Origin of the sequence: Arthrobacter cavernae (assembly GCF_017368795.1) — a bacterium.
Taxonomy (GTDB): Bacteria; Actinomycetota; Actinomycetes; order Actinomycetales; family Micrococcaceae; genus Arthrobacter; species Arthrobacter cavernae.
Genome location: NZ_JAFNLL010000004.1, coordinates 171,508 through 229,178 on the forward strand (window position 1 = coordinate 171,508; position 57,671 = coordinate 229,178).

Here is a 57,671-nt window from a genome sequence, read left to right on the forward strand (position 1 = left end):
GACGGCGTCGCTGTCCAGGCGTGCGGACAGGCCGTCGTCGGAACGGGCATCGATGCCGGAGGCCTCGGCATCGGCGGTACGGCTGATGATGACCGGGAAGTCGAGGCTCAGATAGTTCGCCAGGAGATCGGCCGGGTCTTTGACGTCGGCCTTGGTGACGAGGAGCAGCGGCTCGATGCCGGCGTCGTAGGCCGCCACGAGGGCGCGGTCGATGAAGCCGGTGCGGGGCTCTGGGTTGGCGGCAGCGACCACCACCACCAGCTGGTCCGCGTTGGCAACGACCACGCGCTCGATGGGGTCGGTGTCATCGGCGCTGCGGCGCAGGAGCGTCCTGCGTTCCTCGACCCGGACGAGCCGGGCAAGGGTGTCGGGTTCGCCGGACACGTCGCCCACCAAGGCCACGAAATCGCCGGGGACCACGGGGTTGCGCCGCAGTTCACGCGCGCGGGCCGCGATGATGATGCGTTCGTTGTTGGAGTCTTCGCCCACCACGGCGGTGTAGCGGCCGCGGTCCACGGTGATGATGCGGCCGATCACCGCGTCATCGTAGCTGGGCCTGTCCTTGGTGCGGGGCCGGGTGCCCTTCTTGTTAGGCCGGATCCGGACGTCGGACTCGTCCCAGGAGCGTGCATCGCGTGCCATGCTCAGTTGCCGGCCCCTTCGCTGGCCTGGCCCTGCACAAGCATGGCGGCCCAGATCTGCGGGAATTCCGGCATGGTCTTGGACGTCGTGGCAATGTCCTCCACCTGCACGCCCTCGACGGCGAGGCCGAGGATGGCTCCGGCCGTCGCCATGCGGTGGTCCGCGTAGCTGTGCACGACGCCGGCATGCAGGGTTGCGGGGCGGATGACCAGGCCGTCGCTGGTCTCTTCGGCGTCGCCGCCAAGCCGTGTGATCTCGGCGACGAGCGCTGCGAGCCGGTCCGTTTCATGGCCGCGCAGGTGGGCGATGCCGGTGAGGCGGGACGGTCCGCTGGCCAGTGCGCAGAGCGCCGCGACGGTGGGCGCGAGTTCGCTGGTTTCATCGAAGTCGGCGCCCTTGATTTCGGGGCCGCCGGTGACGGTGAGCGTGCCGTCCGCCAGGGTCACGGTGGCCCCCATAGTGGCAAGGATCCCGCGCCAGAGGTCGCCCACCTGGGTGGTTTCCGTTGGCCAGTTGGGGATCCGGACCGTGCCCCGTGTTGCGAGCGCGGCGGCCAGGAAGGGCCCCGCGTTGGAGAGGTCCTGTTCAATGCGCTGGTCGAAGGCCCGGATGGGGCCAGGCGACACGCGCCAGTGGTTGGGAACCGAATCGTCCACCTGCACGCCCACGCCGCGCAGGACCGCGACCGTCATGTTGATGTGGTCCAGGCTGGGCACGGGCTTGCCCACGTGCTCCAGGTGCAGGCCCTCCGTGAAGCGGGCGCCGACCAGCAGGAGCGCGGAGACGAACTGCGAGGAGGCGCTGGCGTCGATGACCAAGTGTCCGCCACGGACTTCGCCCGTGCCGTTCACCGTGAAGGGAAGGGACGACGCCGGGCCGCCATCCGCCGTGCCGACGGACAGGCCGAGCGCGCCCAGTGCCTCGATGATGGTGCCCATGGGCCGCTTGCGGGCATGCGGATCGCCGTCGAACACCGTGCTGCCCTTGCGCAGGGCGGCCAGTGGGGGCACGAAGCGCATGACCGTGCCGGCAAGGCCGCAGTCGATGGCCGTGTCGGAACCGGGGGCTGCCGGGTCGATGGGCGTGATCTCAAGGTCCGGGCCGTAGTCGCCGTCGCCGGGGACCTCGGTGACGGTGGCGCCGAGGCGTCGGAGTGCCTCGACCATCAGGACGGAGTCGCGGGAATGCAGGGGCGCCCGCAGCCTGGACGGACCGTCGGCGAGCGCCGCCAGCACCAGGTAGCGGTTGGTCAGCGATTTGGATCCCGGGACCGTGACGGTGGCATTCACGGGTCCGTGCGCATACGGCGCCGGCCACAGGGGAAGGGTTGAAGCGGGGGGGATGCCTGCGGCATCGGGGTTTGCTGCGGGGGTACCTGTCATGCTTCCTTATGCTCCAACTACGTTGTCTACGGCCTTGCGGACGGCTTTGTCTGCCCTCTTGAGCTGCTTGCCCGTGGCCTTCCTGGCGTCGATGGCCAGGTGTTCTGCCCGCCAGGCCAGGCTGGGGCGGCCTGCCGTGTCCGCGGCCGCGAGCAGCACCCCGCCTGTAAGTGAAATGTTCTTGAGCAGCTGGGCGCGGCGCGCCTGGCGGCCTTCCTTGGTGCTGATGTCCGCCGAGCGCCACTCCACGAACGTGTTCAGAGCCGAGGTCAGCGTCAGCACCGCGGCGGAGAAACGCGCGAACTTGCCCAGGCCCAGCAGTGCGCCGGCGCCCAGCTGGGCGCCGCCGATCATCCGGGCGAGCATCTTTTCATCTGCCGGGAACGGCAGGGATTCCGAAGCCCGGCGCAGGATGGGGGACAGTTGGGCCGCCGTGTCATCCGCGTTCTTGAGCTTGTCCAGGCCTGCGATGACAAAGCTGGACGCCAGCATGGGCCGGGCGAGAAAACGGATAAGGGACATGTCTTGCCTCCTGAGGGCTTGCCACAACGTTCAAGGGGTGCAGTCTGCTCTAGTCTTGCACCTTTGCGGAATATTTACCCAGCGGGCACCGTTGTGAAGAGAAGGTGCGGTGGTGGCCGGACCGCAGAATTGTAATTGCCACATCAGCGAGCGGAGATGGTTTTTTGACGTTGCTTAAGGACCGCGAAGAGTTGCTGGATCCCGTGTTGGTACTGCAGCCGGCGTCGCGGAAGGTGACAGTAGACTTGAAAACAATGAGCACCATGGATCCGGCCGCAGCGGCCACATACCCGGCAGCCGGGGCGGAAGACGCCGTCGACGACGCGAGCCCAAGTGGCGACGTCGGCGTTGATCTGGAAACGGAGACTCCCGAGCAGCGGAGGCTGCGCTTCGAGCGCGACGCCATGCAGTACGTCGACCAGTTGTATTCCGCCGCGATGCGGATGGCCCGGAACCCTTCGGATGCCGAGGACCTCGTGCAGGAGGCCTACACCAAGGCGTTCTCGGCGTTCCACCAGTACAAGCCGGGGACGAACCTCAAGGCCTGGCTGTACCGCATCCTGACAAACACGTACATCAACCTTTACCGGAAGCGGCAGCGCGAACCGCTGCAGTCGAATTCGGACACGATCGAGGACTGGCAGCTGGCCAGGGCGGAGTCGCACACTTCGGCGGGACTCCGTTCCGCCGAAGCGGAAGCACTTGACCACCTGCCGGACTCGGACGTCAAGAAGGCCCTGCAGGCGATCCCCGAGGAATTCCGCCTTGCGGTGTATTTCGCCGACGTCGAGGGCTATGCGTACAAGGAAATATCGGAAATCATGAACACCCCGATCGGGACCGTGATGTCCAGGCTGCACCGCGGCCGGAGGATGCTGCGGGACATGCTGGCCGACTATGCCGCAGAACGGGGATTCAAGGCCCGCACGGAAGACCAGGCTCCGGCCGGGAGCATCACACAGGAGAAACAGAAATGAGCGACTGCCAAGGATTGGGCGATTGCGACGACACCCGGATGCAGCGCATCTACGAATACCTCGACGGTGCACTGACGCGTGAGGACCTCAAGGAAATCAAGCACCACCTGGACGGCTGCCCCGAGTGCGCCGAGCAGTACGACCTCGAGTGCGTCATCCGCACCCTGGTCAAGCGCTCATGCACGGAAGCGGCACCGGAAAACCTGAAGAACTCGATCCTTGAGCGGATCCACTCAATCAAGCCGGTGGACGTCTAGCCTGGCGCCGCTGCCATACTGCCGAACGCCGAGGGCCCCGGAAACCAATGGTTTCCGGGGCCCTCGCATTTAAGCCTTTACGCTAAGCCGCTGGCTTAGGTGTTGGGACGCTTGCCGTGGTTTGCGCCGCCGCGCTTACGGTCACGACGCTTACGTGCACGCTTGCTCATAGCTGGCCTCCTTAATTTTTTGATACTCAATAAAGCTGCCCTCCAGTTTCGCACATCCGGACGCCGCGCAGCGAACCGGCACGACGGCGGCGCCAGCTGCGGCCGTGTGCGGCCGGGCCTGGAAGTCCATGGACTTCGCGGTGGACTGGGCGGCTTCGGCCGTGGTCGCCAACCATGAGGTTGCGGGCCGTGGAAGGAAAGGGCTCTTTTCGTTACTCGGGCTGCGCGATCCGGAGCCACTGGAACCAGCCGCGGTGCAGCACCAGCCACGCCATCAACCCGTAGCCGGCCTGGCCGGGCGTGCCGCCGTTGGAGGCGAGGTCCGTCCGCCACTGTTCGTGGTTGAGCAGCGGGGAGAACGTGTCCACGTAGTGGTGGTTTCGGCGGGTGGTGACATCCGCAAACGCAGTGTTCAGCTCGGCGAGCCGGCGGTTGCGGGCGGGATCGAGCGTGGGCGGCGGGCCGACCACGAAAACCGAGATGCCGCTGTGCGAGGCGCCATCGAGGATATTGGCGAGGTTCAGGCGGCTGCGTGCCGTGGAAAGGCCGAATTCGAGGTCCCGTCCCGAGAGCCCGATGACCAAGCGGTTCTCGTGGGCATCGCTGAAGCGCCGTCCCGCCTCATCCAGCCAGCGGGCCGCGAGACCCTCCGTGCCTTCCATCGGACAGGGGAGCGCGAAACTCTCCACCGAAACTGAGTCCTGGGGCGTGCGGGCCAGCACGCGGCCCAGCCAGCCCAAGGCCCGGGGGTCACCCAGTCCGGCGAGCAGTTCATCTCCAACAGCTGCAATGCGCAGCTTCCTGTCTTCCACGGCTACCTCTTCACACTATGTTGCGGTCCTTGCATGGTATCTGGCCCGGCGGGCCGATTCGCGTACCCGTTCCATCAGACGATCGTCGTTAAACAAGACTGCCCGGGGGGAGGGGGCATGTGCCCACCTCCCCCGGGCAGTCATGGACTTACTTGCGTGCGAAGGCCTGCTTGAGCAGTGCGTCCTGCTCGGCGGCGTGGCGCTTCATGGAACCGGCGGCAGTGGATGCCGACGCCGGGCGCGACACCAGCTGGACCTTGCGGTCCAGTGCCTGCGGCAGGTTCAGGCCGATGAACGGCCACGGACCCTGGTTGGCCGGCTCGTCCTGGGCCCAGACGATGTCGGCGTTCGGGTACTTGGCCAGCTCCGCCTCGATCTCGGCCTGCGGCAGCGGGTACAGCTGCTCCACGCGGATGATCACCGTCGACGTGTCGCCGGACTTCTGGCGGTTCGACAGCAGGTCGTAGTACAGGCGGCCGGACACCAGAATGACCCGGTCGACGTTCTGCGCCGGCAGCGGTTCGTGCTCAGCGATGACCGGCTTGAAGCCGCCCGTGGTGAAGTCCGCGACGGAGGACGCCGCGGCCTTGAGGCGCAGCAGCTGCTTCGGGGTGAAGATGATCAGCGGCTTGCGCGGACGGCTGTAGGCCTGGCGGCGCAACAGGTGGAAGTGCGAGGCAGCCGTGGTGGGGTTGGCCACGATCATGTTGTCCTCGGCACAGAGCTGCAGGAAGCGCTCGATGCGGGCGGAGGAGTGGTCCGGGCCCTGGCCCTCGTAGCCGTGCGGCAGCATGAGCACCAGCGAGGAACGCTGGCCCCACTTCTGCTCGGCGGAGGAAATGAATTCATCGATGATGGTCTGCGCACCGTTGACGAAGTCACCGAACTGGGCTTCCCACAGCACCAGGGCATCCGGGCGCTCCACGGAGTAGCCGTACTCGAAGCCCATGGCCGCGTATTCGGACAGCAGGGAATCGTAGATCCACAGCTTGGCCTGCTTGTCCGAAAGGTTGCCCAGGGGCAGCCACTCGTTGCCGTTGGCGCGGTCGTGGAAGACCGCGTGGCGCTGCACGAACGTGCCACGGCGCGAGTCCTGGCCGGCGAGGCGGACCGGGACGCCTTCCATGATGAGCGAACCGAAGGCCGCGATTTCGCCGAAGCCCCAGTCGATGCCGCCTTCACGGGACATCTGCTCACGCTTCTCGAGGAGCTGTTTGAGCTTGGAGTGGACGGTGAAGCCTTCCGGGACTTCCAAGTGGGCCTGGCCGATGCGGGTGAGGGTATCCACGGAGATCGCGGTGGAGGCCGGCGAGTTGGTGCCGAAGTCCGCCTGCTGCGCAATGGGACGCTCGATGTCCGATACCGCGGCGGAGTCCGCCGTGATGATCGGGATGGGCGAGGTCTGCGCGGCGTGGGTCTCTGCGAAAACGCGCTCGAGGCGCTCCTGGTAGTCGCGGAGCAGCTGCTCTGCTTCTTCCTCGGTGATGTCGCCACGGCCGATCAGCGACTCGGTGTAGAGCTTGCGCACCGAACGCTTGGCCTCGATCAGGTTGTACATCAGCGGCTGGGTCATCGAGGGGTCGTCGCCCTCGTTGTGGCCACGGCGGCGGTAGCACACCATGTCGATGACAACGTCCTTGTGGAAGCGCTGGCGGAACTCGTAGGCGAGCTGCGCGATGCGCACCACGGCCTCGGGGTCGTCACCGTTCACGTGGAAGACCGGGGCCTGGATCATCTTGGCGACGTCCGTGGAGTACGTGGACGAACGCGAGGATGACGGTGCCGTGGTGAAGCCGACCTGGTTGTTCACGATCACGTGGATGGTGCCACCCGTGCGGTAACCGCGCAGCTGGGACAGGTTGAGGGTTTCAGCCACAACGCCCTGTCCGGCGAAGGCCGCGTCACCGTGGACCATGATCGGCAGGACCGGGAAGGCCTCGCCCTGGTCCAGGCGGTCCTGCTTGGCGCGGACGATGCCTTCGAGGACGGAGTCCACGGCTTCAAGGTGGGACGGGTTGGCGGCCAGGTAGACCTTGGTCTGCTTGCCGTTGTCCGAGGTGAACGTGCCTTCGGTGCCGAGGTGGTACTTGACGTCGCCGGAACCCTGGACGGAGCGCGGGTCCTGGGTGCCCTCGAATTCACGGAACACCTGGGCATAGGTCTTGCCCGCGATGTTGGTGAGCACGTTGAGGCGGCCACGGTGGGCCATGCCGATGGCAACTTCGTCGAGGCCGTCGTCGGCGGCGTCGGAGATGATGGCATCGAGCAGCGGAATCAGGGACTCGCCGCCTTCGAGGGAGAAGCGCTTCTGGCCGACGAACTTGGTCTGCAGGAAGGTTTCGAAGGCCTCGGCGGCATTGAGCTTGGACACGATGCGCAGCTGCTCTTCGCGGCTCGGCTTCGAGTACGCGTGCTCCAGCTGGTCCTGGAACCATTTGCGCTCGGCAGGCTCCTGGATGTGCATGTACTCGATGCCGGTGGTGCGGCAGTAGGCATCGCGCAGCACGCCGAGGATGTCGCGGAACTTGAGCATCGGCTTGCCGCCGAAGCCGCCCGTGGGCCATTCGCGGTCCAGGTCCCACAGCGTCAGGCCGTAGGTCAGGACGTCGAGGTCCGGGTGCTTGCGCTGCACGTATTCCAGCGGGTCGGTATCGGCCATGAGGTGGCCGCGTACACGGTACGCGTGGATGAGCTGCTGGATGCGGGCGACCTTGTTGATCTCGTCAGCGGGGTCGACCTGGAGGTCGGGGCTCCAGCGGACGGGCTCGTACGGGATACGCAGCGCTTCGAAGATCTCGTCATAGAAGTTCTGTGCGCCCAGCAGGAGCTGGTGCACCAGCTTGAGGAACTCGCCGCTGCCGGCACCCTGGATGACGCGGTGGTCATAGGTGGAGGTCAGCGTGAGGATCTTGCTGATGGCGTTCTGGGCGATGATCTTCTCGCTGGCGCCCTGCCACTCGGCCGGGTAGTCGAGAGCACCCACGCCGATGATGGCAGCCTGTCCCTTGGACAGACGCGGAACGGAGTGGACCGTGCCGATGCCTCCGGGGTTGGTCAGCGAGACGGTGGTGCCTGCGTGGTCATCGGCCGTGAGCTTGCCGTTGCGGGCACGCTTGATGAGGTCCTCGTAGGTGTGCCAGAACTCGGCGAAGTCCATGGTCTCGGCCTTCTTGATGTTCGGAACCATCAGGAGGCGGGTGCCATCGGGCTTGGGCATGTCGATGGCGATGCCGAAGTTGACGTGGGCCGGCTGCACGGACACCGGCTTGCCGTCGACCTCGTCGTAGTAGACGTTCATCGACGGGAACTGGGACAGGGCACGGACCACGGCGTAGCCGATGAGGTGCGTGAAGGACACCTTGCCGCCGCGGGCACGGGCAAGGTTGGAGTTGATGACAACACGGTTGTCGATCAGCAGCTTGGCCGGTACGGCGCGGACGCTCGTAGCGGTGGGGACTTCCAGGCTGGTCACCATGTTGGTGGCGATGGCCTTGGCCGGGCCGCGGAGGACGGAGACGACGTCTTCCTCGGGGGCCGTGGGAGCCTTGGTGCTCTTGGGCAGTTGGGCCGGGATCGGCTGGGCAGCATTGCCTCCGGCCGGCTTCTTGGCCCCGTCACGGGCAATCGTGGCGGGGGCTTTCCTTGCCGGCGCAGGTGCAGCGGGTGCAGCAGGAGCGGCGGCGGTAGTCGGGGCGGCCGCGGGAGCGGCCGGCGACGGTGCCGGAGCCGCTGCAGCCGGGGCTACGACGGGAAGTTCGCGTGTGGGGGGATGGGCAGCAATGGCGGCTGCGGAGGATCCGTTGGAAGACGTGCCGTCACCGGTCTTGAAGGATTCGAACAGCGGCCACCACTTGGTGTCGACCGAATTCTTGTCCTGCTGGTACCGCTCGTACAGTTCATCAACGAGCCACTCGTTTCCGCCAAATTCCTCGGGTAGACGGTGGCTGGGCTGCTCTGGCACTTGAAATACGCCTCTTCCATGAGTGTTGATTTCCAGCTGGCTGAAGGTTGCGTTTTCGCAACGATGAACCAGGGTCCGGGTCCCGCGAACTCAGACCCCTGCCAGTCTAGTTACGATCTTTGGTTAACTGCCAATAGTGGTGACCTAAATCATGCCGGTGCGGACGCAAAGCCTGGCGGGGCCCCGGCCAGCCTCCGGTTGACCCTTCGTGAAGCCCGCCGCAGGCAGGGCTGCAGCCGGACTGTAGACTGAAATTCTTATGGACAGTAAATCTAGGTGCCGGCCTGGGAACTGCAGCGGAAGCCGTCTTGGCAAATCCGCACAGCCTGCCCGCCGAGCCGGCAACACCCGTTCACATGCCCATCACGCGCCGGCCTTCAGTGCCGGCGGCGACGCGGACCATGCGTCCACCGCGCCCGACCAGCCTCCGCCGGATAAAAGCTCCGGTTTGACGCCGCACTGCCTCAGTCTCTCCCTGCGGGCAGGTGGCCGCTGAATGGAATGGCTCCTGCTCGCCGCCGGAATCCTGCTGATTCTTGGAACAGGCTTCTTCGTGGCGGTTGAGTTCTCACTCGTCGCACTGGACCAGGCGACGGTCCAGCGTGCGGTCGACGACGGCGACCACGCCGCAGTCCCGCTGCTGAAGTGCCTCAAGTCCCTGTCCACCCAGTTGTCGAGCTGCCAGCTCGGCATTACCCTCACCACGCTGTTGACCGGCTTCGTCATGGAACCGTCCGTGGGCCGGCTCCTGGTGGGGCCGCTCGGCGTGCTGGGCGTCGGCACTGAGGCTGCCCACTCCCTGGCGCTGGTAATTGCGATGGTCTTTGCCACGGTGTTGTCGATGCTGATCGGCGAACTGGTGCCCAAGAACATGGCCATCGCACTGGCCTTCCCGCTGGGCCGCCGGCTAGCCCGGCCGCAGCTGGTCTTCACGGCTGTGTTCAAGCCCGCCATCGTCGTGCTCAACGGCTTCTCCAACAAGGTCCTGAACCTGTTCGGACTCGAGGCCAAGGAGGAGATCTCCGGCGCCCGGACCCCTGCCGAGCTGGCTTCCCTGGTCCGGCGTTCGGCAGAGCTGGGAACCCTCGACGCCGGCACGGCCAACTTTGTCGCCCGGACGCTCAGTTTCGCGGAGCGCACGGCAGCGGATGTCATGACGCCGCGCATCCGCATGGAAACCATCGACGCCGAACAGCCGGTAACGGACATCATCGACGCCGCGCGGCGCACAGGGTACTCCCGCTTCCCGGTCATCGGCGACTCCGCGGACGACATCCGCGGCGTGGTGCACGTCAAGAAGGCGGTGGCTGTGCCGTCGGACCGTCGTGCCAATCTGGAGGCCGGGGCCATCATGACCGACGTTCTCCGGGTGCCGGAGACCATCCATCTGGATGCGCTGCTGACGGAACTGCGCGAGGGAAACCTGCAGCTCGCCGTCGTGCTTGATGAATACGGCGGCACCGCCGGCATCGCCACGCTTGAGGACCTCGTGGAGGAAATCGTGGGCGAAGTCTCCGATGAGCATGACAAGGTGCGTCCGGGGCTGCTGCAGAGTGCCTCGGGGGACTGGTACTTCCCGGGCCTGCTGCGCCCGGATGAGGTGTCCGAACAGATTCCGGGACTCACTGTTCCGGACGAGGCCGCCTATGAAACGGTGGGCGGCTACGTCATGAGCAAGCTGGGACGCATTGCCGCCGTGGGCGACGTCGTGGAGACGGGCGGCGGAACACTGACAGTCACGCGCATGGACGGCCGCCGGATCGACCGCATCTGTTTCCGCCACCTCGAACCCGGGCAGCCGGCCGATGCGGACAGCCGCAACGCCAAGCATGAGGCAGGTGCAGCATGAGCGACTGGGCAGGAATTCTCTGGCTCGTGCTGCTCCTGATCGGCAACGCGTTCTTCGTGGCCGCCGAGTTCGCGGTCATGTCTGCACGGCGCAGTCAGATTGAGCCGCTGGCCGAGGCCGGTTCCAAGCGGGCGCAGACCACGCTCCGTGCCATGGAGAGCGTCTCGCTTATGCTCGCGTGTGCGCAGCTGGGCATCACGGTCTGCTCGCTGCTGATCCTCCACGTGGCCGAACCGGCCATCCACCACCTGCTGGCCGTGCCGCTGGGCGCCGTCGGGGTGCCCGTGGAGCTGGCCGACATCGTGGCCTTTGTCATCGCCCTGCTCGCCGTGACGTTCCTGCACGTGACGTTTGGCGAAATGGTGCCCAAGAACATCTCGGTCTCGGTGGCCGACAAGGCGGCGCTGCTGCTGGCACCGCCGCTGATGTTCATTGCCGGCCTGGTCAAGCCGGTCATCTGGACGCTGAACTGGGCCGCAAACCACATCCTGCGGGCCATGAAGATCGAGCCCAAGGACGAGGTCTCCTCCTCCTTCACGCTCGAGGAGGTCCAGTCGATCGTGCAGGAGTCCACGCGCCATGGCCTGGTTGATGACGAATCCGGGCTGCTGACGGGTGCATTGGAATTTTCGGAGCACACTGCTGCGCACATCATGGTGCCGCTGGACAAGCTGGTGATGCTCAAATCGGCGTCCACGCCGGTTGAGCTGGAGAAAGCCGTCAGCCGCACCGGATTCTCCCGCTTCCCGATGCTGGACGACGACGGCGAGCTGGCCGGCTACATCCACGTGAAGGATGTGCTGTCCATCCCGGAGGAGGGGCGGAACCACCGGATCGCCGAGGGGCGGATCCGTTCGCTGGCCAACCTGTCGCCGGATGACGAGATCGAGGACGCGATGGCCGTGATGCAGCGTACCGGTTCGCATCTGGCCCGTGTGGTGGGCCCGGGCGGCGCCACGCTGGGCGTGCTGTTCCTGGAAGACGTCATCGAACAGCTGGTCGGCGAGATCCGCGACGCCACCCAGGCAACCGGCATCCGGCGGCTGGGCGGCCAGGAACGCGTGTAGTGCTCCCGGGGACAGGGTGGCTGTGCTGCCCTGTCCACGGCCATGCCGGGCCGCCCGGTGATCCCTAAATAGGAATCATTCACATTTGGCGCTACACTCGAAGACGCCAGCTATTGTGTTTGATTCTCATTTCGCCTGCTGGCTTTCGCCAGCCTGTTGCTTTTCACTAGATCGAGGTTTTCGTGCGCTCCACTGCCGCCCGCCTGTCCCTGGCCGCCTCTGCGGGCCTGGCCCTTCTGCTCACCGCCTGCGCGGCGCCGGCCGCTACGCCGCCGTCGGTCTCCTCCGCCGTCATTGAGGTGGTCACCTCCACCAATGTGTACGGCGACATCGTCAAAGCCATCGGCGGCGACAAGGTCAAGGTGACGTCCATCATCACCAAGACCAGCCAGGACCCGCACTCCTATGAAGCCAGTGCCCAGGACAAGCTCGCGGTGTCCAAAGCGAAGCTGGTGGTGGAAAACGGCGGCGGCTACGACGACTTCCTGCACAAGCTCGCCGACGACACGAACGTGGGCCACGACAACGTGGTCAGCGCCGTGGAGGTGTCCGGTCTTGCCTCGGAGGAAGACCAAGCCCACTCAATCGAGTCTGCATCTCCTGCTGCCGACGAGCACAGCCACAGCACCGGCCACTTCAATGAACACGTCTGGTACAGCCTGGCGTCCATGGGCAAGCTGGCGGATGCCGTAGCAGCCAAGCTCAGCGCCCTGGACTCCGCTTCCGCGGGAACTTTTACCGCCAATGCGGACACGTTCAAGACATCCCTGACCGAACTGGAAACGAAGCTGGATGCCGCCAAGGCAGCCGGAACCGCCGTTCCGGTGGCCATTACGGAGCCCGTTCCGCTGTACCTGTTGGAAGCAGCAGGCCTGGAAAACAAGACTCCGGAAGCCTTCAGTGATGCCATTGAGGAAGGCGCGGACGTGCCGCCGGCGGTCCTGAAGGAGACCACCGAGCTGCTGGGAACCAAGGCCGTCCGCCTCCTGGCCTACAACGCCCAGACCGAAGGCCCGCAGACCGAGGCCGTGAAGAATGCGGCCACCGCGGCGGGCATCCCGGTGGTCGATTTCACGGAGACTCTGCCCGAGGGCCTGGACTACCTCCAGTGGATGACCGCGAACGTCAAGAACCTCACTGACGCACTGGGCAAGTAGGGCTCCGGGCAAGTAGCCCGCCCAGCAAACACCAGACTGCCGCCGTGGGCCCTGCAATCGTCCTAAGATGTTCACGACGGCTGCGGGGCCCTGCGCACTCCACCAACAACTGCGTTCCTTCGGCAACGCATGGATCGAGGACAATCTTTTGACACCGGTAGTGAGCCTTCGCGGGGCCGGCCTCCAATTCGGCAAGCGGGTCCTGTGGGCCGGCCTCGACCTGGACATCAACCCCGGGGAGTTCTTCGCCGTGCTCGGACCGAACGGGAGCGGAAAGACGAGCTTCCTCAAGGTCCTCCTCGGGCTGCAGGAACTGCACTCCGGCACCGTGTCGCTGGGCGGACATCCCGTGGAACGCGGCAGCAAGCGCATCGGGTACATCCCGCAGCAGAAATCCTTCGCCCCGGACACCCCGCTGCGGGCCCGTGATCTGGTTGGCTTGGGCATCGATGGCCACCGCTGGGGCATGCGCCTTGGCGCAGCCAGGGTCAACCGCCGCGTGGACGAACTGCTGGACCTTGTGGGGGCATCCGACTATTCCAACGTCCCGGTGGGCCTGCTGTCCGGCGGCGAACAGCAGCGGCTGCGCGCTGCCCAGGCCCTGGCCACCGATCCACAAGTGCTCCTCTGCGATGAGCCGCTGCTTTCCCTGGACCTGCACCACCAGCAGGGCGTCAGCGCCCTGATCAACAGGCAATGCCACGAACGCAACAGTGCCGTGGTGTTTGTGACCCACGAAATCAACCCCGTGATCGACTACGTGGACCGGGTCCTCTACCTGGCCGGGGGCCGCTTCCGGGTGGGTACACCGCAGGAGGTCATGACCACGGACGTTCTTTCGGAGCTGTACAACAGTCACGTGGAAGTCATCCACGCGAACGGCAGGATCGTCGTCGTCGGGCTCCCGGACGCCACCACGCACTTCCATGACGACGCCCACCCAACCGCCGGGGAGGACTTCTAAATGGATCTCGGCAGCATCCTGCAGACCATCTTCAACTTCGAGAACTACGGCGAACTGCTGGCCCTGGTGCAGAACTCCATCTGGGCCGGTGCCGTGCTGGGCCTGCTCGGCGGGCTGGTGGGCACCTTCGTCATGAAGCGGGACCTCGCCTTCGCCGTGCACGGCATCTCCGAGCTGTCCTTCGCCGGCGCCGCGTTCGCCCTGCTGATCGGCGCAGACATCATCTTCGGCTCGCTGGCCGGTTCCGTGGCGGCCGCGCTGCTGCTGGGCCTCATGGGGGTCCGGGCCAGGGACAAGAACTCCATCATCGGCGTCATCATGCCCTTCGGCCTTGGTCTGGGGATCCTCTTCCTGGCCCTCTACGAGGGCCGGGCGGCCAACAAGTTCGGACTGCTGACGGGCCAGATCGTTTCCGTGGACACGGTGCAACTGCAGGCCCTGGCGGGCACCGCCGTCGTGGTCATGATTGCGCTGGCCGCCATCTGGCGACCGTTGAGCTTTGCCAGCGGCGATCCCGAAATGGCCGAGGCACGCGGCGTGCCCGTCCGCGGCCTGGCCATCGGTTTCATGGTGATGCTGGGCGTGAGCGTAGCGTTGTCGATCCAGATCGTGGGCGCCCTGCTGGTTCTGGCCCTGCTGATCACCCCCGCGGCAGCAGCCCTCCGGGTGACGACGTCGCCCCGGCTGGTGGTGCTGCTGAGCGTCGCCTTCGCCGTCTCCGCCACGGTGGGGGGCATTCTGCTCGCATTGGGCAGCCGGATCCCGATCAGCCCCTACGTGACCACGCTGTCATTCCTGATCTATGTGGTGTGCCGGGTCATCGGCAGTGTCCGCGCCAAGCGCGGGCTCATGGGCCGGGTGACGCGGGAGGCCGCGCCGGCTGCGGCTGCCTAAAGCAGCCCGCTTACAGGAGTCCGGCGGCCTTCGTGGCCGTGCAGTCGGGGCAGAGCCCGAAGATCTCCACGGTGTGGGCCACCTCGGTGAAGCCGTGCTCCGCTGCCGTGCGTGCTGCCCAGGTCTCGACGGCGGGGGCCTCCACCTCCACTGCCTTGCCACAGCTGCGGCACAACAGGTGGTGATGGTGCCCGGTCACGGCGCAGCGGCGGTATACGGCCTCGCCCTCGGCGTTGCGCAGGACGTCGATGAGTCCGTCATCGGCGAGGGACTGCAGGATGCGGTAGGCGGTGGCCAGGGAAACGGAAATCCCTTTGTTCTGCAACAGGCGGTAGAGCTCCTGGGTGCTGACGAAGTCGTCCAGTTCGTCCAGGGCGGCGCTCACGGCCAGGCGCTGCTTGGTGACACGCTGCTCCTTGACGCCCGCAGCGGCTGGAGTGGCGGCGGCGCTGGTGCCGTGCGGCATTGGTGGACTCACTTCCCTGGTGATGCTGGCAAACCCCAATTTTACCAGCCGGGGCAGCGTGGACACTCCCCGGAGCGGACCATAGGCTTGCGGAATGAAGCTCACCAAGTTCACGCATGCCTGTGTCCGCCTCGAGAAGGACCGGCACGTGCTGGTCATTGATCCCGGATCGTTTTCGGAGACCGAGGAAGCCTTGGCGGGGGCGCAGGCTGTGCTGGTCACCCACCAGCACACCGACCACATCGACGTCCCGGCCGTGGTCATGGCGCTTCGGAACAATCCCGAACTGCAGGTCCATGCCCCTGCCGTTGTTGCGGAGGAGCTGAAGGCGAAAGCAGCCGACGACGGCGGGCGGATCCATGCGGTGGAGCCCGGCAGTGTCTTCGAGGCGGCCGGCTTTGCCATCCGTACCTTCGGCGGGCAGCACGCCTTGATCCATCCGCAGATCCCCGTTGTGGCCAACATCGGCTACCTCGTGGATGACAACGTGTTCCACCCCGGGGATTCCTTCGTGGTGCCGGACGGCATCAGCGTGCAGACCCTGCTGGTCCCCATCCACGCGCCGTGGTCCAAGGTGGGCGAAGTGGTGGACTTCGTGGTCTCGGTCAGGGCGCCGAAGGCCTTCCCCGTCCATGACGGCCTGCTCAACGAGCTGGGCCGGGGAATCGTGGAGGGACACGTGACCCGGATCGGTGCCAAGTACGGAACGCAGTACGCCCGTCTCGGCACCCGCGAATCAGTCGAGGTCTGAGGCCGGCCAGACGCCCGTTTCATGGAAGCGGGCCAGCGCGGCCTCATGCGGCGCGGGGTCGAGCCCCTTTTCCGCCAGCCAGCCCGCGTTGCAGTAGCTTCCGGCGTAGCGGTCGCCGCTGTCGCACATGAGCGAAACGATGCTCCCGCGCTGGCCCTCGGCCACCATCTGCGCCACGAGCTGCCACACACCCCACAGATTGGTGCCCGTGGACGGCCCGGCGTGCAGGCCGGCCAGCCCGTGCAGCTGGCGCATGGCCGCCACCGAGGCGGCGTCTGGGACCTGGATCATGTGGTCGATGACGGCGGGGACGAAGCTGGGCTCCACGCGCGGCCGGCCGATGCCCTCGATCCGCGACGGCAGTCCGGTGCTGTATTCGGCCAGGCCGTCGCGCCATGCCGGATAGAACGCCGAATTCTCGGGATCCACCACGGCCAGCCTGGTGTCATGCCGGTTGTAGCGCAGGTACCGGCCGATCGTGGCGCTGGTGCCGCCCGTGCCGGCCCCCACCACGATCCAGCGGGGAACAGGATGCTCTTCGAGGGCGAGCTGTTCAAAGATGGACTCGGCGATGTTGTTGTTGCCGCGCCAGTCCGTGGCCCGCTCCGCGTACGTGAACTGGTCCATGTAGTAGCCGCCGGAGGTCCGGGCGGTTTCCTCGGCCACGGCATAGACCTCCGAGGCGTGGTCCACCAGCAGGCAGGCGCCGCCGAACTGTTCGATCAGGGCAATCTTTTCCGGGCTGGTGGTCTTGGCCATGACCGCCACGAACGGCAGGCCGATGAGCCGCGCAAAATAGGCCTCGGAGACGGCCGTGCTGCCGCTGGAAGCCTCCACGATGGTGGTGCCCTCGGTGATCCAGCCGTTGACGAGCCCATACAGGAACAGGGACCGTGCCAGGCGGTGCTTCAGGCTGCCGGAGCGGTGCGTCGACTCGTCCTTAAGATACAGCTGCACGCCCCAGTGCTCAGGGAGCGGCACCGCGTAGAGGTGGGTGTCCGCCGAACGGTTGTTCTCGGCCTCGATCTTGCGGATGGCCTCATTGGCCCAGGCCCGGTCCTGATTGCACGATTTACTCACTTCCCCAGCCTACCGGCGCCGGACGGGACACCCGGATAGTCTGGAACCATGACTACCCTTCTGGATGCAACTGAACTGCGCCGTCGCCTGGAGTCGGGCGGGCGCACCGTGGTGGTGGACGTCCGCTGGACCCTCGGCGATCCCAACGGCCATGCCCACTACCTCGAGGCGCACCTGCCCGGGGCCGTGTATGCCGATCTGTCCACCGAATTGGCGGACCATGCGGAGCCCGGACGCGGCCGCCATCCGCTGCCTTCGAAACAGAAGTTCCAGGAGTCCGCGCGGCGCTGGGGCCTGCACGACGGCGACACCGTGGTGGCCTACGACGACTCGGGCAACATGGCCGCTGCACGCCTGTGGTGGATGCTCCGCGATGCCGGCGTCGGGTCCGTCTACCTGCTCGACGGCGGCCTGGCCGCCTGGCGTGCCGCCGGTTACCCGGTAGAGGCAGGCGAGGTGGTCCCCGCCGTCGGGAGCATCACCCTCGGCGAGGGCCACATGCCGGTGATCACCGAAGAGGAGACGGCCGCATGGCCGCAGCACGGAACCCTGCTGGACGCCCGGGCCGGGGAACGGTACCGCGGTGATGTGGAGCCCGTCGACCCCCGCGCCGGGCACATCCCCGGTGCTGTGAGCGCCCCCACCACGGAGAACCTCTCCGCCGGCGGGCGCTTCCTGGACCCCGGACAGCTGCGCCGGCGCTTTGCCGGGCTGGGCCTGGATCCGGCCGGCCAGGTGGCCGTGTACTGCGGCTCCGGCGTCACGGCATCCCACGAGATCGCCGCGCTGGAAATCGCCGGCTACCGGGCGGCACTGTTCCCCGGCTCGTTCTCGCAGTGGTCCACCAATGCGGCCAATGCCGTGGACACCGGGGACCGGCCGTATGCGGCCGGCGCTCCGGGCGACGGCACTGTTCCCACTGGCACGCGCCCAACTGGCACAAGGGCAGTCCCCGGGAGTAGCGTCAGGGCATGACCCCCGGACGCCCTGTGCCCCCGCCTTTTGCCAAGCCGATTCCCACCATGGACGGCCCTGAAGCAGGCGGCTCCCGCCTTGCCGCTGCGTACGGCGCCACCTCGCCGGAAAGCGGCTTGCTGCCCCTGACAGTCGCCCGGCGCGCCCCCAAGGAAGACGACGTCGAAATCGACATCGAGTTCTGCGGCCTCTGCCACTCGGACGTCCACACCATCCGCGGCGAATGGAGCCTGCCGGCGTATCCGCTGGTGCCGGGCCACGAAATCGTGGGCCGCGTCCGCCGCGTCGGTCCGGCCGTGGACGACTTCGCTCCCGGCGACAGGGTGGGCGTCGGCTGCCTGGTGGACTCCTGCCGCGAATGCGACAGCTGCCTTGAGGGCCTGGAGCAGTACTGCGAGCGCGGCAACACCGGCACCTACGGCTCTAAAGATGCCCGCAATGGTGACGCCATCACCCAGGGCGGCTACGCGACGTCGGTGGTGGTGGACCGCCGCTATGTGCTGCGCATCCCGGAAGGCCTGGACCCGGCTGCCGCGGCCCCGCTGCTCTGCGCCGGCATCACCACTTACTCGCCGCTGCGCCACTTCGACGTGGAGGAGGGCGACTCCGTGGGCGTTGTGGGCCTCGGCGGCCTGGGCCACATGGCCCTCAAGATCGCCAAGGCCATGGGCGCCGAGGTGACGGTGTTCACCACGTCCGAATCCAAGGTCGACGCCGCGCTCGAACTGGGAGCAGACCGGGTGGTCCTGTCCAAAGACGCCGCCGCCATGGCCGCGGCAGACCGCAGCATCGACGTCATCCTTGACACCGTGGCGGTTCCGCACGACCTCAACCCGTACTTCCGCACCCTCCGGCTGGACGGGGCTCTGTTCCAGTTGGGGCTGCCCTCGGAGGACATGCCCCCGGTAAGACCTGGAAACCTGATCCGCCGCCGCCTCGCCTACGCGGGGTCTCTCATCGGCGGCATCGAAGAAACCCAGGAGATGCTGGACTTCTGCGCCGAACACGGCGTGGCCAGCGACATTGAAATCATCGGCGCGGAGCAGCTGAACGAAGCCTACGACCGCATGGTGGCCGGCGACGTGAAGTACCGTTTCGTGCTGGACACCGCAACCCTGCAGGAACCATCGGAAAGGGCGGATGCATGAGCACCCTGTTCACCAAGATCATCAACGGCGAGATTCCCGGACGCTTTGTGTGGAAGGACGATGACGTGGTCGCGTTCCTGACGATTGCCCCGATCACCCAGGGCCACACCCTGGTTGTGCCGCGCGAGGAAGTCGACTCCTGGACGGACGCCACGCCGGAACTGCTGGGCAAGGTCATGGACGTCGCGCAGAAGATCGGCCGCGTCCAGGAGGCCACCTTCGATGCCAAGCGCGTGGGCGTGCTCATGGAGGGCTTCGAAATCAACCACCTGCACGTCCACGTATGGCCGGCCTACTCGATGGCCGACTTCGAGGTGCACAACGTTGACCACCACCCGGACCCCGCCGTCATGGACGCGACGGCCGTGAAGTTCCGGGCCGCGCTGCGCAACGCCGGGCACGAGGCTTTCGTCCCGGTGGACTGACACCCGGAGGCATCATGGCAACCCCCAAAGCCGCCCTAGCCGGGACCTCAGGCCGGGGCGAGCGCCTGGTTCAGCACCGTGCGGATGCGCTTTTCCGAGACGGAATAGGCGGTGCCGAGTTCGACGGCGAACAGGCTCACCCGCAGCTCCTCGATCATCCAGCGCACGCGGGTTAACTCAGCCCCCGCCCGTCGGCCCGGAAGCAGCGCGGCCACGGCGTTGTCGTAGTCGTCCTCCAAGCCCTGGACCACGGCCATGTTCAGGCCGTCCCGCTGGACGTTGCCCGGCAGCTTCTCCAGACGCTTCTCGACCGCCTGGAGATACCGTGGCAGCTGGCTCAGCTGGGCGTAGCCCGTCCGTGCTACAAAACCGGGGAAGACCAGCTGTTCCAGCTGGCTCTTCATGTCATTGAGCGCGCTGATCAGCGGCAGGCTGGTGCTTGCCTTCAGTTGCTTTTCGATGCGCCGGGCGCTCGCAAGGATGCGCTCGACGACGGCCGTCACCGTGAACACGGTGTCGATGAGTTCCGCCCGGACCACCTCGTACAGGGCATCGAAAGCGGCGCTGTCCCACGGCAGCTCGGCCGGCGTGAGCTTGTCCACGGCGGCCAGGGCGCAGTCCGCAATCAGCGCGCTCACGGAGCCGTGCGGGTTCTGGCTGAAGGTCAGCTTCTCGGTGTTGCTCAGGTGCTCCAGGACATAGCGGTCCGGGGAAGGGATCCGTAGGGCGAGGAGCCTGATGACGCCGCCGCGCATCGCGGCCTCCTGCTCGGCGCGCGTCTGGAAGACCTGCAGGGCCACGGAACTGCCCTCGTCCACGATGGCCGGGAAGCCCGTCACGGCATGGCCCTTGACCGTGCGGCTTACCTGGCGTTCCACCGGCCCGAAATTCCATTCGGTGATGCCGGAGCGCTCGGCGAATCCGCCGGAAGCGGCTGCGGTGGCCCCGTTCGGGGACCCTGCGCCCAGGGCGAACGCCGGCGCGCCGCTTCCCTTGGGCCCCTTGGCGCGGGCCGTCGTCGCGGGCGTCGCCCCCAGCGATTCGGCGATGGCCCGGCGGGTGGCCGGTGCCAGCCGCTCCTGCAGGGCTGCGAGGTCCTTGCCCTCGTCCAGGACCTTGCCGCGGCTGTCCACCACCCTGAAGCTGACGCGCAGGTGCTGCGGCACGGCGTCCCAAGTCCAGGACCCCGGCGGGATGATGTGGCCGCGGAGCCTGCGCAGGACGAGTTCGAGGGAGGCTTCAAGATTGTCTTCGGCGGGATCGAACCCTGCCTCCAGTGCGGCGGTCGCCTGGCGCGCAACATCGGGTGCGGGAACGAAGTTCTTCCGGATCTGCTTGGGCAACGACTTGATCAGTGCAGTCACGAGCTCCACGCGCTGGCCCGGAATCTGCCAGCGGAATGCCGCGTCGTCGAGCTGGTTCAGGAACAGCACGGGCACCTCGGCGGTGACGCCGTCCGAGGGGTTCGGGGGAGAGCCGGGAGCCACGGGGTGGAACTCGTAGCTGAGCGGCAGCTCGAAGCCCTTGTGCAGCCACGTCCTGGGGTACGCGGAATCGTCCAGGGATTCGGCGTCCTCGCTGATCAGTAGAGACTGGTCGAAGTCCAGGAGCGCGGGGTCTGCCTGCCGGGCGTCCTTCCACCACTTGTCGAAGTGGCGTTCGGACACCACGTCCTTGCCGACCCGGGCATCATAGAACTCGAACAAAGTCTCGTCGTCCACCAGGATGTCGCGGCGACGCATGCGGGTTTCGAGTTCCTCGATCTCGTGCAGCAGTGCCCGGTTACGGTGGAAGAACTTGTGGTGCGTCTTCCAGTCGCCCTCCACGAGGGCATGGCGGATGAACAGCTCGCGGGAGAGCTCGGGATCCACCCGGCTGTAGTTGACCCGGCGGCTGGCAATGATCGGCACGCCGTAGAGCATGACCTTCTCGTGCGCCATGACCGCGCCCATACGGGTGGACCAGTGCGGCTCGCTGTACGAGCGCTTCACGAGGTCCGGCGCAACCTGCTCCGCCCACAGCGGATCGAACCTGGCCGCCACCCGCGCCCAGAGCCGGCTGGTCTCCACGAGCTCGGCCGCCATGACGAAGGCCGGCGACTTCTTGAACAGTGCCGAACCGGGGAAAATCGCGAAGCGGCTGCCCCTGGCTCCGGCATATTCGCGCTTGCGCTCATCCAGCAGGCCGATGTGGCTCAGCAGCCCCGAGAGCAGGCTCATGTGGATGCCCTCGTAGTTGCCCACGGGATCGGCCTCGCGCTTGTTGTCGATGGTGATGCCCAGCGGCTTGGCGAGCTGGCGCAGCTGCTGGAAAAGGTCCTGCCATTCGCGCACGCGCAGGTAGTTGATGAATTCATTCCGGCATAGCCGGCGGAACTGCGTGGAGGACAGCTCACGCTGCTGCTCCTGGATGTAGTTCCACAGATTGAGGAAGCCGGTAAAGTCCGAGTGCTCGTCGCGGAAGCGTGCGTGCTTCTCGGCGGCCAGCTGCTGCTTGTCCGTAGGGCGCTCGCGGGGGTCCTGGATGGTCAGGGCCGCGGCCAGGATCATGACCTCCTTGACGCAGCCGCGCTTGCCGGCCTCCACGATCATGCGGCCCAGCCGTGGGTCCACGGGGAGCTGGGCAAGCTTCTGCCCGACGGCGGTCAGCCCGCCGCGGGCGGGCTCGTCGCCGGACCTGGCCGGAGCCAGGGCGCCGAGCTCGCGCAGGAGGGTGACGCCGTCGTTGATGGCCCGCGAGTCCGGCGGCTCCACAAACGGGAAGTTTTCGACGTCCTTGGGGCCCCTTGCCACGCCCATGGCGGTCATCTGCAGGATGACGGCGGCCAGGTTGGTGCGCAGGATCTCCGGATCGGTGAACTGCGGGCGGGACTCGAAATCTTCCTCCGAGTAGAGGCGGATCGCGATGCCCTCGGAGACGCGCCCGCAGCGGCCGGAGCGCTGGCTGGCCGAGGCCTGGGAGACGCGTTCAATCGGCAGCCGCTGCACCTTGGTGCGGTGCGAATAGCGCGAGATGCGGGCGGTGCCGGTGTCGATGACGTACTTGATGCCCGGAACCGTCAGGGACGTTTCGGCCACGTTGGTGGCCAGGATGATGCGACGCTTGCCGCCGGGGTTGAAGACGCGGTGCTGTTCCTGCAGGCTCAGCCGTGCGAACAGGGGGAGCACTTCAGTGCCGGCGAGCCGGCGGTTGGACTGGATGCGGCCGTTGAGGGCCTCCGCGGCGTCCCGGATCTCGCGCTCGCCGGAGAAAAACACCAGGATGTCGCCGGGGGCTTCCTTGGCGAGTTCGTCGACGGCGTCGCACACGGCATCGAGGGGATCGCGGTCCTCCTCAAGCTCGTCGTCGGAGGAGTCTTCGTCCGCGCCGCCAGCCGGCTGGGACAGGGGCCGATATCGGATCTCCACGGGGTAAGTGCGGCCGGAGACCTCGATGATCGGGGCGCGGGATTCCTCGGTCTCGAAGTGCTTGGCGAAGCGCTCGGGGTCGATCGTGGCCGAGGTGATGATGACCTTCAGATCGGGGCGCTGGGGGAGGATGCGCTTGAGGTAGCCCAGGATGAAGTCGATGTTGAGGCTGCGCTCGTGGGCTTCGTCGATGATGATGGCGTTGTACTTGCGCAGCAGCTTGTCGCGCTGGATTTCCGCGAGCAGGATACCGTCCGTCATGAGCTTGATCTTGGTGGCCGCGCTGACTTCGCCGGTGAAGCGCACCTGGAAGCCCACCTCCTGGCCGATCTCGACATCCAGCTCGGAGGCGATGCGTTCGGCCACCGTGCGGGCGGCGAGGCGGCGCGGCTGGGTGTGGCCGATCAGGCCCTTCTCGCCCAGGCCGAGTTCGAGGCACATCTTGGGGATCTGGGTGGTCTTGCCGGAACCGGTCTCGCCCGCGATGATGGTCACCTGGTTGGCGGCGATGGCCGCCATCAGGTCCTCGCGGCGCTCGGAAACGGGCAGCTCTGCGGGGTAGGAAATATGAAGTGTCATGGCTGCAGCCAGTCTACTGTGGCCGCGGGGGACTGGCCTCTCCTGCCCCGGACCCCTGCCCGCAGTTCCCGGTCCGCAATGCTGCAGGGCGGGTTGCTACTACCAGGGCGGAGCCCCCGGATCAGTAGATCCGGGGGCTCCAGTAGGCGGTGCTGGGAGCATCCAGGTTGCTCCAGGGCTGCTCGGACGTGACCGGCGGGGTGTGGCCGCGGCCGTCCCGGAGCAAAGCCGAAACCGTGGCGGCGATGGTGGTGACCAGAACGATGAACACTACAATTCCGAAGATTTCCATGGCTCAATCCTCGTCCCGGCGCCTTCCACAAAACAGTGGCAGAAATGACCCATTTAGACAATTTTCTGCCACACTGGAGACATGTTGAAAACAGTGGCGGTCATCGTTGTCCCCAACTTCTCGATCTTCGAGTTCGGGACGGCATATGAAGTTTTCGGAATCGACCGCTCGGAGCGCGGCAGCAGCGTTCCGGCATTCGACTTCCGCGTCTGCACGCCGGAACCGGGGGACGTCCGGATGAAATCAGGCCTTTCGATGCACGTGGACCTCGGCCTTGAGGCGGCCGCCGACGCCGACCTGGTCATCATGGCCCCGTACGGGCGCGACGAGGATGTTCCCGAACCCGTAATGGACACGCTCCGGGCCGCCCACTCCCGCGGCGCCTGGGTCATGTCCATCTGCTCCGGGGCCTATGCCCTGGCATGCGCCGGGCTGCTGGACGGGCGGCGCTGCACCACCCACTGGCACTACTCGCAGGACCTCGCCAGCCGCTATCCGGCCATCATCGTGGATGAAAACGTCCTCTACGTCCAGGACGGAACCATCATCACCAGCGCCGGAACCGCTGCCGGGATCGACGCCTGCCTGCATCTGGTGCGGGTTGAGCTCGGCGCGAGCGTCGCTGCCGCGATCGCGCGGGACATGGTGGTACCGCCACACCGCGACGGCGGCCAGGCCCAGTTCATCGACCGGCCCATGCCGCGCTGCGGCTCGGCCCCGATGGAGGAACTGTTGCGCTGGATGGTGGAGAACCTGGAGCAGGACCACAGCGTCAACGAGCTCGCGGCGCGGCTGCACATGTCCGCCCGCACCTTTGCCCGCCGCTTCCGGGCGGAAACCGGGGCCACTCCGGCGGCCTGGCTCAATTCGCAGAGGGTCCTCCGGGCGCAGGAACTGCTGGAAACCACGGAACTGAACATCGACGAAGTTGCGCGGGAGGCGGGGTTTGGCCACTCCGTGCTGCTGCGCCACCACTTCACCAAGGTCCTGGACACGAGCCCGCAGTCCTACCGCAGGGCCTTCCGGGGGCAGTTGGCCGAGGCGTTCTAGCGGCGGCGCGACTCCTGGCCCTCGGTCTTCGCGTTCTCCACGAGGACCTGCCAGGGGCCGGTGACTGCCTTTTCCGGCAACGTTGCCCGGCGTTGCCCGGCCCGGATGGCGTACATGAAGCGGTCGGGTTGGTTGGCGGCCGACCGGGCGTCGGCATTGTCCCACGGGCAGGCCTCCACTATCGGCATCCACCGGCGTTTGTCGTCGATGGTGACGGCTTCGACCGTCCAGATCTGCGTGAGGGCTGCAAGCCCGCCGCTGCGTCTGACCGTGATCTTCATGGTGACGGCTTCCGTGGTGCGCTGGTTCCTGCTGCTAGAGCTTTACCTTCACAGTCTCCCACGCCTTCAGGACGGCGTCATGCTCTGCGGATCCGGCGCCGAAAAGCTCCTGGGCGGAGGCCGCCGTCGCCTTGGCGAAGCGGCCGAACGTGCAGGTGGTCGGCAGGGAGCCACCTGTAAGTGCCCCGTACCAGATCTGCCCGGAGCCTCCCAGGCCCTGCCGCCCAAGGCGGAAGCCACCAGGTAGAAGGCGCGGTTGGGGATGCCGGAGTTGATGTGCACGCCGCCGTTGTCGGCGCTGGTCCGGACGTAGCCGTCCATGGAGTCCGGCTGCGGATCCTTGCCCAGGACGTCGTCGTCGTAAGCGGTGCCCGGCGCCTTCAGCGACCGCAGCGCGGCCCCCTGGACCTGCTCCGTGAACAGGCTTTCGCCGATGAGCCAGCTTGCCTGCTCCGCGGACTGCTGCTTGAGGAACTGCTCCGCGAGCACGCCGAAGACATCGGACATGGACTCGTTCAGTGCCCCGGCCTGGTTGCGGTAGACAAGGCCCGCCGTGTGCTGGGTGACGCCGTGGGCGAGTTCATGGCCGATCACGGTCAAGGACTTGGTGAACCGCTGGAAGATCTGGCCGTCTCCGTCGCCGAAGACCATCTGCCTGCCGTCCCAGAAGGCATTGTCGTAGAGCCTGCCGAAGTGCACCGTCGCATCCAGGGGCAGCCCGGCGCCATCGATCGAATTCCGCCCGAAGACCTCCGCATACAGCCTGTGCGTGCTGCCCAGGCCCTCGTAGGCCTCATCGGCGCCGGCATCGCCGGTGGCGGCCTCGCCTTCGTTGCGGACGAGCTTCCCCGGGAGCTTCTCCGACGTGCCGGCGTCGTAGATGGTCCGCTTGGGCGGCCCGGGCTTGGCCTGCCGGATGCCGGGCGGAGTCGCCGGGGCAGCCAAGGCGCGCGCAGCCTGCAGGCTCCTGATGTGAAGCAGGGATTCCTTGGCCGCGCGGGCAACTGCCCGAAGACGCGGTTCATCCTGGGCGGCGAGCTTCCGCAGCATGTAAGGCGGGACGATGGAACAGATCACGGCAAACCCCTTCGTAGCTCCTGACAACTGTCCATGGACAGCTGTCAGGAGCGGTGGAGACAACCGCTGCGCGGCCAAGTACAGCAAGCTTAGGAGCGGGGTCCGACATTTGGGCGGGCCGGCTCCGACATGTCCGGAAGCGGCGCAAGTGATAGCGGACCGCCGGGTCAACAAAAAACACCCCGCCAGCTGTGCTGGCGGGGTGTCGCTTGTGCCCTCGATAGGATTCGAACCTACGGCCTTCTGCTCCGGAGGCAGACGCTCTATCCCCTGAGCTACGAGGGCATCCGGGGATCCCTCCGTTGCCGGTGGGACGTCCTAGAGCTTAGCAGCCACCGGCCGCAATGAAAAACCGCGTCAGTACCCGGCAAATGAGTCGACGCGCACGCGGCGGGCGCCCGCGCCCCGGGCGGCCGCCCGGAGCGAATCAACGCTGGCCGGAGACCCGGAAACGTACACCTCCCGGGTGGAAATATCCGGAACCAGCTGCTTCAGCGAGCCGGCGTAGATGCGTTCCTTGCCGGCGTCGTGCATGAACGCCGGGGGAGCGGATCCGTCCGCCAACCGCGCGATCACCCGCGCGCCGGAGGCCTCCAGCTCCTCAAGTCCCGCAAGCTCGGCCCGGCTCGGGGCGAGGTAGAGCAGCACCGTGTCCCTGGTGCGGCCGGCCCCGGCAGCCAGCTGGGACAGGAACGGCGTGATCCCGATGCCCGCCGCGATCAGCAGCACCGGCCTGCCGGCGTCGCGGGGCAACAGGAAGTCCCCGCCCACGGCCGTGCCACGGACAACGTCGCCGGGCTGCAGCGCAAGCAGCGCCTTCTTGGCCGTGGACACGGGTTCGGCGGTACCCACGCCGAAGGTCAGTTCGGGTGAATCCGGCGCGCTGGTAATGCTGAAGACCCGGCGCCGGCCCCGCCCGTCTGAGCCGGTGTGCGGCAGGTTCAGCTCCATGAACTGGCCCGGCGCGAAGCGGACCGGGCGCTTGGGTTCGAAGCGGAGCTCGGTGTTCCCCGGGGTCAGGGCACGGGAGCCCTTGAAGGCCAGCAGCACGCCGCCGCGCTGGCCGAGCAGGAAGGCGATCGCGTTCCCCAGAAGCAGCGCCAGTTCCGGCGAGTTGGCCACGAACCCCAGGTTGTAGGGGACCGCGAAAACAACCGCGACGACGGCGGCCAGCGCCAGTTGCTGCCAGCGGCGCGGCGGCAGGGTGAGCGGCTCGGAAAGCATGAAGCCGACGAAGAACAGCAGCGGCCGCTGCGCGAGCGGCTGCCACAATGACTCGGCGAATGTTGAGCCGTGGCCTAGCAGCTCAACGCAGACAATGCTGGTAGCCACCACCAGGAACACGGAAGCCATGAGCAGTTTCCGGGTGCGGTAAAGGACCAGGAGGATGCCCGGCACCACCACCCACAGCATGGCCGGGGTGGCTGCCCACCAGGTGGCGATGTTCAGGCCCGTCAGTCCGGTGATGAAGGCTCCGCAGGCCGCCGGGTTGAAGATGTGCCGTTCACGGAAGGCCAGGGCGTACTTGGACACGGTGGCCAGGACGCAAGCAAGGGCAACGCCGGCCATGTCGAGGACCGCGAAGGTCGGCCAGAAGAGGAAATAGATGAGCAACCCGGTGATCAGGGAGGACTCGGAGTGCGGCTTGACCCGGAACAAAGGTGCCAGCAGCCGGTTGGCCCCGTACGTCAGCCCCAGGCACAGGGCGAGGTGGACCAGCATCTGGGGCAGGCCGAAGGTCAGCCAGCCAAGCACATTGAGCACCATGCTGAAAGCCACCAGGACCGCAAGGACCCAGAGGATCAGCCGGTACATGGTGAAGCGTCCCAGCCAGGTGTCCACACGGGATTTCAAGGCGTTCATGAGAACAGTGTCCCGTCAAAGGCGGAGGAAAACCGTGCACTGCCGTCGGAAAATACGGCGAGCCAGGAAAAACTGAACGCGCGCTCCAGGACAGAGGCCTCGACCATGAAGAGGGCGGTGGCCAGGGCATCGGCCTCAAGGGCGCTGCTTGCCATGGTCCAGGTGGCTACAACCGTCTGGATGGGCCGTCCCGTGGTCCCGTCGAGGACATGGTGCAGCCCGTCCCCCCAGGCACGCCGGTTGGCGGCCGAGGCGCACAGGGCGGCATTGTCCAGGATCACGGTGCCGATCGCCTCGCTGGGGTCGTAGGGGTGTTCCAAGGCCACCGTCACCGGCTGGGATCCCGAGTGCAGCATGTCGCCGCTGCCGTCCACCAGGAAGTCATCCAGCCCGGCGCTGCGGAGGACTCCGGCCAGCAGGTCCACCAGCTGGCCTTTGCCGGCCGCGCCGATGTCAAGGACAATCGGCGCGGAAGCCGTCAGCGTGGAACCGTTCCATTCCAGGACGTCCTCCCAGCGCGGGGGGGCCGCCGCGTCTCCCCGCGGCTGCAGGGCGTAGTCCGGGCCGTAGCCGAGGCGTTCCAGGCTGCTGCCGATCAACGGAGTCATGGCGCCGCCGCTGAGCCGGTACAAAGAGGCGAACACCGAGTGGAGTGCGGCGGCGTGCTCCGGCAGGCTGACGCTGCAGGGCTTCCGGCCCAGTGCGGCCACGATGGAATCGTTCCGGAACCTGGAATAGGTGTGGTCGTATTCCTCCACTGTGTCCAGCACGCGGCGCCGGACCTCCGGACCCAGCGGAACCGGCGTCGAGATTTCCCAGTGGGTCCCGATCCCCTCGAAACGGAAAGCGCTCCAGCCAGGGTGCGGCATCAGGCTACTTGGCTTGGGACTTGATCTGTTCCACGGCCTGCTTGAAGCCGCCGCTGGTCAGCGAGGAGCCCGCCACCTTGGAAACGTTCAGATCGTTGAGCTTCTTGCCCACGATCTGTGCCGCGATGCCGTCCTTGAATTCGGTCTGGAACTTCCTGGTGTTCGGGTTGGAAGGGTGAACGGTGATGTTCACCGCGGACACCGTGCCGCCGGAGAGGGTGAGCTCCACTCCCACGGTCTCCTGCCCGTTCGGCGAAGTGTACCTACCGTCGGCGCTGTAGCTGCCGTCCTTGTAGCCGGCCGCTGTGGAGCCGGTGGAAGACGTTGAGCCGGCCTGGCTGCTGGCCTGGCCGGTGGCGGCCGGTGCGGGGCTGGACTGCGCCGCTGGCGCGCAGCCTGCCACGGTGCCTGCCAGGGACAGGCCTGCGATGCCGGCGTAGATGCTCTTGCGAAGTGGCGTAGTCATGGTTCTGCTCGTTTCAGCTGGACAAGATGGGTTTGGGATGGCCGTCATGAGGCCACTCCTGCGTGTTCACAACGTCCTAATCAGCCTAGCGGTTCACCCTGTGCGCAAAGGGGCTCTTTCCTGTGCGTTGCCTGTGCGTCTGTGGCGAGCAGGCCGGGCATGTCACGGAGGCAAGGATTCCGCGGCTTTTGCAGGCCCCCGGTAGGCTAGATGCGTGACTCCCGAAGAACTCTCTGCTGCCATATCCGCCTGCCTCAAGGACGCCGTCGCCGCGGGCGAAATCGCCCTGACGGAATCTGCTGTACCCGATGAGGTGCGTGTGGAGCGACCGAAGAACCGGGACCACGGCGACTGGGCCACCAACATCGCCCTGCAGTTGGCCAAGCCCGCCGGCACCAACCCGCGCGAATTCGCCAACATCCTCAGCGCCCGGCTCACGTCGATCTCCGGCGTGACCGGCGTGGAGATCGCCGGCCCCGGCTTCCTCAACATCACGGTCGACGCCGCCACCGCCGGTGCGCTCGCCAAGGCCATTGTGGAGGCCGGTCCCGCCTACGGCACCAACCAGGCGCTCGCAGGCCACATCGTGAACATGGAGTTCGTCTCGGCCAACCCCACGGGACCGCTGCACATCGGCCACACCCGCTGGGCTGCCCTGGGCGATGCGATTGCCCGCGTGCTGCGCGCCTCCGGTGCGGACGTCACGGCCGAGTACTACATCAACGACGCCGGCTCGCAGATGAACGTCTTCGCCAACTCGGTGCTCTCCCGCCTCCACGGCCGTGGTGTCCCGGAGGGCGGCTACCCCGGCCAGTACATCGTGGAACTCGGCGAGGAGGTCCTCAAGGCCCACCCGGGCATCCGCGAACTCACGGACGAGGCCGCCCTGCCGGTGATCCGGGCCGCCGCCTATGAGGCCCAGATGGCCGACATCCAGGACACCCTGGCCGATTTCGGCGTGGCGTTCGACGTCTACTTCTCCGAAAAGGAACTGCACGACGGCGGTGCGATCGAATCCGCGGTGGCGCGCCTCCGCGAGCAGGGCCACGTGTTCGACGACGGCGGTGCGGTCTGGCTGCGCACCACCGACTTCGGGGACGACAAAGACCGCGTCATGATCCGCGCCAACGGCGAGCCCACATACTTCGCCGCCGACGCCGCCTACTACCTGTCCAAGAAGGACCGCGGTTTCATCGAGAAGATCTATCTCCTCGGCGCCGACCACCACGGCTACATCAACCGCCTGAAGGCCATTGCCGCCTGTGCGGGCGACGACCCCGAGGCCAACATCGAGGTCCTCATCGGCCAGCTCGTCTCGGTCAACGGTGCCAAGCTGTCCAAGCGTGCCGGCAACATCATCGAGCTCAAGGACCTCATCTCCTGGCTCGGCAAGGACGCCGTCCGCTACTCGCTGGCCCGTTTCCCGGCCGACTCCCCGCTGACGCTGGACCCGGAGCTGCTGAAGAAGAACAGCAACGAGAACCCGGTGTTCTACGTCCAGTACGCCCACGCGCGGTCCCGCGGCACTGCCCGCAATGCCGCTGAGGCCGGCGTCGACCGCTCCGTGTTTGATGCATCGCTCCTGGACCACGCCACGGAGAACGAGCTGCTCTCCTACCTGGGCAGCTACCCGTCCATCGTGGCAAAGGCCGCCGAGCTGCGCGAGCCGCACCGCGTTGCCCGCCATCTCGAGGTCATTGCCGGCGCCTACCACCGCTGGTACGACGCCTGCCGGGTGTCGCCGCTGGGCGACGAGCCTGTCCAGGACGTCAACCGCACGCGTCTGTGGCTCAACGACGCAACCAGCCAGGTGCTGGCCAACGGCCTTGAACTGCTGGGCGTTTCTGCGCCGGAACGGATGTAAAGACCATGTCTGCACACGCTTCCCCGCTGGCCCCCGAATGGCTCGCGGTGCCCGAGGACCTGAACGCGCTCCACGCCCCGATGTGGGCCGGGGGTGTCCGGAAGAACGACGCCGGCGAGCTCGCCATCGACGGCATCCCCGTCAGCGAGCTCAAGGCGCAGTTCGGCACGCCGCTCTTTGTCATGAGCGAATCGGACTTCCGCGCCCGTGCCCGGGCTTTCAAGGACGCCTTCGACGCCGCGTTCGCTGACATCTGCGGGGGAGTGGACGTCTACTACGCCGGCAAGTCCTTCCTGTGCACCGCGGTGGCCGGCTGGGTGGCCGAGGAAGGCCTCCGGCTGGACACCTGCTCCGGCGGCGAGCTCGCGGTGGCGGCCCGCGCCGGCATCAAGGGTGAAAACCTGGGCCTGCACGGCAATAACAAGTCCGACGCCGAGATCAACCGGGCCCTGGACATGAAGCTGGGCCGCATCGTGGTGGACAGCCTCGACGAACTGGAGCGTGTCGCCAAGATCGCTTCGGACCGGGGCGAAACCGCCAAGGTTATGCTGCGCCTGACACCGGGCGTCCACGCCCACACGCACGAGTTCATCGCCACGGCGCACGAGGACCAGAAGTTCGGCCTCTCCATAGCCGAGGACTCCACTGAGGAAGCGGGCCTCTCCGCGGCCGAGGAAGCGGTGGCCGCGGCGACGTCGTACCCCGGCGTTGAACTGCTGGGCCTGCACTGCCACATCGGTTCCCAGATCTTCGAGGCGGACGGTTTCGCCCTGGCGGCGGAAAAGCTCCTGACGTTCCATGCCGCCATGCAGGCCAAGTACTCCATCGTCATGCCCGAGCTGGACCTGGGCGGCGGCTACGGCATCGCCTACACCCCGGTGGACACCCCGCGCCCCGCGGCCGAAATCGCGCAGGCGATGGCCGCCGTCGTGCGTTCCAAATGTGCCGAGCTGGGCATCGTCTCACCGCGCATCTCGATCGAACCCGGCCGGGCGATTGTCGGCAGCACAACGTTCACCCTGTACGAAGTCGGCACGCTGAAAACCGTGCGCGTGGACTCGGCTGCCGAGGCGGAAGGGCAGGAAAACGTTACGTTTCCGCGTCGCTATGTGTCGGTGGACGGGGGGATGAGCGACAACGCCCGCCCGGTGCTCTATGACGCGGATTATTCGGCAATTCTGGCCTCCCGGGACTCCGCAGCGGCCCCGCAGCTGTCCCGAGTAGTGGGCAAACATTGCGAGAGCGGCGACATAGTTGTTAGAGATGTATATCTGCCCGAGGACGTGGCAGCCGGTGATTTGCTCGCAGTACCGGGTACCGGCGCCTACTGCTGGGCCCTCTCAAGCAACTACAACTATGTGGCCCGGCCCGGCGTTGTCGCTGTGCGCGACGGATCTGCCCGGCTGATCGTCCGCGGGGAAACCGAAGAAGATCTCTTGAACCGCGACATGGGAGTGGCGAATGTCTGAAGTGCGAACCCTGAAGGTGGCCCTGCTGGGCTGTGGCAACGTGGGGGCCCAGGTCGCTCGGATTCTTATTGATGACGCCGACGCCCTCGCCGCCCGCAGCGGCGCGCGCCTGGAACTGTCCGGCATCGCCGTGCGCACCATTGATGCCCCGCGCGACGTCGAACTGCCGCGCGAGCTGTTCACCACCGACGCCGACACCCTGGTCAAGGACGCGGACCTCGTCATCGAGCTCATGGGCGGCATCGAGCCGGCCCGTTCGCTGATCCTGACCGCCATTCAGAACGGCGCCTGCGTCGTCACCGGCAACAAGGCCCTGCTTGCGCAGGACGGTCCCACCCTTTACGAAGAGGCCGACAAGGCGGGCGTTCAGCTCTCCTACGAGGCCGCCGTCGCCGGCGCCATCCCCATCCTGCGCCCCATCCGCGACAGCCTCTCCGGCGACCGCATCACCCGTGTGCTGGGCATCGTGAACGGCACCACCAACTTCATCCTTGACCAGATGGACAGCACCGGTGCCCAGTTCGCCGACGCCCTGGCCGAAGCCCAGCGCCTCGGCTACGCGGAAGCGGACCCCACCGCCGACGTCGAGGGCCATGACGCCGCGGCCAAGGCCGCCATCCTGGCCTCGCTGTCCTTCCACACCCGCTTCTCGCTGGATGACGTCTACTGCGAGGGCATCACCCAGGTCAGCGCGGCCGACATCGCCTCCGCAAAGGAAGCCGGTTTTGTCATCAAGCTGCTCGCCATCGCGGAAAAGCTCGTGGACGCCGACGGCGGCGAAGGCATCTCCGTGCGCGTCCACCCGACGCTCCTGCCGCGGGAACACCCGCTGGCAGCCGTGCGCGGCGCGTTCAACGCCGTCTTCATCGAGGCTGAAAACGCCGGCGAACTGATGTTCTACGGCCAGGGCGCCGGCGGAACCCCGACGGCGTCCGCCGTGCTGGGCGACCTCGTCTCCGCGGCGCGCCGCCTGGTCCTGGGCGGTCCAGGCCGCACGGAGACCACCACCGGGCATGTGCCGGCCCTCGCGATCGATGCCTCGAACACGAGCTACTACATCGGCCTCGATGTTGCCGACCAGACCGGTGTGCTGGCACGCATCGCCCACATCTTTGCGGAGCATGGCGTCTCCATCGAAATCATGCGGCAGACCATCCACCGGGATGCCGCCTCAAACGTCGAGTCGGCGGAACTGAAGATCGTCACGCACCGTGCATCCGAAGCCTCACTCGCAGCAACCGTCGAGGCCGTCAAGGGCCTGGACGTCATCAATTCTGTGACATCCGTACTGCGGGTAGAAGGGGTCTAAGTGGCTCACCAATGGCGCGGAGTAATCCGCGAATACGCCGATCGTTTGCCCGTAACGGAAGCCACGAAGGTCATTACCCTCGGAGAGGGTGGCACGCCCCTCGTGCACGCCCGGAAGCTCTCCGAGCTCACCGGCTCCACGGTCTACCTCAAGGTCGAAGGCATGAACCCCACGGGTTCCTTCAAGGACCGCGGCATGACCATGGCCATGACCGCCGCCGTCGAAGCCGGCGCCAAGGCAGTGGTGTGCGCCTCCACGGGCAACACCTCGGCCTCTGCCGCGGCCTACGCCACGGCCGCCGGCCTCAAGTGCGCCGTGCTGGTCCCGGAAGGCAAGATCTCCATGGGCAAGCTGAGCCAGGCGATCGCCCACGGCGCCACGCTGCTGCAGGTTGACGGCAACTTCGACAACTGCCTGGACATCGCCCGCAAGCTTGGCGAGTCCTACCCCGTGTTCCTGGTGAACTCGGTCAACCCGGCCCGCATCCAGGGCCAGAAGACCGGCGCCTTCGAGATCGTGGATTCCCTGGGCGACGCCCCCGACATCCACGTGCTGCCCGTCGGCAACGCCGGCAACATCAGCGCGTACTGGAAGGGCTACAAGGAGTACTCCGCCCCCTTCGAGTCCGCAACGGCCGGCACGCTGCCCGCGGTCTCCACCAAGACCCCAATCATGTGGGGCTTCCAGGCCGCCGGTGCGGCACCCTTCGTGGCGGGCCACCCCATCACGGAACCGGACACCATCGCCACGGCCATCCGGATCGGCAACCCGGCCTCCTGGGACACCGCCATCGCAGCGCGCGATGAATCCGGTGGACTCATCGAAGCAGTGACGGACGAGGAAATCCTCGACGCGCACCGCTGGCTGTCCGCCAAGGAAGGCGTCTTCGTCGAACCCGGCTCGGCTGCCGGCGTCGCGGGCCTCATCAAGAAGCACGCCGCAGGCGAGGTGCCCTCCGGCAAGACAATCGTCATCACGGTGACCGGCCACGGCCTGAAGGACCCGCAGTGGGCCCTCCGCACCCAGGACGGCAGCGACGTGCAGCCGGTCAAGGTGCCGAACGACGTCGTCACCGTAGCCGCAGAACTGGGACTGGAAGAAAACTAAGAGTGGAAACAACGCAGCCCACCGCGACTGAACGTGAACTTGTCGCGGCAGGCCAGCGGCTGACCGTCAGGGTCCCCGGTACAAGCGCCAACCTGGGCCCCGGCTATGACAGCCTGGGCCTGGCCCTGTCGATCTACGACACCCTGACGGTGGAAACGCTCAGCACCGGAGAGCTCGAATTCGAGCTCTCCGGTGAGGGCGCCGACACCCTTCCACGTGACGGCAGCCACCTGGTGGTCCGGGCCATCGAGCTGGCGCTCGAACGCCTCGGTTTCAGGCACAACGGCCTGAAGATCATCGCGGACAACGTCAACCCGCACGGGCGCGGCCTGGGCTCCTCGGCGTCTGCCGTCGTTGCCGCAGTGACCGCCGCGAACGCCCTGGTGCCCGCGGAATCCCGGCAGGGCCGGGACTGGGTGCTGCAGCTGACCAGTGAACTTGAAGGCCACCCGGACAACGTGGCACCGGCCATTTTCGGCGGACTGGCGCTGTCCTGGCAGGACAGGGAGCAGTACAGCAGCACGCGTGCGGACGTCGCGCCGTCCGTCATCCCCGTGGTTGCCGTACCGGACTACGAACTGTCCACGGAAACCGCACGCGGCTTGCTGCCGGCATCGGTTGGCCACCATGCGGCCGCCATGAACTCCGGCCGGGCCGCCCTGCTTATCCACGCACTGACCACCCAGCCGGAATACCTGCTGCCGGGCACCGAGGACTACCTGCACCAGAGCTACCGTGCCGCGGCCATGCGTCCGAGCGCAGAGCTGATTGCAGCCCTGCGTGCGGCCGGCCACGCGGCCGTCGTCTCCGGCGCCGGCCCCACGGTCATGGTCCTGGCCAACGGCGAGGCCGAGGCCGCCCGGGTCACCGCGCAGATCGAAGCTTTCACCACGGAAAACACCCCTGGGGTTGGCTGGCGTGTGATGACGCTGGCAGTGGACGTTGAAGGTGCTACAGTGGAACTGCACCGGCGGTAAAGCCGCGGGCAGTTCCCAGACACCGGATTCCGGCTTGATTGCCGTACCTGTGGCCAACTGCGCCGAAGTCTGGCGGTGCCGTCTCCTTCCGGCCTGTTTCGGGTGCCGCAGATCAATCTCTGTTCCCTGAACCGTCAGCCGGCTGTCCGGTGAGACCGGAGCCAGTGAAGACGCATCTTTATCCGGCCCTGCTGGCCGAAATCCATCCGGCAAGACCGAAAATCCCGGCTGCAGATCTGAACTGCAGCCCAGAACAAATCATCGCGTCCAGCTCTTGCTCTGGACGCCGTCGAGGGGGAAGGATCCTTCGTGACAGAAACCACTGAGCTGTCTTCAGCTGTGGACACAACAACTTCTGCTGCCGAGTCGTCAACGGCCGCACCCACCAAGAGCAGCGGCCTTGCCGGCCTTAAGCTCGCACAGCTCCAGGCTCTTGCCAGCCAGCTGGGTATTTCGGGTGGGTCCCGCATGCGAAAGGGCGATCTGGTTACGGCCATTTCCGCCCACCGTGCCGGTTCGACTACTGCCAAGGCTCCGGCCAAGGCAACTGCAACCGCCAGCAAGGCTCCGGCCGCTGCGGTTGCCGCGGAGACTGCCCCTGCCGCCGCAGCCGCTGAGGCTCCGGCACAGGAAATCACCCGTGGCCGTGGCCGCGGACGCAGCCGCCGCGCCACCAGCGATGGCGTCGTAGCCGCTCCTGCAGCCGAGGCCGTCGAAGCAGCTGCGGCACCCGCCGCCGTCGTCGAGGCTCCTGCCGCTGAAACCGGCGAGGCAGCCGGCGAACGCCGCCAGCCCCGCACCCGCAACCGCCGCCGCGGCGAAGCCGCTGCAGCGCCCGCCGAGGCAGCCGAAGGCCAGCCCGCAGAGGAGCGCGAACCGCGTACGGAACAGCCGCGCGAACCGCGTCCGGAACAGCCGCGCGAACCGCGTACGGAACAGCCGCGCGAACCGCGTCCGGAACAGCCGCGCGAACCGCGTACGGAACAGCCGCGCGAACCGCGTACGGCAGAGCCGCGCGAACGGCGCACCGAACAGCGTGAGCCGCGCGCAGGCGAGCAGCCCTCCGACGCCGGCGAAACCGCACAGCGCGAACGCCGCGACACCCGCCCCCGTCGCGACGAGCACGACCTCGACGAGACCGGCAACCGCCGCAACCGCCGCAACCGCCGCGACCGCAGTGACCAGCAGGACAACCGCCGTGGTCCGCAGGACAACCGCGACGGCAGCACCCGCAGCGACCGCTTCCGCGACCGCAACGAGCGCCGCCGCGGCCGTGCCCAGGGTCCCGAGGTCGACGACGTCGAGGTCACCGAGGACGACGTCCTGCTGCCCGTCGCCGGCATCCTGGACGTCCTGGAGAACTACGCGTTCATCCGCACGTCCGGTTACCTGCCCGGTGCCAACGACGTCTACGTTTCCCTCGCCCAGGTTAAGAAGTACCACCTTCGCAAGGGCGACGCCGTCGTCGGTGCAATCCGCGCCCCGCGCGAAGGCGAGGACCGCAGCCAGCATTCCGCCCGCCAGAAGTTCAACGCACTCGTCCGCATCACCTCGGTCAACGGCAAGACGCCGGAAGAGCTGAAGGACCGCGTCGAGTTCGCCAAGCTGGTTCCGCTGTACCCCTCCGAGCGACTGCGCCTCGAGACGGACCCCAAGAAGATCGGCCCGCGTGTCATCGACCTCGTGGCCCCGATCGGCAAGGGCCAGCGCGGCCTGATCGTCTCCCCGCCCAAGGCCGGCAAGACGCTCATCCTGCAGTCCATCGCGAACGCGATCACCACCAACAACCCTGAGGTCCACCTCATGATGGTGCTGGTTGACGAACGTCCTGAAGAAGTCACGGACATGCAGCGCACCGTCAAGGGTGAGGTCATTGCCTCCACCTTCGACCGTCCCGCAGACGACCACACCACCGTGGCCGAGCTCTCCATCGAACGCGCCAAGCGCCTCGTGGAAATGGGCATGGACGTGGTGGTCCTCCTGGACTCCATGACGCGCCTGGGCCGCGCCTACAACCTGGCAGCACCGGCCTCAGGCCGCATCCTGTCCGGTGGTGTCGACTCCGCCGCGCTGTACCCGCCGAAGCGCTTCTTCGGTGCAGCCCGCAACATCGAAAACGGTGGCTCGCTCACCATCCTGGCAACCGCCCTCGTGGAGACCGGTTCCAAGATGGACGAGGTCATCTTCGAAGAGTTCAAGGGCACCGGCAACATGGAACTCCGCCTGTCCCGCCAGCTGGCCGACAAGCGCATCTTCCCGGCAGTGGACGTCAACGCGTCCGGTACCCGCCGCGAGGAGAACCTGCTTTCTCCCGAGGAAGTCAAGATCATGTGGAAGCTGCGCCGCGTCCTCTCCGGACTCGAAACGCAGCAGAGCCTTGAGCTGCTGACCAACAAGATCCGGGAGACCCAGAGCAACGTCGAGTTCCTCATGCAGGTCCAGAAGACGACGCTCGGAGCGAAGTCGGACCTCGACAAGTAGCTGTCCTTACCGCTCAAAGCATGCCGGCCCGCGCCGGCATGCTTTGAGCGGTTTGTCGTTAACTCCCCATAGTTGTAACTAGACTTGATGGCAAGTCGAAAGAGGTTTGGAAAATGTTTGAGTCCGTACAGGGATTGCTGGATGAGCACGCAGCCATCCAGGCACAGCTGAGCGATCCCGCTGTTTATGCCGAGCAGGCCCTGGCCCGCAAGCTGGGGCGTCGTTCCGCCCAGCTGCAGGGCATCGTGGAGGCGTACAACCGCTGGCACGGGCTCACCGAAGACGTGGAAGCAGCCAAGGAAATGGCCGCCGAGGATCCTGACTTTGCCGCGGAGGTGGAGCAACTTGAAGAGCAGCTCCCGGCCGCGCAGGAGAAGCTGCGCCGCCTCCTGATCCCGCGCGACCCGGACGACGCCCGCAACGTCATTCTGGAAGTCAAGGGCGGCGAAGGCGGCGACGAAGCTGCACTGTTCGCCGGCGACCTGCTGCGCATGTACACGCGCTACGCCGAGTCCCGGGGCTGGAAGACCGAACTGATCTCCGCCACGGAGTCCGACCTGGGCGGCTACAAGGACGTCCAGATGGCCGTCAAGGGCAACTCCAACGATCCGGCCGAGGGGGTCTACGCCCGGCTCAAGTTCGAAGGCGGCGTGCACCGCGTGCAGCGCGTCCCCGTCACCGAATCCCAGGGCCGTATCCACACCTCGGCAGCCGGCGTGCTGGTGCTTCCCGAAGTGGACGAGCCCGAAGAGCTCGAGATCAACCAGAACGACCTCAAGATCGACGTCTACCGCTCCTCGGGACCTGGTGGCCAGTCCGTCAACACCACTGACTCCGCCGTCCGCATCACGCACCTCCCCACCGGCATCGTGGTCGCCATGCAGAACGAGAAGTCCCAGCTGCAGAACCGCGAAGCCGGCATGCGCGTGCTCCGAGCCCGCATCCTGGCGCACCAGCAGGAGCAGATCGACGCCGAGAATTCGGCCCAGCGCAAGTCCCAGATCCGCACGATGGACCGTTCCGAGCGCATCCGCACGTACAACTTCCCGGAAAACCGCATCGCGGACCACCGCACCGGCTACAAGGCCTACAACCTTGACGCCGTCATGAACGGCGACCTCGAACCGGTGATCCAGTCGGCCATCGAGATGGACGAGCAGTCCCGCCTGGACGCCCTCGGCGAGTAACAGCCGGCGGAATCCTTCATGACGTTCTACTCAGGGCAGAGCCTCGCGGACGCGATCCGCGAGGCCGCTGCCGTTTTGTCCGACGCCGGCGTCCCCACCCCGCGCGTTGACGCCGAATTGCTGGCCGAGCACCTGCTGGGGTGCGGCCTGGGCAGGCTGCGGGCCATGCTGCTGGGCGATTCCATGGCCCCGGAGGGCTACGGCGACCTCGTTGCCGAACGCGCCAACCGGATTCCACTGCAGCACATCACCGGTGTGGCTTACTTCAGGCACCTTGAACTGAGCGTTGGCCCCGGCGTGTTCATTCCCCGGCCGGAAACCGAATCCGTGGTCCAACTCGTCATCGACCACCTCGCGGGCATGCCGCATCCCAAGGTGGCGGACCTGGGTACCGGCTCGGGCGCCATCGCCGGTTCCCTCGCCCACGAGATCCCCGGCGCCGAGGTCCACGCCGTCGAGTACAGCGCATTTGCGCACGCCTGGGCCGCGAGGAACCTGGGGCCGCTGGGCGTCAAGCTGATCCGGGGCGATCTCCGCGATGCCCTGCCCGAGCACAACGGAACCTTTGACGCCGTCGTCTCCAACCCGCCCTACATCCCGGCGGAAGCCATCCCGAACGAACCCGAGGTGGCCCTGCACGATCCGCCCGAGGCTTTGTACGGCGGGGGAGCGGACGGCATGGAACTCCCGACGGCGGCAGCAGCCTCGGCTGCCCGCCTGCTGAAGCCGGGCGGCTACTTCGTCATGGAGCACGCAGAAGTGCAGGCGGCCTGGATCGCCGGAATGATGGAACGGACCGGACTGTGGAGCGGAATCACCACGCATTTCGACCTGAACGGCAAGGAACGCGCCACCAGCGCCACACTGGCGCGGTCCGGTCCCGGGGAATGAAAGAATAACGCTGTGACCACAACCTACAACTGCACTTCCGAGGAGCTCCGCGCCCAGGGGCTGGAGCACGCCCAGCGCGCCATCAGCGAGAAGAAGTGCATCGTCATGCCCACGGATACGGTGTACGGCATTGCTGCCGACGCCTTCTCCCCGCTTGCCGTCACGCTGCTGCTGGCCTCCAAGGGCCGCAGCCGCCAGATGCCGCCGCCGGTGCTGATTCCCCGGATCAACGCCCTTGACGGGCTTGCCACGGATGTCCCCGCGGACGCCCGCGCGCTGGCCGAGGCCTTCTGGCCGGGCGGCCTCACCTTGATCCTGCACGCCCAGCCCTCGTTGGACTGGGATCTTGGTGAAACCAAGGGCACCGTCGCACTGCGCATGCCGGACGACGACGTTGCCCTTGAGCTGCTTGCCCTGACCGGCCCGCTGGCCGTCTCCTCCGCCAACCGGACCGGCCAGCCTGCCGCGCAGACAGCCTCGGAAGCCCGCGTCCAGCTCGCAGAATCCGTGGAGGTCTACCTTGAAGGTGGCTTCCGCCCGCTCGAAGGCACGGAATCGGTGCCCTCCACCATCGTGGACGCCACCTCCAGGCCTTTCCGCGTGGTCCGCGAAGGTGCTGTTTCCCTGGAACGCCTGCGCGAGGTGGTGCCCGGCATCCTGGGAATCGGCGGGCTTGCCCCGGAACCCGCGGCAGCGGCTGAAGACGAGGCAGTTGGCGAGCCCGAGGCTTCCGGAACCACTGAGGCCGCTTCCGAATGACTCCCGTCCGCCAGCGCGTCCCCGTCCTCGACGTCGACGCCACTCCGCTGCGCGTGGATGAGCTGATAGCTGTCCTCGAGGGTTTCATTGCCGAAGGCCATACCAGGACCGTGCTGGGCCACAACCTGCACAGCGTCACGCTGTTCCATTCCAGCGCCGAGTTCCGTGCCCTGTATGAGGGCAGCGATGTGGTGCTGCTGGACGGCGCCCCTGTGGCGATGCTCTGGGGCCGGGCCCACAAACGAGGCCCCCAGGCGCCGGGCGATGGCCCCATGGAGTACAGGCTTGGCTCCACCGACTGGGTTCCGGCCCTCGCGGGCGTCCAGGGCCTGGAACGGATCGCCGTCATCGGCGCCGGGGCGGACGCGAACGCCAAAGCCATCGAGCGCCTGCGCGGCATCGTGCCGGGCGCCGAGGTGGCGGGCCTTCCGGGCGAAGCCTGGGACGGCGACGTTGAGGACCGTGCCGTGGCGTGGCTGCAGGACTTCCGCCCGCAGCTGGTGCTCCTTGGCCTGGGGATGCCACTGCAGGAATCCGTGCTCAGCCGAAGGCTGGACACCTTTCCCCCTGCCGTTTACTGCGCCGTGGGCGGAGCCATTGAACAGATCGCCGGTATCCAGAAACTCGCGCCGCGCTGGCTGGGCCGCCTGGGGTTGGAATGGGCCTGGCGCCTTGTCCTGCACCCCGGCCGTGTTGCCTACCGCGTTTTCATTGAGCCGTGGAAGCTTGCGGGCCTGCTGATTCGGCGCCGCTTCCAACCGCACCAAACCAAAGGTAAGTGAATGACGTCCAAAGCTGTTGTGGTCGCTGTCGTAGTGACCTATAACCGGCGTGAACTCCTCCAAACCACGCTGGCCGGCGTCGTCTCAGGCACTCTCGTGCCTGACGCCGTCGTGGTTGTAGACAATGCCTCCACGGACGGAACCGCAGATTACCTGCGCTCGTATGAGGGTCCGGTTCCCACGGACGTCGTCACGCTCAATACCAACGTGGGCGGCGCCGGTGGCTTCGTTGTGGGGATGGAACGTGCACTTCTCGACCACGGTGCTGACTATGTCTGGATCATGGATGACGACACCGAGCCGCAGCCGGGAGCATTGCGGGAGGTGCTGGATGTTTCCGAGGCTTACGAGCAGGAAACCGGTGACGCTCCAGCGTTCACCGCCAGCCGCGTCGTGTGGACTGATGGACGCGACCACCCCATGAACCGCATGCGCCCACGGATCGGCGCAAGCGAAGCGGAGCGCAGCGTCGCCTCGCGTGTTGGAGCCTTCCAGATCCGCAGCGCGTCCTTCGTTTCCGTACTGATTCGCGCCGCAGAGATCCGCCGGCACGGATTGCCGATCGCCGACTACTTTATCTGGAATGACGACCTGGAATTTACGGCCAGGGTTTCGCGCCGTGGCGTCGCTTTGGCCACCAACGCCTCAGTGGCCAAACACCACACCAAAGTCTTCGGCGACGCCGGCGCTGATCCCGGCCCGCGCTTCTACTACGAGGTACGCAACAAACTTTGGGTCTACACTCGGTCGAACGCCCTGGCGCCCTGGGAGAAGGTGCTGTTTACCGGTGCCTCGTTGCGCAACTGGACCAGGACCATCGCTTCATCGACCAACCGCAAAGTGCTGCTGGCCGGGTTCTGGAAGGGGTTGCGTCACGGCCTGAAGGCGCCCCGTTCCAACGCCGCAGTGCTGGAGGGAATCTACGCGTTGCGCAACGTCCAGGACCCGGCCAAGTAGAACCAGGCCACAGAACCGCAGCTCGGCATACTGCGGTTCAACGGCTTCGTCACGGAGTGGTCACGACCGTTGGCATTAGTATCGTGACTAGAGTCCACTGAAACCCAGCAACATTCGGCAGAGCCGGTGCAGGTATGGCGACGGAGTAGTTCCATTTATCCACAGACAGTATTCCACCCCTTGAGCTGCCCAGAACTACACGACTTTTCAACGCGCGCGCGTCGACTGGTCCATGTTTCTGGTGACGTATGCGCATCGCGCCTTGGAGCCGAATCATGATCATGTACCTGCTCATGATGCTCACGGCTGCCGTCGTGTCCTATGCCGCAACCTGGGGCGCGCGTGCGCTGGGGAACGGCCTGCGCCTGTACCGTCCCATCCGCAGCAGGGACATGCACTCGGAACTGATTTCCAAGCTGGGCGGGCTGGGAATCTTCGCAGGCTTCCTGGTAGCGCTCGTCGTCTCCAGCAACTCGTTCTTCGTGAAGGACATCTTCGCCCACAACGATGCGCCCTGGGGGATCCTCGCCGGTGCCGTGGTGATCGTGGCAGTGGGTGTCACGGATGACATCCTGGACATCCGCTGGTGGATCAAGCTGTTCGGCCAGAGCGCGGCTGCCCTGATCGTGGCCGTGTGGGGAGTCCGGATGTCGGTGATCCCGTTTATCCCGGAGCCGGTCGTTATCGAGTCGGAACTGGTCCGGATCGTGCTGACGGCCGGCCTGATCGTCACCACCATGAACGCCGTCAACTTCATCGACGGGCTCGACGGCCTGGCCGCCGGTGTGGCGGCCATAGGCGGAGTGGCCTTCTTCCTGACCGCCTACTGGGTCCATCGGAACAACCCGCAGACCGACAATTCCGACCTCGCCACCTTGCTGATGGCGATCCTGGTGGGCAGCTGCATCGGCTTCCTGCTTCACAACTGGTTCCCGGCGAAGATCTTCATGGGGGATTCAGGAGCCATGCTCATAGGCCTTCTCATGGCTTCCGCAGGCATCGTGGCTACAGGCCAGATCGGCTCAGGCCTGTACGACCGGGCCAACGGTATTCCCACCATCATTCCGATCCTGCTCCCGTTCGCAGTCCTGTCCCTGCCCTTGCTGGATTTCGGCTTGGCAGTGATCCGCAGAACCGCCCGTGGACAGTCGCCGTGGTCCGCGGACAGGGGGCACCTGCACCACAAGCTGGTGGACCTTGGCCATTCCCACCGCGCCTCAGTGGTCATGCTCTACGTATGGACGTCCATCCTGGCCTTCGGCGGCGTGGCATTTGCCGTTTTCCCGTGGCAGCTGGTCCTGACCCTGGACCTGGCGGCGGCCTTCATCATGGCCGTGGTGACCGCCTGGCCGTACTTCACGAAGAAATCCTCCCGGCCGCCGAGCGAGGTATGACGTCCGCGGTTATGGTCACAGTTCTATCTCATGTAGAATTCAAGGCGCGGACTGTCACTCGGCCGCGCACCCACTCTTGAGAACATGGCCTCGTGCCACGACGATTGGTTTCCCCATGTCATCCAGCGCCGGCCCCGGACGCAAGTCCGGCAGACGTGCTGTTGGAGTTGGTGGATCCATCTCTTCGCTGTGGCTCCGGCTGCTGTTCCTGAGCTCGACGGCGGCAGTGCTGGCCCTTGCTGTCACCACCGCAGTCGCGGCGTTCATGAACGGCGGGCAGGGAGCACTCTCCGCTGCCTTCGGCGGTGGACTCGTCATGGTTTTCTTTGCCATCAGTCTTCTGATCGGCCACTTCGTGGGGCGAAGCAATCCCTCAGGAGCCGTCGGCCTCTTCGTGGCCACGTATTTTGTCAAGGTGATCGGCTTCGCCGTCGTCTTGTTCCTGATCGGCGCCCCCGCCTGGCTGCACGGCCGCTGGTTCCTGATCGGCGCCGTCGTGAGTGTTGTCTTCTGGCAGGCGGCCGAAATTTACGGCTTCAGCAAGGCCCGCCTGCAGATCTACAACGACCCCGCGGACAGCAAAGGCGGCGGCGATGTTCAATCATAAGCGCAGCAGCAAAGCCACCTCCACCGCAGGCTCCAAATCAGCCGGATCCGCCGATGCGGCCGGGGATGGAAACGACGGCGGATACAACGCCGGCATCGCCGTCTTCAGCTACATCATTGGCGGGATCATTGTCTGGAGTTTGATAGGCTGGGGTCTGGATAATCTGTGGGGAACCCGCTGGATTGTGCTCCTAGGCGCTCTGCTTGGAGCCGCAGGAGGGTTCTATCTATCCCATATGCATGGCCTCACCAGTCAACGGTCTTCTTCTGGCGAGAGCAACGCAGACAGCGGTCCGTCCAAGGACGGGGACAGTAATGCCAAATAATTTCACACGGGAAAAGGCTGCTTTGATTGCCGCCGGATCCCGTCCAACGCCCAATGATGGACACTGCAGAGAGGAAACGCGTTGATCGCGCTTGCGCTCCCGGCCCAGGATTCAGGGACCTTCACTCCTCCCGGAATCGACGAAATGCACCTGCCGGCTATCCTGCCGTGGGGTGCATCCGACGGATTCTCCAAGCAGATGCTGCTGGTTATCCTGTCGGTCGTCATTATCGCTACATTCTTCATCCTCGCAGCACGCAAGCAGCAGCTGGTTCCCGGCAAACTGCAGTTCGCAGGCGAGATGGCCTATGGCTTCGTCCGTAACAGCATCGCCAAGGACATCATCGGCGGCAAGGACTTCATGAAGTACGTCCCGCTGCTGTTCAGCCTGTTCTTCTTCATCCTGGTGAACAACATCTACGGCGCCATTCCGCTGATCCAGATTCCGAGCTTTTCGCACGTCGGCGGCGCCTACGTGCTGGCCGGCATCGTGTACGTCACATGGATCGGCATCGGCATCAAGAAGAACGGCCTGAAGTACTTCAAGCTGGCAACGGTTCCGTCCGGTGTGCCGTGGTACATCCTGCCGATCGTTGTGCCGATCGAAATCATCTCGAACTTCCTGGTTCGCCCTGTAACGCACAGCCTCCGTCTGTTCGCCACCATGCTGGCAGGCCACTTGATCGTGATGCTCGCAGGCTCCGGTATCGAATTCCTCGTCATGCAGGAAAACGTCCTTCTGAAGGGCGCTTCGGTCCTGGTGCTGGTCGGTGCCATCGCCATGTACATGCTCGAGGCCCTGATCATGGCCCTGCAGGCGTATGTCTTTACGCTGCTGACTGCGATCTACATTGAAGGCGCACTCCACGCCGACAGCCACTAGGCTCACCCAAAGCTTCCCCTCAGGGGGATGAAGCAACCCAAACAACCTGCCGCACGGGCGGCATCTTGAAAGGAAGAAAAATGGAAGGCACCATCAACGGCTCCCTCAACCTCATCGGCTATGGCCTGTCGGCTATCGGCGGTGGTATCGGTGTGGGTCTCGTGTTCGCCGCTTACATCAACGGTGTTGCACGTCAGCCGGAAGCCCAGCGTGTGCTCCAGCCGATCGCGTTCCTTGGTCTGGCACTGACCGAAGCACTCGCCATCCTCGGACTGGTCTTCGCTTTCGTTCTTTCCTAGTCCTTAAGAACCAAGCGAAAATCCACACACGAGTAGATAGGACGGGTGAACCATGAATCAGCTGATCATCTCAGCCGCCACTGAAGGCGCGGAGTCGCCCAGCCCGCTCATGCCCAACCTCTGGGAAATGGGCGTCGTGCTGGCAGGCTTTGTAGTCCTCCTTTTCATCGTGGTCAAGTTTGTTGTCCCGATGTTCGAAAAGACTTTTGCAGAGCGCGCCGAGGCGATTGAAGGCGGCATTGCAAAGGCTGAAAAGGCACAGGCCGAGGCTTCTGCAGCTCTTGAAGAGTACAAGCAGCAGCTCACCGACGCCCGCGCCGAGGCCAACCGCATCCGTGAGGAAGCACGCGCCGAAGGCGCCCAGATCCTCGCCGAGCTGAAGACCAAGGCCGCTGCCGAGTCTGCACGCATCACCGAGCAGGCACACGCCCAGATCGAGTCCGAGCGCCAGGCAGCTGTCGTCTCGCTCCGTGCTGAGGTCGGCACCCTGGCCACCACGCTGGCTGGCCGCATCGTTGGGGAATCCCTCAGCGATGACGAGCGTTCCGCACGCGTTGTGGACCGCTTCCTGGCGGATCTGGAGACCCAGAGCGCAGGTGCAGCTAAGTAATGGCAGGTATATCGAGCGAATCGCTGACCACAGCGCTGGAGCAGTTGGAAGCCAAGCTTCCCACCGCCTCGCTGCAGTTGGCTAAGGACCTCTTCGGAATCCTGGGAACGGTGGACAGCTCGGCTGGCTTGCGCCGCGCCCTGACTGACCCGTCCCGTAGCGGAGACGAGAAGTCGGCGCTGGTCAAGCAGCTGGTTGGCGGAAAAGTCTCCGCTGATGCTGCTGAAATTGCAGGCGGATTGGCCAGCTCGCGCTGGGCATCGGCACGCGATATCGGCGATGCACTCGAGACTCTTGCCGCCACGGTGGTCATTGCCGTAGCTGAAAACAAGTCGGCCGTTTCTGCCTCCGGTATTACGGGGCTGGAAGAGCTGGAAAACGATCTGTTTGCATTCAACCAGGCCGTCGCTTCCAGCCACGAAGTACAACGTGCTCTGTCTGAGCCGCAGGCATCCGCCTCGGCCAAGGTTGCACTGGCCGAGAAGCTTGTTCCTGGCATCAGCGAGGAAGCAAAGGTTCTCATCGGCCAGGCCGTAACACAGCCGCGCGGTGTCAAGCCGAGCAAGCTCGTCGAGTCCTTCGCCAAGCTTGCAGCCAAGCGTCAGCAGCGCTGGATTGCAACTGTCAGCGTTACCCGTCCGTTGACGGAAACGCAGGCCAGCCGTCTGCAGGCCGGGCTGGATGCCCTGTACGGCCGCGAATTGAAGGTCAACGTCAACGTTGATCCTGCACTGATTGGTGGGATCCGGGTCCAGGTAGGCGACGAAGTGCTTGACGCTTCGGTTGTTGCCCGCCTGGCCGAACTTCGCCGACAGCTCGCTGGCTAGCCAGACAAAGCACAACTTAACTGATAGAAAAACCGGTCATCGTGAGCAACGATGATCACGAAAACAGGAGAGCAGGGACTGCAGATGGCCGAATTGACCATCAACGCCGACGACGTCCGTAATGCGTTGAACGAGTTCGCGGCGTCCTACGAACCCGGAAGCGCAGAACGCGTAGAGGTCGGTCGTGTGACCACCGCAAGTGACGGCATCGCCCGTGTTGAGGGCCTTCCCTCGGTCATGGCGAACGAGCTGCTTCGCTTCGAAGATGGCACGCTGGGCCTGGCCCAGAACCTTGACGTCCGCGAAATCGGTGTCATTATCCTCGGTGACTTCACCGGCATCGAAGAAGGCCAGGAAGTCCACCGCACCGGTGAGATCCTGTCCATTCCGGTTGGCGACGCCTTCTTGGGCCGCGTAGTCGACCCGCTGGGCCAGCCGATCGATGACCTCGGCGAGATCAAAGCCGAGACCACCCGTGCTCTGGAACTCCAGGCACCGGGCGTGACCCACCGCAAGTCGGTTCACGAGCCGATGCAGACCGGCCTCAAGGCCATCGACGCCATGATTCCGATCGGCCGCGGCCAGCGCCAGCTGATCATCGGTGACCGCCAGACCGGCAAGACCGCAATCGCCGTGGACACCATCATCAACCAGAAGGCCAACTGGGCTTCGGGCGATGTCTCCAAGCAGGTGCGTTGCATCTACGTCGGCGTCGGCCAGAAGGCTTCCACCATCGCCGCCGTCCGCCAGACCCTGGAAGACCACGGCGCGCTGGAATACACCACCATCGTGGCTTCGCCGGCATCGGACCCCGCCGGATTCAAGTACCTTGCCCCGTACGCAGGCTCGGCCATCGGTCAGCACTGGATGTACGGCGGGAAGCATGTCCTGGTGATTTTCGACGACCTGTCCAAGCAGGCCGAGGCTTACCGTGCAGTGTCCCTGCTGCTCCGCCGGCCGCCGGGACGCGAAGCCTACCCGGGCGACGTCTTCTACTTGCACTCCCGCCTGCTGGAGCGTTGTGCCAAGCTCTCTGACGATCTCGGCGCCGGCTCGATGACCGGTCTGCCGATCGTCGAAACCAAGGCAAACGACGTCTCTGCCTACATCCCGACCAACGTGATCTCCATCACCGACGGCCAGATCTTCCTGCAGTCGGACCTCTTCAACGCCAACCAGCGTCCCGCTGTTGACGTCGGTGTGTCCGTATCCCGCGTTGGTGGTGCCGCGCAGGTCAAGTCCATGAAGAAGGTCTCCGGTACCTTGAAGCTGGACCTGGCACAGTACCGCGACATGCAGGCATTCGCGATGTTCGCTTCGGACCTCGACGCCGCATCGCGCCAGCAGCTGACCCGTGGTGCACGCCTGATGGAACTGCTCAAGCAGGGCCAGTACTCGCCGTTCCCGGTCGAGGACCAGGTTGTGTCCATCTGGGCCGGCACCAACGGCTACTTGGATGACGTTCCGGTTGAGGACATCAAGCGTTTCGAGTCCGAGTTCCTGGAGCACCTCAAGCACAAGTCCTCCATCCTGACCACGCTGGCACAGACCAACGTGCTGGATGACGACACCGCTGAGGCCCTGAAGACCTCGATCATTGCCTTCAAGAAGGGCTTCTTCGGCGAGGGCGACAACCGGCTGGTTGGCGCAGGCCACGAGGAGCACGAAGCGATCTCGGGCGGCGACGTCGACCAGGAAAAGATCGTCAAGCAGAAGCGCTAGTTTCGTTGATCTGGCCTGCCGGGGTCCGCAAGGGCCCCGGCAGGCCAGGCCATCGAGAACTTAGGAAAGGATAAGTATGGGAGCCCAGATTCGGGTCTACCGTCAGAAGATCAGCTCGACGACGTCGATGCGCAAGATCTTCAAGGCGATGGAACTGATCGCTACCTCGCGCATTGGTAAGGCCCGCGCCCGCGTAGCAGCTTCACTGCCTTACGCAAACGCGATTACCCGTGCCGTTTCTGCTGTCGCAACTCAGAGCGAAATCGACCACCCGCTGACCACTGAGCCGGAGCAGATCCGCCGCGCCGCCGTCCTGGTAATCACCTCGGACCGTGGCCTTGCAGGTTCGTACTCCGCGAGCGTGCTCAAGCAGGCCGAAGGACTCACCGAGCTTCTTCACGCAGAAGGCAAGGAAGTCAAGGCGTACCTGATCGGCCGTAAGGCGCAGGCTTACTTCGATTTCCGCAGCCGTCCCTACGCCCGCGTCTGGACCGGCGGCACGGATGCACCGGAATTCGAAACCGCGCAGGAAGTCGGCACAGCACTTCTCGAAGACTTCGCCACGAGCTTCGAAGAGGGTGGCGTGGACGAGATCCACGTCGTCTACACCCGCTTCAAGTCCATGGTGACGCAGGAGCCGCTGGTCATCCGTCTGCTTCCGCTGGAGGTCGTCGAACAGGAGGCAGGGTCGGAGTCCGAGTTGCTGCCGCTGTACGAATTTGAGCCGGAAACCGAGCAGGTCCTCGATGCCCTGCTCCCGCGCTACATCGAGTCCCGTATCTTCGCAGCAATGCTGCAGGCCGCTGCTTCCGAGCTCGCAGCCCGCCAGCGTGCCATGAAGTCGGCCGGTGACAACGCGACGGACCTGATCAAGAAGTACACGCGTCTGCGCAACACGGCCCGCCAGGCCGAGATCACGCAGGAGCTTTCCGAAATCGTGGCCGGCGCCGACGCCCTCGCGTCCTAGCCGGTACAGGATTCGGCTCGAAGCCGCACCTGCACCAAACAGATAAACTTAACCCCACGCCATCTACTGAGTGAAGTGAGAGAGATGACTGCCACAGCTACCGAACACGTAGCCGCAACGGCCGGTGCCACCGGCCGCATTGCCCGTGTTATTGGCCCGGTTGTCGACGTCGAATTCCCGGCTGACGCAATCCCCGCGATTTACAACGCGCTTACCACTGAGATCAAGCTCAATGGTGAGACCAAGACGATCACGTTCGAGACCTCCCAGCACCTGGGTGACAACCTCGTCCGCGCTATCGCCCTGCAGGCAACCGACGGACTGGTCCGCGGTACCACCGTGCAGGACACCGCCGCCCCGATCTCCGTGCCTGTCGGCGACGGCGTCAAAGGCCACATCTTCAACGTTCTCGGCAAGCCGCTGGATGTTGAAGAGTCAGAGATCAAGGCTGACGCCTACTGGCCGATCCACCGCAAGGCCCCTTCCTTCGCACAGCTCGAAGGCTCCACGGAGATGCTCGAGACCGGTATCAAGGTCATCGACCTTCTCACCCCGTACATCAAGGGTGGAAAGATCGGCCTGTTCGGTGGTGCCGGCGTCGGCAAGACCGTTCTGATCCAGGAAATGATCACCCGTGTTGCCCGCAACTTCGGTGGTACTTCCGTATTCGCCGGCGTTGGCGAGCGTACCCGTGAAGGCAACGACCTCTGGGTTGAAATGGAAGAGGCAGGCGTCCTCAAGGACACCGCCCTTGTATTCGGTCAGATGGACGAGCCGCCGGGAACGCGCCTGCGCGTTGCACTGTCCGCCCTGACCATGGCGGAGTACTTCCGCGATGTGCAGAAGCAGGACGTGCTGCTCTTCATCGACAACATCTTCCGCTTCACGCAGGCAGGCTCGGAAGTTTCCACGCTGCTCGGCCGTATGCCGTCCGCAGTGGGTTACCAGCCGAACCTTGCCGACGAGATGGGTCTGCTCCAGGAGCGCATCACCTCCACCAAGGGCCACTCCATCACGTCGATGCAGGCCATCTACGTTCCCGCCGATGACTACACCGACCCGGCTCCGGCAACGACCTTCGCACACCTCGACGCGACCACGGAACTTTCCCGTGAAATCGCATCCCGTGGTCTGTACCCGGCCGTTGACCCGCTGACGTCGACCTCCCGTATTCTGGACCCCCAGTACATCGGCAAGGACCACTACAACACGGCTGTCCGTGTTAAGCAGATCCTGCAGAAGAACAAGGAACTCCAGGACATCATCGCCATCCTCGGTGTTGACGAACTGTCCGAAGAAGACAAGATCGTCGTGTCGCGTGCACGCCGCATCCAGCAGTTCCTGTCCCAGAACACCTACACCGCCAAGCAGTTCACCGGCGTCGAAGGCTCCACCGTGTCCATCAAGGACACTGTGGAAGGCTTCACCGCCATCTGCGACGGCGAGCTGGACCACGTTGCAGAGCAGGCGTTCTTCAACGTCGGTGGCCTGGATGACGTCGAGCGCCAGTGGGCCAAGATCCAGGAACAGACCAAGTAGCATGGCCGAGCTCGAGGTTGAGATTGTCGCGGCGGACCACTTCGTGTGGTCCGGTGCGGCCAAGATGGTCAAGGCCCGCACCAGCGATGGTGAAATCGGAATCCTGCCGGGCCACTCGCCCCTCCTTGCCATCATGGCCGAGGGCGAACTGGCAATCCAGCCGGTTTCCGGTGACCGTATCTCGGTAGCAGTCGACGGCGGATTCTTCTCCGTTGACAACAACCGCGTGGTCATTGTTGCTGACAACGCCCAGCTGGGCGAAGCGGCTACAGCGGGGATCCGATAGCACGACCTTGATGGACGACTCTCTTATTCCGTTCATCGCACTGGCAACAGCGTTCGCGTTGCTGATTTTCACACTGTGCCTTTTCGGGGTGCGCCGCTTCAATCTGCGGCGCGCCCTGGGCACAGTCGACGCCTCCATTTGCACGGCTGGAAACAGCTGGCAGATGGGGGTTTGTCGTTATCAGGACAATGAACTCGAATGGTTCCGGCTGTTGTCATTGAGCGTGATCCCCAAACACAGATTCCGCCGCAGTTCACTTGAGCTGCTTGGCCGCCGCAAGCCCACCGAGGAAGAGCTGGTCAAGATCCAGCCCGGAGTGGTTGTGGTGGAACTTCAGTATGAAGGCAAGAAGTTCATGCTCGCCATGAACTTCGATGCCTATGCGGGACTGTCATCCTGGCTCGAGGCGGGTCCGGTCATCGGCGTAGGCACCTGGCGCTAGCTGCCATGGACACGTTTTTCGACCTCAGCCTCGTCGACGGACCACTGCTGTGGCTCAGTATCGCCGCAGGCATCGTAGGCGCAGTCCATCTTCTGTGGAAGCGGAAGTTTTCCTGGGCCCTGTTTGTTGCCGGGGCATTGCTGGCGGCCGTGGCAATCGTAGCAGTGCTCCACTGGCTCCTGATCTACGTCTTCTCTGCTTTCCCGGAGCATCTGCCGATCGAGATCCTTGCGTGGTCCGTGCCGGCCGTCGCTGCCGTGCTGCTGTTCGCCCTGCGGATGCGGCGGAACACCTGGGCAGGACGTGCCACCAGCGCCCTGGCCGTGCTGGGCGTGGTGCTCTTGAGCGCCGTCCAGATCAACATCTACTTCGGCCTCAACAACACTGTCGCGGACCTCGTGGGCACTGCAGTGGCCCGCATCCAGCCCCTTGAGGCCGGGCTCAAGCGGCAGCCCGGAAGTCCTGTCCGTCCCGCACCGGCAAGCTGGACCGCCCCGGAATCCATGCCGTCCGGCGGGATCCTCCGGCGGGCGGAAATCCCTGGAACGGCCTCCGGGTTCACTTCACGGGAAGCCTTCATCTATCTCCCGCCGGCCTACCAGGCGGCTGCCCGCCCCGCACTTCCCGTCCTGGTGCTCTTTTCCGGGCAGCCGGGAGGCCCCTCGGACTGGCTCAGCGGCGGACGCCTGCGCGCCGTGCTGGACAAATTCGCCGCCAACCACGGGGGACTGGCTCCCGTGGCCGTGGTGGTGGACCCCAACGGCAGCGGCAGCGCCAACACCATGTGCATGGACAGCCGGATTGCCCAGGCTGACACCTACCTGTCGCAGGACGTCCCCGCCTGGATCCGGGCGACGCTCGACATCAACCCGGACACCTCACAGTGGGGCGTGGGGGGCTTCTCCTTCGGCGCCACCTGCGCCGTCCAGATGGGCACCCGCCACCCGGCAACTTATCCTTCCGTGCTGGCCTTCTCTGCCGAGCAGGAACCTGCGCTGGCCAAGGACCGCAGCAAGACCATCGCGGAATCCTTCGGCGGCGATGTTGCCGCCTTCGAGTCGCTGACCCCCCTGGCACAGATGGGGGAGCGCCAGTATCCCGGCAACGCAATCTATTTCGCGGCCGGCTCCACCGACCATGAATTTGTCGCCTACATGGAGGTCCTTGCGGCCGCGGCCAGGACGGCCGGCTTCACCGTGGAGGAGCACAGCATTGCCCGGGCCGGGCACTCCTGGGACACCGTGGTCAAGGGCATGCCGGAGGCGTTGGAGTTCCTGGGCGGGCGTTGGGGCATCACGAAGTGACCGTGCTCAAGAAGGCCAACGGCGCGCACTCCGGTGGCCCCAACCCTGGTGGTGCAAACCATGGCTCAGGCGCCCGCGGCCTGTGGCTCAACGGCTTGTTCCGTCCCGCGGCGCGGCAAGCGCTCGGCCATCTCCGGGCGATTCCCTTCACCTTGACAGTCATCGCGCTGATGGCCGCGGTGGCAGTGTCCAGCGGGAGCTTCCTGGGCGGCCCGCCGGAGTCCTGGCTTTCCGTTGCCGGAGTGACTGCGGACGGGCTGAAGTCTGGCCAGTGGTGGTCCATCTGGACGTCGCTCTTCTTCGCCACGAACCCGCTGGCCTACCTGGCCGCAGGCCTGATGATTTTCCTGCTGCTGGGTCTCGCTGAACGCCAGCTTGGCTTGTGGCGTACAGCGCTGATGTTCTTGGGCGGCCAGTTTGCCAGCGTGTCGGCGTTCCTGCTGATCACCCAGCTTGCACGCTACGCCGGCGACGACTGGCTGGGCGGCATGATGGGGACCCGGCTGATCGGGCCGTACGCCGCGGTGCTGGCAGCGACACTGGCCGCGAGCGGGCTCTTGCCCACCCTGTGGCAGCGGCGCCTGAGGGCAGCAGTGCTTTCCCTCGCGTCCCTCCTGCTCCTGTATGTCGGCCATCCCGAAACAGTAGTGGGCTTCTTTGGTGCCTTGTTGGGGCTTGCGGGCGGCTGGTGGATCCAGAGCGACCACGGCAAGCTGCACCTGCACCGCTCCACGGGCCGTGAAGTCCGCAACCTGCTGGCCCTGACCATGGCCATCTTCGCGGTAGGCCCCATTCTGACCGCAGCGGCGAAAAGCCCGTCCGGCCCGCTCGCGCTGCTGCGGGACGTGGTCCTCAATCCCCTGCCCACGCTCTCGCAACTCGAGAGCAACTGTGGCGGCACTGTGGATGCTGCCTGCCTGGAGCTCGGGCGCCAAGGCTACACAGGGCCCTTCGGCCTGGCCCTGGCGGTGGTCCCCGTGGCCCTGCTGCTGATCTGCGCCGACGGCATGCGGCGGGGACGGCGCCTGGCGCTGGGGCTTGCCATTGGCGTGCAGTTGATGGTGGTGGCGCTCTCAACCGTGTACCTCACGCTGTTCGCCAGCATCCCGCACCATCCCGGCCGCCCGAAGGGCATGCTGAGTTCCGGCGTCGTGCACATCCTGCCCCTTGTCTTGGTGCCGCTGGCCCTCGCAGTGCTGCTCTTCGCCTACCGCGGCCACTTCCGGGTCCAGTCAGCGGTGGCACTCCGCCGACGGGTTCTCTGGTTGGTGGGCCTGGCCTGGCTCGCCCTCGCAGGCGTCTACGCTGCCGCATGGACCGCGGCCGGGGGCATGACGCGCGACGGCGGTCTGCTGGGACTGGCTGCCGAACTCGCCAGGCAGTACCTCCCGGCGCCCATCCCCAGCGGCTACCGGAAGGTCTTCGCGGACCGCAACGCGCTGGAGGGGATCCTGTTTGCCTACTCCGGCACCGTCTTCTGGCTGATGGCCCTGGCCGCTGTCTGGGTACTGCTCCTGCGGCGCCACCACATTGGCGGCCTGGCCCAGGAGGACCGGGACGAGGCCAGGGCGCTGGTGAAGACCGGCGGGGATTCCCTGTCCTGGATGGCGCTCTGGGAACCGAACAAATACTGGTTCAGCGCGGACCGCTCAGCAGGCGTGGCGTACCAGCAGCACGGCAATGTTGCCTTGACCCTGGCCGGGCCGTTCGGCCGCCGGGACGTCCACGAAGAAGCCGCCTTGGAATTCCTGGAATTCTGCTCCCAGCACGTACTGGTTCCGTGCCTGTACTCGTGCACGGATGAGCTCTGGCCGCTGCTGGGGCAGCGGGGCTTCCGCAGGGTCGCCGTGGCGCAGGAGACCAGGCTCAGCATCCGGGGGCTGGAGTTCAAGGGCAAGGACTGGCAGAACGTCCGGACGTCCCTCAACCGTGCGGAAAAGATGGGGATCACCGCCGTCTGGGGGAGGTATTCAGGACTGCCGCACCATCTGCGCACCCAGCTGGGCGAGGTATCGGAGGAATGGGCAGCCCAGAAACGGGTCCCCGAGATGGGCTTCACGCTGGGTGGCCTGGACGAGCTCATGGACGACGACGTGCTGTGCTGTGTTGCGGCGGACAACGACGGGCATGTCTATGGTGTGACCAGCTGGCTGCCTGTCTTTGAAGACGGTGCCGTGGTCAGCTGGACGCTGGACTTCATGCGGCGGCGCGGGGATGGCTTCCCGGGCGTGATGGAGTTCCTGATCGCCTCGGCCGTCCTGGAGTTGCGATCCTCCGTGGAAACTATCTCGCTGTCCGGTTCGCCGCTGGCCCGCGAGAAGGGCGAGATTGAACAGCGGGCCGAGGGACTGGCCGGCATCCTGGAGCTCGTGGGCCAGGCCCTGGAACCTGTCTACGGCTTCCGCTCGCTGGCTACGTTCAAGTCGCGTTTCCAGCCCGAATACAGGACCCTGTATCTGTACTATCAGGATCCGCTGCAACTGCCGGCAATGGGCCGGGCCCTCAGCCGGGCGTACCTGCCGGGATTGTCCGTCCGGTATTCCGCCAGGCTATTGCGGAGCCTGGTCGGCTGATTTCCGGCAGGCGCCGGCAGCACCCCGCATTTCACCCGGGGTAAATACGTATTACATAATTGCGGAGCAATCAGACATGGTTGTCGTAAGCCGCCCTTAAACAGGGCAACCCCGGCACAAAGGCCGGGGCAACCCCGGCACAAAGGCCGGGGCAACCCCATTGCTGAACGTGCCTGAGGCAGAATTCAGCGGCTCGGACTAGACGACGGTAACGCCGGTTGCCTGCGGGCCCTTGGCGCCTTGGCCGATTTCGAACTGAACGCGCTGGTTCTCATCGAGGGTCTTGAAGCCACCGGTCTGGATCTCGGAGTAGTGGACGAAAACGTCGCCATCCGCGTCGTCCGGGGTGATGAAGCCGAAGCCCTTTTCAGCGTTGAACCACTTGACGGTTCCCAGTGCCATTTTATTTCTCCTCATTGTGGAACTTAAGGCCGATACACCGCGCACCGGCCCTGGTTACTCCGCGAGAAGCCCTGGTTTTCCGCCCAGGCTTGGCCTGGTTGGTTTTGCAGGAGCTTCACGCTCGCAACGCGTCTTGCGAGCATGAAAACACCTACACAAAGACTGCTACAACACTTTCACGGGCCGTGCTGGAGGTCAACGGTCTGCCCGGGAATTCCGGAAAATTTTAGGTAAAAAGAAGGTAACGGCGGAATGGGTGGCAGTGCCGCCCGGAAAGAAGCCATTTGGCTTCAAAGAAGGCAATGGAAAGCAACAATGCGAATGTC

The 57,671-nt window shown here is 65.7% G+C and carries 52 protein-coding genes, 1 tRNA gene and 1 pseudogene (1 of these 54 running past the window's edge); 37 read left to right on the forward strand and 17 right to left on the reverse strand.

Going from position 1 to position 57,671, the window contains the following annotated elements; translation table 11 throughout:
- The 3 genes in view from rsgA to J1902_RS02620 are tightly spaced (at most 6 nt apart) and all read right to left on the reverse strand, a layout consistent with a single transcriptional unit that may run on beyond the window.
- Positions 1-642 carry the 5' portion of a ribosome small subunit-dependent GTPase A gene (rsgA, locus tag J1902_RS02610; RefSeq protein WP_207614703.1) on the reverse strand. The gene continues 474 nt to the left of window position 1, outside the view, so 642 of the gene's 1,116 nt are visible here — the first part of the coding sequence; its start codon is at positions 640-642; its stop codon lies beyond the left edge, outside the window.
- A 2-nt stretch (positions 643-644) separates the two neighbouring features.
- The gene (gene aroA, locus J1902_RS02615) at positions 645-2,024 is read right to left on the reverse strand and encodes a 3-phosphoshikimate 1-carboxyvinyltransferase (RefSeq protein WP_207614704.1); all 1,380 of its coding nucleotides are present in this window, start codon (positions 2,022-2,024) and stop codon (positions 645-647) included.
- A 6-nt stretch (positions 2,025-2,030) separates the two neighbouring features.
- On the reverse strand, positions 2,031-2,546 hold the full coding sequence (locus tag J1902_RS02620) for a DoxX family protein (RefSeq protein ID WP_207614705.1): 516 nt from the start codon (positions 2,544-2,546) through the stop codon (positions 2,031-2,033).
- A gap of 164 nt (positions 2,547-2,710) precedes the next feature.
- On the opposite strand from J1902_RS02620, the gene J1902_RS02625 reads away from it, so the two are divergent.
- Together J1902_RS02625 and rsrA are read left to right on the forward strand one after the other, a co-directional pair.
- A complete protein-coding gene (locus J1902_RS02625) occupies positions 2,711-3,523 on the forward strand; it encodes a sigma-70 family RNA polymerase sigma factor (RefSeq protein WP_372434328.1) in 813 nt (270 codons plus the stop codon).
- Positions 3,520-3,780, forward strand: a complete 261-nt coding sequence (rsrA, locus tag J1902_RS02630) for a mycothiol system anti-sigma-R factor (protein WP_207614707.1) — start codon at positions 3,520-3,522, stop codon at positions 3,778-3,780. Before J1902_RS02625 ends, rsrA begins: the two co-directional genes overlap by 4 nt.
- Positions 3,781-3,875: 95 nt before the next feature.
- Here rsrA and J1902_RS19855 read toward each other — a convergent pair whose 3' ends face one another.
- From J1902_RS19855 to J1902_RS02640, 3 genes are all read right to left on the reverse strand, one after another.
- Positions 3,876-3,950 carry a 50S ribosomal protein bL37 gene (locus J1902_RS19855; RefSeq protein ID WP_369299106.1) on the reverse strand — a complete coding sequence of 25 codons (75 nt, stop codon included), beginning with the start codon at positions 3,948-3,950 and terminating at the stop codon, positions 3,876-3,878.
- Positions 3,951-4,162: 212 nt separating this feature from the next.
- The gene (locus tag J1902_RS02635) at positions 4,163-4,762 is read right to left on the reverse strand and encodes a GDSL-type esterase/lipase family protein (protein WP_207614708.1); all 600 of its coding nucleotides are present in this window, start codon (positions 4,760-4,762) and stop codon (positions 4,163-4,165) included.
- A gap of 148 nt (positions 4,763-4,910) precedes the next feature.
- Positions 4,911-8,723 (reverse strand): multifunctional oxoglutarate decarboxylase/oxoglutarate dehydrogenase thiamine pyrophosphate-binding subunit/dihydrolipoyllysine-residue succinyltransferase subunit, encoded by a 3,813-nt coding sequence (locus J1902_RS02640; RefSeq protein ID WP_207614709.1) that lies wholly within the window; start codon positions 8,721-8,723, stop codon positions 4,911-4,913.
- A gap of 496 nt (positions 8,724-9,219) precedes the next feature.
- On the opposite strand from J1902_RS02640, the gene J1902_RS02645 reads away from it, so the two are divergent.
- From J1902_RS02645 to J1902_RS02665, 5 genes are all read left to right on the forward strand, one after another.
- Positions 9,220-10,572, forward strand: coding sequence for a hemolysin family protein (locus J1902_RS02645; RefSeq protein ID WP_207614710.1), 1,353 nt, complete (start codon positions 9,220-9,222; stop codon positions 10,570-10,572).
- Positions 10,569-11,639, forward strand: a complete 1,071-nt coding sequence (locus J1902_RS02650; RefSeq protein WP_207614711.1) for a hemolysin family protein — start codon at positions 10,569-10,571, stop codon at positions 11,637-11,639. The genes J1902_RS02645 and J1902_RS02650 overlap by 4 nt, the downstream gene beginning before the upstream one ends.
- 182 nt (positions 11,640-11,821) lie before the next feature.
- Complete coding sequence (locus J1902_RS02655; protein ID WP_207614712.1) at positions 11,822-12,796, forward strand: metal ABC transporter solute-binding protein, Zn/Mn family; 975 nt, start codon at positions 11,822-11,824, stop codon at positions 12,794-12,796.
- Between the two features lie 160 nt (positions 12,797-12,956).
- Positions 12,957-13,760 (forward strand): metal ABC transporter ATP-binding protein, encoded by an 804-nt coding sequence (locus J1902_RS02660; RefSeq protein WP_307794353.1) that lies wholly within the window; start codon positions 12,957-12,959, stop codon positions 13,758-13,760.
- Entirely contained in the window at positions 13,761-14,654 is an 894-nt protein-coding gene (locus J1902_RS02665; protein WP_207614714.1) for a metal ABC transporter permease, read from the forward strand. It begins immediately after the preceding gene.
- A gap of 10 nt (positions 14,655-14,664) precedes the next feature.
- On the opposite strand, the gene J1902_RS02670 is transcribed toward J1902_RS02665, so the two are convergent.
- Positions 14,665-15,120 carry a Fur family transcriptional regulator gene (locus J1902_RS02670; RefSeq protein ID WP_207614881.1) on the reverse strand — a complete coding sequence of 152 codons (456 nt, stop codon included), beginning with the start codon at positions 15,118-15,120 and terminating at the stop codon, positions 14,665-14,667.
- Between the two features lie 94 nt (positions 15,121-15,214).
- On the opposite strand from J1902_RS02670, the gene J1902_RS02675 reads away from it, so the two are divergent.
- Positions 15,215-15,871, forward strand: coding sequence for an MBL fold metallo-hydrolase (locus J1902_RS02675; RefSeq protein WP_207614715.1), 657 nt, complete (start codon positions 15,215-15,217; stop codon positions 15,869-15,871).
- Here the strand turns inward: J1902_RS02675 and cds1 are convergent.
- Complete coding sequence (cds1, locus tag J1902_RS02680) at positions 15,857-16,951, reverse strand: L-cysteine desulfhydrase Cds1 (protein WP_207614716.1); 1,095 nt, start codon at positions 16,949-16,951, stop codon at positions 15,857-15,859. The genes J1902_RS02675 and cds1 overlap by 15 nt on opposite strands.
- A 48-nt stretch (positions 16,952-16,999) precedes the next feature.
- Between cds1 and J1902_RS02685 the strand changes: the two genes are divergently transcribed.
- From J1902_RS02685 to J1902_RS02695, 3 genes are read left to right on the forward strand one after another with little or no spacing between them, the layout of a single operon-like run.
- Positions 17,000-17,926: a sulfurtransferase gene (locus J1902_RS02685; RefSeq protein WP_207614717.1), complete on the forward strand. Its 927-nt coding sequence runs from the start codon at positions 17,000-17,002 to the stop codon at positions 17,924-17,926.
- Positions 17,923-19,074 (forward strand): NAD(P)-dependent alcohol dehydrogenase, encoded by a 1,152-nt coding sequence (locus J1902_RS02690; RefSeq protein WP_207614718.1) that lies wholly within the window; start codon positions 17,923-17,925, stop codon positions 19,072-19,074. The genes J1902_RS02685 and J1902_RS02690 overlap by 4 nt, the downstream gene beginning before the upstream one ends.
- Positions 19,071-19,499, forward strand: a complete 429-nt coding sequence (locus J1902_RS02695) for an HIT family protein (protein WP_207614719.1) — start codon at positions 19,071-19,073, stop codon at positions 19,497-19,499. Before J1902_RS02690 ends, J1902_RS02695 begins: the two co-directional genes overlap by 4 nt.
- Before the next feature lie 47 nt (positions 19,500-19,546).
- On the opposite strand, the gene hrpA is transcribed toward J1902_RS02695, so the two are convergent.
- Together hrpA and J1902_RS02705 are read right to left on the reverse strand one after the other, a co-directional pair.
- Positions 19,547-23,485, reverse strand: a complete 3,939-nt coding sequence (gene hrpA / locus J1902_RS02700; protein WP_207614720.1) for an ATP-dependent RNA helicase HrpA — start codon at positions 23,483-23,485, stop codon at positions 19,547-19,549.
- A 121-nt stretch (positions 23,486-23,606) separates the two neighbouring features.
- Complete coding sequence (locus J1902_RS02705) at positions 23,607-23,777, reverse strand: hypothetical protein (protein WP_207614721.1); 171 nt, start codon at positions 23,775-23,777, stop codon at positions 23,607-23,609.
- Between the two features lie 81 nt (positions 23,778-23,858).
- On the opposite strand from J1902_RS02705, the gene J1902_RS02710 reads away from it, so the two are divergent.
- Positions 23,859-24,827 (forward strand): GlxA family transcriptional regulator, encoded by a 969-nt coding sequence (locus J1902_RS02710; RefSeq protein WP_207614722.1) that lies wholly within the window; start codon positions 23,859-23,861, stop codon positions 24,825-24,827.
- Here the strand turns inward: J1902_RS02710 and J1902_RS02715 are convergent.
- From J1902_RS02715 to J1902_RS02740, 6 genes and pseudogenes are all read right to left on the reverse strand, one after another.
- The gene (locus tag J1902_RS02715) at positions 24,824-25,108 is read right to left on the reverse strand and encodes a protealysin inhibitor emfourin (protein ID WP_207614723.1); all 285 of its coding nucleotides are present in this window, start codon (positions 25,106-25,108) and stop codon (positions 24,824-24,826) included. The two genes, J1902_RS02710 and J1902_RS02715, sit on opposite strands and share 4 nt — an antisense overlap.
- Before the next feature lie 34 nt (positions 25,109-25,142).
- A pseudogene (locus J1902_RS02720) lies at positions 25,143-26,158 on the reverse strand (M4 family metallopeptidase).
- 239 nt (positions 26,159-26,397) lie between these two features.
- Positions 26,398-26,470, reverse strand: a tRNA-Arg gene (locus tag J1902_RS02725).
- A gap of 72 nt (positions 26,471-26,542) precedes the next feature.
- Positions 26,543-28,048, reverse strand: a complete 1,506-nt coding sequence (locus tag J1902_RS02730; protein WP_207614724.1) for an FAD-dependent oxidoreductase — start codon at positions 28,046-28,048, stop codon at positions 26,543-26,545.
- On the reverse strand, positions 28,045-28,917 hold the full coding sequence (locus J1902_RS02735) for an FAD:protein FMN transferase (RefSeq protein WP_207614725.1): 873 nt from the start codon (positions 28,915-28,917) through the stop codon (positions 28,045-28,047). The genes J1902_RS02730 and J1902_RS02735 overlap by 4 nt, the downstream gene beginning before the upstream one ends.
- Positions 28,918-28,921: 4 nt before the next feature.
- Positions 28,922-29,383 (reverse strand): FMN-binding protein, encoded by a 462-nt coding sequence (locus J1902_RS02740; RefSeq protein WP_207614726.1) that lies wholly within the window; start codon positions 29,381-29,383, stop codon positions 28,922-28,924.
- Positions 29,384-29,597: 214 nt separating this feature from the next.
- Between J1902_RS02740 and argS the strand changes: the two genes are divergently transcribed.
- The 25 genes from argS (at position 29,598) to J1902_RS02865 (ending at position 56,943) form a co-directional block, all read left to right on the forward strand.
- A complete protein-coding gene (argS, locus tag J1902_RS02745; protein ID WP_207614727.1) occupies positions 29,598-31,247 on the forward strand; it encodes an arginine--tRNA ligase in 1,650 nt (549 codons plus the stop codon).
- Between the two features lie 5 nt (positions 31,248-31,252).
- Positions 31,253-32,716: a diaminopimelate decarboxylase gene (gene lysA / locus J1902_RS02750; protein ID WP_207614728.1), complete on the forward strand. Its 1,464-nt coding sequence runs from the start codon at positions 31,253-31,255 to the stop codon at positions 32,714-32,716.
- Entirely contained in the window at positions 32,709-34,025 is a 1,317-nt protein-coding gene (locus tag J1902_RS02755; RefSeq protein ID WP_207614729.1) for a homoserine dehydrogenase, read from the forward strand. The genes lysA and J1902_RS02755 overlap by 8 nt, the downstream gene beginning before the upstream one ends.
- Positions 34,026-35,132 carry a threonine synthase gene (gene thrC / locus J1902_RS02760; protein WP_207614730.1) on the forward strand — a complete coding sequence of 369 codons (1,107 nt, stop codon included), beginning with the start codon at positions 34,026-34,028 and terminating at the stop codon, positions 35,130-35,132.
- 2 nt (positions 35,133-35,134) lie between these two features.
- A complete protein-coding gene (gene thrB / locus J1902_RS02765) occupies positions 35,135-36,109 on the forward strand; it encodes a homoserine kinase (protein ID WP_207614731.1) in 975 nt (324 codons plus the stop codon).
- Between the two features lie 309 nt (positions 36,110-36,418).
- Entirely contained in the window at positions 36,419-38,590 is a 2,172-nt protein-coding gene (rho, locus tag J1902_RS02770; protein ID WP_207614732.1) for a transcription termination factor Rho, read from the forward strand.
- Between the two features lie 113 nt (positions 38,591-38,703).
- Positions 38,704-39,777, forward strand: coding sequence for a peptide chain release factor 1 (gene prfA / locus J1902_RS02775; RefSeq protein ID WP_207614733.1), 1,074 nt, complete (start codon positions 38,704-38,706; stop codon positions 39,775-39,777).
- A gap of 18 nt (positions 39,778-39,795) precedes the next feature.
- The gene (gene prmC / locus J1902_RS02780) at positions 39,796-40,668 is read left to right on the forward strand and encodes a peptide chain release factor N(5)-glutamine methyltransferase (protein ID WP_207614734.1); all 873 of its coding nucleotides are present in this window, start codon (positions 39,796-39,798) and stop codon (positions 40,666-40,668) included.
- Between the two features lie 12 nt (positions 40,669-40,680).
- Positions 40,681-41,427, forward strand: a complete 747-nt coding sequence (locus tag J1902_RS02785) for an L-threonylcarbamoyladenylate synthase (RefSeq protein ID WP_207614735.1) — start codon at positions 40,681-40,683, stop codon at positions 41,425-41,427.
- A complete protein-coding gene (locus J1902_RS02790; RefSeq protein ID WP_207614736.1) occupies positions 41,424-42,209 on the forward strand; it encodes a WecB/TagA/CpsF family glycosyltransferase in 786 nt (261 codons plus the stop codon). The genes J1902_RS02785 and J1902_RS02790 overlap by 4 nt, the downstream gene beginning before the upstream one ends.
- A complete protein-coding gene (locus tag J1902_RS02795; protein WP_207614737.1) occupies positions 42,210-43,166 on the forward strand; it encodes a glycosyltransferase in 957 nt (318 codons plus the stop codon).
- 275 nt (positions 43,167-43,441) lie between these two features.
- Positions 43,442-44,560, forward strand: a complete 1,119-nt coding sequence (locus J1902_RS02800; protein WP_207614738.1) for an MraY family glycosyltransferase — start codon at positions 43,442-43,444, stop codon at positions 44,558-44,560.
- A 115-nt stretch (positions 44,561-44,675) separates the two neighbouring features.
- On the forward strand, positions 44,676-45,167 hold the full coding sequence (locus J1902_RS02805; RefSeq protein ID WP_207614739.1) for a Cg1360 family ATP-synthase-associated protein: 492 nt from the start codon (positions 44,676-44,678) through the stop codon (positions 45,165-45,167).
- A complete protein-coding gene (locus tag J1902_RS02810; protein WP_207614740.1) occupies positions 45,154-45,492 on the forward strand; it encodes a hypothetical protein in 339 nt (112 codons plus the stop codon). The genes J1902_RS02805 and J1902_RS02810 overlap by 14 nt, the downstream gene beginning before the upstream one ends.
- Before the next feature lie 81 nt (positions 45,493-45,573).
- Positions 45,574-46,374 (forward strand): F0F1 ATP synthase subunit A, encoded by an 801-nt coding sequence (atpB, locus tag J1902_RS02815; RefSeq protein ID WP_207614741.1) that lies wholly within the window; start codon positions 45,574-45,576, stop codon positions 46,372-46,374.
- Between the two features lie 80 nt (positions 46,375-46,454).
- Positions 46,455-46,673: an ATP synthase F0 subunit C gene (atpE, locus tag J1902_RS02820; RefSeq protein ID WP_011775261.1), complete on the forward strand. Its 219-nt coding sequence runs from the start codon at positions 46,455-46,457 to the stop codon at positions 46,671-46,673.
- Between the two features lie 52 nt (positions 46,674-46,725).
- The gene (locus tag J1902_RS02825) at positions 46,726-47,283 is read left to right on the forward strand and encodes a F0F1 ATP synthase subunit B (protein WP_207614742.1); all 558 of its coding nucleotides are present in this window, start codon (positions 46,726-46,728) and stop codon (positions 47,281-47,283) included.
- Positions 47,283-48,110 (forward strand): F0F1 ATP synthase subunit delta, encoded by an 828-nt coding sequence (locus tag J1902_RS02830; RefSeq protein ID WP_207614743.1) that lies wholly within the window; start codon positions 47,283-47,285, stop codon positions 48,108-48,110. The genes J1902_RS02825 and J1902_RS02830 overlap by 1 nt, the downstream gene beginning before the upstream one ends.
- Positions 48,111-48,194: 84 nt before the next feature.
- Positions 48,195-49,832 (forward strand): F0F1 ATP synthase subunit alpha, encoded by a 1,638-nt coding sequence (gene atpA / locus J1902_RS02835; RefSeq protein WP_207614882.1) that lies wholly within the window; start codon positions 48,195-48,197, stop codon positions 49,830-49,832.
- Positions 49,833-49,908: 76 nt separating this feature from the next.
- Positions 49,909-50,799 (forward strand): F0F1 ATP synthase subunit gamma, encoded by an 891-nt coding sequence (locus tag J1902_RS02840; protein WP_207614744.1) that lies wholly within the window; start codon positions 49,909-49,911, stop codon positions 50,797-50,799.
- Between the two features lie 84 nt (positions 50,800-50,883).
- Positions 50,884-52,338 (forward strand): F0F1 ATP synthase subunit beta, encoded by a 1,455-nt coding sequence (atpD, locus tag J1902_RS02845; RefSeq protein ID WP_207614745.1) that lies wholly within the window; start codon positions 50,884-50,886, stop codon positions 52,336-52,338.
- Between the two features lies 1 nt (position 52,339).
- Entirely contained in the window at positions 52,340-52,624 is a 285-nt protein-coding gene (locus tag J1902_RS02850) for a F0F1 ATP synthase subunit epsilon (RefSeq protein WP_207614746.1), read from the forward strand.
- Between the two features lie 10 nt (positions 52,625-52,634).
- Positions 52,635-53,066 (forward strand): DUF2550 domain-containing protein, encoded by a 432-nt coding sequence (locus J1902_RS02855; protein WP_207614747.1) that lies wholly within the window; start codon positions 52,635-52,637, stop codon positions 53,064-53,066.
- Positions 53,067-53,071: 5 nt separating this feature from the next.
- Positions 53,072-54,370: an alpha/beta hydrolase gene (locus tag J1902_RS02860; RefSeq protein WP_207614748.1), complete on the forward strand. Its 1,299-nt coding sequence runs from the start codon at positions 53,072-53,074 to the stop codon at positions 54,368-54,370.
- An 80-nt stretch (positions 54,371-54,450) separates the two neighbouring features.
- Positions 54,451-56,943, forward strand: a complete 2,493-nt coding sequence (locus J1902_RS02865; protein WP_242701546.1) for a DUF2156 domain-containing protein — start codon at positions 54,451-54,453, stop codon at positions 56,941-56,943.
- 198 nt (positions 56,944-57,141) lie between these two features.
- Here J1902_RS02865 and J1902_RS02870 read toward each other — a convergent pair whose 3' ends face one another.
- On the reverse strand, positions 57,142-57,345 hold the full coding sequence (locus tag J1902_RS02870; protein WP_017199737.1) for a cold-shock protein: 204 nt from the start codon (positions 57,343-57,345) through the stop codon (positions 57,142-57,144).
- Positions 57,346-57,671: the final 326 nt, after the last annotated feature.

Bases quoted from the DNA above. Each gene is read 5' to 3' on its own strand.
- aroA (WP_207614704.1), bottom strand. From the start codon at position 2,024: ATGACAGGTACCCCCGCAGCAAACCCCGATGCCGCAGGCATCCCCCCC.
- J1902_RS02620 (WP_207614705.1), bottom strand. From the start codon at position 2,546: ATGTCCCTTATCCGTTTTCTCGCCCGGCCCATGCTGGCGTCCAGCTTT.
- rsrA (WP_207614707.1), top strand. From the start codon at position 3,520: ATGAGCGACTGCCAAGGATTGGGCGATTGCGACGACACCCGGATGCAG.
- J1902_RS02645 (WP_207614710.1), top strand. From the start codon at position 9,220: ATGGAATGGCTCCTGCTCGCCGCCGGAATCCTGCTGATTCTTGGAACA.
- J1902_RS02650 (WP_207614711.1), top strand. From the start codon at position 10,569: ATGAGCGACTGGGCAGGAATTCTCTGGCTCGTGCTGCTCCTGATCGGC.
- J1902_RS02665 (WP_207614714.1), top strand. From the start codon at position 13,761: ATGGATCTCGGCAGCATCCTGCAGACCATCTTCAACTTCGAGAACTAC.
- J1902_RS02670 (WP_207614881.1), bottom strand. From the start codon at position 15,120: ATGCCGCACGGCACCAGCGCCGCCGCCACTCCAGCCGCTGCGGGCGTC.
- J1902_RS02675 (WP_207614715.1), top strand. From the start codon at position 15,215: ATGAAGCTCACCAAGTTCACGCATGCCTGTGTCCGCCTCGAGAAGGAC.
- J1902_RS02685 (WP_207614717.1), top strand. From the start codon at position 17,000: ATGACTACCCTTCTGGATGCAACTGAACTGCGCCGTCGCCTGGAGTCG.
- J1902_RS02690 (WP_207614718.1), top strand. From the start codon at position 17,923: ATGACCCCCGGACGCCCTGTGCCCCCGCCTTTTGCCAAGCCGATTCCC.
- J1902_RS02695 (WP_207614719.1), top strand. From the start codon at position 19,071: ATGAGCACCCTGTTCACCAAGATCATCAACGGCGAGATTCCCGGACGC.
- hrpA (WP_207614720.1), bottom strand. From the start codon at position 23,485: ATGACACTTCATATTTCCTACCCCGCAGAGCTGCCCGTTTCCGAGCGC.
- J1902_RS02705 (WP_207614721.1), bottom strand. From the start codon at position 23,777: ATGGAAATCTTCGGAATTGTAGTGTTCATCGTTCTGGTCACCACCATC.
- J1902_RS02710 (WP_207614722.1), top strand. From the start codon at position 23,859: ATGTTGAAAACAGTGGCGGTCATCGTTGTCCCCAACTTCTCGATCTTC.
- J1902_RS02715 (WP_207614723.1), bottom strand. From the start codon at position 25,108: ATGAAGATCACGGTCAGACGCAGCGGCGGGCTTGCAGCCCTCACGCAG.
- J1902_RS02730 (WP_207614724.1), bottom strand. From the start codon at position 28,048: ATGAACGCCTTGAAATCCCGTGTGGACACCTGGCTGGGACGCTTCACC.
- J1902_RS02735 (WP_207614725.1), bottom strand. From the start codon at position 28,917: ATGCCGCACCCTGGCTGGAGCGCTTTCCGTTTCGAGGGGATCGGGACC.
- J1902_RS02740 (WP_207614726.1), bottom strand. From the start codon at position 29,383: ATGACTACGCCACTTCGCAAGAGCATCTACGCCGGCATCGCAGGCCTG.
- lysA (WP_207614728.1), top strand. From the start codon at position 31,253: ATGTCTGCACACGCTTCCCCGCTGGCCCCCGAATGGCTCGCGGTGCCC.
- J1902_RS02755 (WP_207614729.1), top strand. From the start codon at position 32,709: ATGTCTGAAGTGCGAACCCTGAAGGTGGCCCTGCTGGGCTGTGGCAAC.
- prfA (WP_207614733.1), top strand. From the start codon at position 38,704: ATGTTTGAGTCCGTACAGGGATTGCTGGATGAGCACGCAGCCATCCAG.
- prmC (WP_207614734.1), top strand. From the start codon at position 39,796: ATGACGTTCTACTCAGGGCAGAGCCTCGCGGACGCGATCCGCGAGGCC.
- J1902_RS02790 (WP_207614736.1), top strand. From the start codon at position 41,424: ATGACTCCCGTCCGCCAGCGCGTCCCCGTCCTCGACGTCGACGCCACT.
- J1902_RS02795 (WP_207614737.1), top strand. From the start codon at position 42,210: ATGACGTCCAAAGCTGTTGTGGTCGCTGTCGTAGTGACCTATAACCGG.
- J1902_RS02800 (WP_207614738.1), top strand. From the start codon at position 43,442: ATGATCATGTACCTGCTCATGATGCTCACGGCTGCCGTCGTGTCCTAT.
- J1902_RS02805 (WP_207614739.1), top strand. From the start codon at position 44,676: ATGTCATCCAGCGCCGGCCCCGGACGCAAGTCCGGCAGACGTGCTGTT.
- J1902_RS02810 (WP_207614740.1), top strand. From the start codon at position 45,154: ATGTTCAATCATAAGCGCAGCAGCAAAGCCACCTCCACCGCAGGCTCC.
- atpE (WP_011775261.1), top strand. From the start codon at position 46,455: ATGGAAGGCACCATCAACGGCTCCCTCAACCTCATCGGCTATGGCCTG.
- J1902_RS02825 (WP_207614742.1), top strand. From the start codon at position 46,726: ATGAATCAGCTGATCATCTCAGCCGCCACTGAAGGCGCGGAGTCGCCC.
- J1902_RS02830 (WP_207614743.1), top strand. From the start codon at position 47,283: ATGGCAGGTATATCGAGCGAATCGCTGACCACAGCGCTGGAGCAGTTG.
- atpA (WP_207614882.1), top strand. From the start codon at position 48,195: ATGGCCGAATTGACCATCAACGCCGACGACGTCCGTAATGCGTTGAAC.
- J1902_RS02840 (WP_207614744.1), top strand. From the start codon at position 49,909: ATGGGAGCCCAGATTCGGGTCTACCGTCAGAAGATCAGCTCGACGACG.
- atpD (WP_207614745.1), top strand. From the start codon at position 50,884: ATGACTGCCACAGCTACCGAACACGTAGCCGCAACGGCCGGTGCCACC.
- J1902_RS02850 (WP_207614746.1), top strand. From the start codon at position 52,340: ATGGCCGAGCTCGAGGTTGAGATTGTCGCGGCGGACCACTTCGTGTGG.
- J1902_RS02855 (WP_207614747.1), top strand. From the start codon at position 52,635: ATGGACGACTCTCTTATTCCGTTCATCGCACTGGCAACAGCGTTCGCG.
- J1902_RS02860 (WP_207614748.1), top strand. From the start codon at position 53,072: ATGGACACGTTTTTCGACCTCAGCCTCGTCGACGGACCACTGCTGTGG.
- J1902_RS02870 (WP_017199737.1), bottom strand. From the start codon at position 57,345: ATGGCACTGGGAACCGTCAAGTGGTTCAACGCTGAAAAGGGCTTCGGC.